Annotated in this window: 51 protein-coding genes and 1 pseudogene (1 of these 52 cut by a window edge); 23 read left to right on the forward strand and 29 right to left on the reverse strand. The window is 73.1% G+C overall.

The window, feature by feature from the left end:
* A partial coding sequence (locus tag AB0K28_RS25685) for an ABC transporter permease (protein WP_364374653.1) occupies positions 1-809 on the forward strand: 809 nt, incomplete at its 5' end.
* Positions 810-830: 21 nt separating this feature from the next.
* Here AB0K28_RS25685 and AB0K28_RS25690 read toward each other — a convergent pair.
* Both AB0K28_RS25690 and AB0K28_RS25695 read right to left on the reverse strand, forming a co-directional pair.
* The gene (locus AB0K28_RS25690; RefSeq protein ID WP_364374656.1) at positions 831-1,493 is read right to left on the reverse strand and encodes a glycosyltransferase family 2 protein; all 663 of its coding nucleotides are present in this window, start codon (positions 1,491-1,493) and stop codon (positions 831-833) included.
* Positions 1,490-2,470: an NAD-dependent epimerase/dehydratase family protein gene (locus AB0K28_RS25695; protein WP_364374659.1), complete on the reverse strand. Its 981-nt coding sequence runs from the start codon at positions 2,468-2,470 to the stop codon at positions 1,490-1,492. The genes AB0K28_RS25690 and AB0K28_RS25695 overlap by 4 nt, the downstream gene beginning before the upstream one ends.
* 129 nt (positions 2,471-2,599) lie before the next feature.
* On the opposite strand from AB0K28_RS25695, the gene AB0K28_RS25700 reads away from it, so the two are divergent.
* Genes AB0K28_RS25700 through AB0K28_RS25710 form a run of 3 tightly spaced genes read left to right on the forward strand, consistent with a single transcriptional unit; the run spans position 2,600 to position 5,156 of the window.
* Positions 2,600-3,895, forward strand: a complete 1,296-nt coding sequence (locus AB0K28_RS25700) for a hypothetical protein (protein WP_364374662.1) — start codon at positions 2,600-2,602, stop codon at positions 3,893-3,895.
* A complete protein-coding gene (locus tag AB0K28_RS25705; protein ID WP_364374665.1) occupies positions 3,892-4,548 on the forward strand; it encodes a TIGR04282 family arsenosugar biosynthesis glycosyltransferase in 657 nt (218 codons plus the stop codon). The genes AB0K28_RS25700 and AB0K28_RS25705 overlap by 4 nt, the downstream gene beginning before the upstream one ends.
* Entirely contained in the window at positions 4,545-5,156 is a 612-nt protein-coding gene (locus tag AB0K28_RS25710) for a methyltransferase domain-containing protein (protein ID WP_345405910.1), read from the forward strand. The genes AB0K28_RS25705 and AB0K28_RS25710 overlap by 4 nt, the downstream gene beginning before the upstream one ends.
* Here the strand turns inward: AB0K28_RS25710 and AB0K28_RS25715 are convergent.
* From AB0K28_RS25715 to AB0K28_RS25725, 3 genes are all read right to left on the reverse strand, one after another.
* Positions 5,153-6,046: a sulfotransferase gene (locus tag AB0K28_RS25715; RefSeq protein WP_364374669.1), complete on the reverse strand. Its 894-nt coding sequence runs from the start codon at positions 6,044-6,046 to the stop codon at positions 5,153-5,155. The two genes, AB0K28_RS25710 and AB0K28_RS25715, sit on opposite strands and share 4 nt — an antisense overlap.
* Before the next feature lie 348 nt (positions 6,047-6,394).
* Entirely contained in the window at positions 6,395-8,752 is a 2,358-nt protein-coding gene (locus AB0K28_RS25720; protein ID WP_364374672.1) for an FHA domain-containing protein, read from the reverse strand.
* Between the two features lie 290 nt (positions 8,753-9,042).
* On the reverse strand, positions 9,043-9,513 hold the full coding sequence (locus AB0K28_RS25725; protein WP_364374675.1) for a MarR family transcriptional regulator: 471 nt from the start codon (positions 9,511-9,513) through the stop codon (positions 9,043-9,045).
* Between the two features lie 158 nt (positions 9,514-9,671).
* On the opposite strand from AB0K28_RS25725, the gene AB0K28_RS25730 reads away from it, so the two are divergent.
* Positions 9,672-10,889: a cytochrome P450 gene (locus tag AB0K28_RS25730; RefSeq protein WP_364374678.1), complete on the forward strand. Its 1,218-nt coding sequence runs from the start codon at positions 9,672-9,674 to the stop codon at positions 10,887-10,889.
* Positions 10,890-10,947: 58 nt separating this feature from the next.
* On the opposite strand, the gene AB0K28_RS25735 is transcribed toward AB0K28_RS25730, so the two are convergent.
* From AB0K28_RS25735 to AB0K28_RS25745, 3 genes are all read right to left on the reverse strand, one after another.
* Complete coding sequence (locus tag AB0K28_RS25735; RefSeq protein WP_364374681.1) at positions 10,948-12,210, reverse strand: MFS transporter; 1,263 nt, start codon at positions 12,208-12,210, stop codon at positions 10,948-10,950.
* Positions 12,207-12,659, reverse strand: coding sequence for a MarR family transcriptional regulator (locus AB0K28_RS25740; protein ID WP_364374684.1), 453 nt, complete (start codon positions 12,657-12,659; stop codon positions 12,207-12,209). The genes AB0K28_RS25735 and AB0K28_RS25740 overlap by 4 nt, the downstream gene beginning before the upstream one ends.
* Positions 12,660-12,724: 65 nt before the next feature.
* On the reverse strand, positions 12,725-14,677 hold the full coding sequence (locus AB0K28_RS25745; RefSeq protein WP_364374687.1) for a WD40 repeat domain-containing serine/threonine protein kinase: 1,953 nt from the start codon (positions 14,675-14,677) through the stop codon (positions 12,725-12,727).
* A gap of 115 nt (positions 14,678-14,792) precedes the next feature.
* Between AB0K28_RS25745 and AB0K28_RS25750 the strand changes: the two genes are divergently transcribed.
* Complete coding sequence (locus tag AB0K28_RS25750) at positions 14,793-15,698, forward strand: aminoglycoside phosphotransferase family protein (RefSeq protein ID WP_364374690.1); 906 nt, start codon at positions 14,793-14,795, stop codon at positions 15,696-15,698.
* Here AB0K28_RS25750 and AB0K28_RS25755 read toward each other — a convergent pair.
* The 8 genes from AB0K28_RS25755 to AB0K28_RS25790 all read right to left on the reverse strand — a co-directional run bounded on the left by AB0K28_RS25755 (position 15,693) and on the right by AB0K28_RS25790 (position 23,612).
* Positions 15,693-17,141 carry an RICIN domain-containing protein gene (locus tag AB0K28_RS25755; RefSeq protein ID WP_364374693.1) on the reverse strand — a complete coding sequence of 483 codons (1,449 nt, stop codon included), beginning with the start codon at positions 17,139-17,141 and terminating at the stop codon, positions 15,693-15,695. The two genes, AB0K28_RS25750 and AB0K28_RS25755, sit on opposite strands and share 6 nt — an antisense overlap.
* Positions 17,142-17,241: 100 nt before the next feature.
* Entirely contained in the window at positions 17,242-18,846 is a 1,605-nt protein-coding gene (locus AB0K28_RS25760) for a fused response regulator/phosphatase (RefSeq protein ID WP_364374696.1), read from the reverse strand.
* Entirely contained in the window at positions 18,839-20,518 is a 1,680-nt protein-coding gene (locus AB0K28_RS25765; RefSeq protein WP_364374699.1) for an ATP-binding protein, read from the reverse strand. Before AB0K28_RS25765 ends, AB0K28_RS25760 begins: the two co-directional genes overlap by 8 nt.
* A complete protein-coding gene (locus AB0K28_RS25770; RefSeq protein WP_364374702.1) occupies positions 20,515-21,516 on the reverse strand; it encodes a SpoIIE family protein phosphatase in 1,002 nt (333 codons plus the stop codon). The genes AB0K28_RS25765 and AB0K28_RS25770 overlap by 4 nt, the downstream gene beginning before the upstream one ends.
* Positions 21,513-21,914 (reverse strand): anti-sigma regulatory factor, encoded by a 402-nt coding sequence (locus AB0K28_RS25775; RefSeq protein ID WP_345405946.1) that lies wholly within the window; start codon positions 21,912-21,914, stop codon positions 21,513-21,515. The genes AB0K28_RS25770 and AB0K28_RS25775 overlap by 4 nt, the downstream gene beginning before the upstream one ends.
* Entirely contained in the window at positions 21,911-22,291 is a 381-nt protein-coding gene (locus AB0K28_RS25780) for an STAS domain-containing protein (protein WP_345405949.1), read from the reverse strand. The genes AB0K28_RS25775 and AB0K28_RS25780 overlap by 4 nt, the downstream gene beginning before the upstream one ends.
* Entirely contained in the window at positions 22,291-23,154 is an 864-nt protein-coding gene (locus AB0K28_RS25785; protein ID WP_364374705.1) for an STAS domain-containing protein, read from the reverse strand. The genes AB0K28_RS25780 and AB0K28_RS25785 overlap by 1 nt, the downstream gene beginning before the upstream one ends.
* Before the next feature lie 101 nt (positions 23,155-23,255).
* Positions 23,256-23,612: an STAS domain-containing protein gene (locus AB0K28_RS25790; RefSeq protein WP_345405955.1), complete on the reverse strand. Its 357-nt coding sequence runs from the start codon at positions 23,610-23,612 to the stop codon at positions 23,256-23,258.
* A gap of 159 nt (positions 23,613-23,771) precedes the next feature.
* Between AB0K28_RS25790 and AB0K28_RS25795 the strand changes: the two genes are divergently transcribed.
* Complete coding sequence (locus AB0K28_RS25795) at positions 23,772-28,067, forward strand: SpoIIE family protein phosphatase (RefSeq protein WP_364374708.1); 4,296 nt, start codon at positions 23,772-23,774, stop codon at positions 28,065-28,067.
* Positions 28,064-28,366, forward strand: coding sequence for an STAS domain-containing protein (locus AB0K28_RS25800; protein ID WP_364374711.1), 303 nt, complete (start codon positions 28,064-28,066; stop codon positions 28,364-28,366). Before AB0K28_RS25795 ends, AB0K28_RS25800 begins: the two co-directional genes overlap by 4 nt.
* 74 nt (positions 28,367-28,440) lie before the next feature.
* Here AB0K28_RS25800 and AB0K28_RS25805 read toward each other — a convergent pair whose 3' ends face one another.
* Positions 28,441-29,370 (reverse strand): neutral zinc metallopeptidase, encoded by a 930-nt coding sequence (locus tag AB0K28_RS25805; protein WP_364374714.1) that lies wholly within the window; start codon positions 29,368-29,370, stop codon positions 28,441-28,443.
* Positions 29,371-29,479: 109 nt separating this feature from the next.
* Between AB0K28_RS25805 and AB0K28_RS25810 the strand changes: the two genes are divergently transcribed.
* The 3 genes from AB0K28_RS25810 to AB0K28_RS25820 all read left to right on the forward strand — a co-directional run bounded on the left by AB0K28_RS25810 (position 29,480) and on the right by AB0K28_RS25820 (position 30,997).
* Positions 29,480-30,124 carry a class I SAM-dependent methyltransferase gene (locus AB0K28_RS25810; RefSeq protein WP_364374717.1) on the forward strand — a complete coding sequence of 215 codons (645 nt, stop codon included), beginning with the start codon at positions 29,480-29,482 and terminating at the stop codon, positions 30,122-30,124.
* A 121-nt stretch (positions 30,125-30,245) separates the two neighbouring features.
* Complete coding sequence (locus AB0K28_RS25815) at positions 30,246-30,434, forward strand: DUF4236 domain-containing protein (protein ID WP_345405966.1); 189 nt, start codon at positions 30,246-30,248, stop codon at positions 30,432-30,434.
* A gap of 185 nt (positions 30,435-30,619) precedes the next feature.
* Positions 30,620-30,997: a hypothetical protein gene (locus tag AB0K28_RS25820; protein WP_345405969.1), complete on the forward strand. Its 378-nt coding sequence runs from the start codon at positions 30,620-30,622 to the stop codon at positions 30,995-30,997.
* Positions 30,998-31,000: 3 nt separating this feature from the next.
* Here the strand turns inward: AB0K28_RS25820 and AB0K28_RS25825 are convergent, their stop codons facing one another.
* The 4 genes from AB0K28_RS25825 to AB0K28_RS25840 form a co-directional block, all read right to left on the reverse strand.
* Positions 31,001-31,213 carry a hypothetical protein gene (locus AB0K28_RS25825; RefSeq protein WP_364374721.1) on the reverse strand — a complete coding sequence of 71 codons (213 nt, stop codon included), beginning with the start codon at positions 31,211-31,213 and terminating at the stop codon, positions 31,001-31,003.
* Positions 31,214-31,322: 109 nt separating this feature from the next.
* Entirely contained in the window at positions 31,323-31,922 is a 600-nt protein-coding gene (locus AB0K28_RS25830; RefSeq protein WP_364374724.1) for a hypothetical protein, read from the reverse strand.
* Between the two features lie 131 nt (positions 31,923-32,053).
* Positions 32,054-33,559: a PQQ-dependent sugar dehydrogenase gene (locus AB0K28_RS25835; protein ID WP_364374727.1), complete on the reverse strand. Its 1,506-nt coding sequence runs from the start codon at positions 33,557-33,559 to the stop codon at positions 32,054-32,056.
* A 123-nt stretch (positions 33,560-33,682) separates the two neighbouring features.
* The gene (locus AB0K28_RS25840) at positions 33,683-34,945 is read right to left on the reverse strand and encodes an NAD(P)/FAD-dependent oxidoreductase (protein WP_364374730.1); all 1,263 of its coding nucleotides are present in this window, start codon (positions 34,943-34,945) and stop codon (positions 33,683-33,685) included.
* Between the two features lie 129 nt (positions 34,946-35,074).
* Here AB0K28_RS25840 and AB0K28_RS25845 point away from each other — a divergent pair, with 129 nt between their 5' ends.
* Entirely contained in the window at positions 35,075-35,872 is a 798-nt protein-coding gene (locus tag AB0K28_RS25845; protein WP_364374733.1) for an MBL fold metallo-hydrolase, read from the forward strand.
* Between the two features lie 3 nt (positions 35,873-35,875).
* Here the strand turns inward: AB0K28_RS25845 and AB0K28_RS25850 are convergent, their stop codons facing one another.
* Positions 35,876-36,307 carry a MerR family transcriptional regulator gene (locus tag AB0K28_RS25850; protein ID WP_364374736.1) on the reverse strand — a complete coding sequence of 144 codons (432 nt, stop codon included), beginning with the start codon at positions 36,305-36,307 and terminating at the stop codon, positions 35,876-35,878.
* 37 nt (positions 36,308-36,344) lie between these two features.
* On the opposite strand from AB0K28_RS25850, the pseudogene AB0K28_RS25855 reads away from it, so the two are divergent.
* A pseudogene (locus AB0K28_RS25855) lies at positions 36,345-36,812 on the forward strand (methyltransferase domain-containing protein); the annotation flags it as partial.
* Positions 36,813-36,866: 54 nt separating this feature from the next.
* Here the strand turns inward: AB0K28_RS25855 and AB0K28_RS25860 are convergent.
* A complete protein-coding gene (locus tag AB0K28_RS25860) occupies positions 36,867-37,988 on the reverse strand; it encodes a helix-turn-helix domain-containing protein (protein WP_364374739.1) in 1,122 nt (373 codons plus the stop codon).
* Between the two features lie 96 nt (positions 37,989-38,084).
* Here AB0K28_RS25860 and AB0K28_RS25865 point away from each other — a divergent pair, with 96 nt between their 5' ends.
* Positions 38,085-38,981, forward strand: a complete 897-nt coding sequence (locus AB0K28_RS25865; protein ID WP_364374742.1) for an alpha/beta hydrolase — start codon at positions 38,085-38,087, stop codon at positions 38,979-38,981.
* 159 nt (positions 38,982-39,140) lie between these two features.
* Here the strand turns inward: AB0K28_RS25865 and AB0K28_RS25870 are convergent, their stop codons facing one another.
* The gene (locus tag AB0K28_RS25870; protein WP_364374745.1) at positions 39,141-40,124 is read right to left on the reverse strand and encodes a helix-turn-helix domain-containing protein; all 984 of its coding nucleotides are present in this window, start codon (positions 40,122-40,124) and stop codon (positions 39,141-39,143) included.
* Between the two features lie 72 nt (positions 40,125-40,196).
* Here AB0K28_RS25870 and AB0K28_RS25875 point away from each other — a divergent pair, with 72 nt between their 5' ends.
* Positions 40,197-40,529, forward strand: coding sequence for a cupin domain-containing protein (locus AB0K28_RS25875; protein WP_364374748.1), 333 nt, complete (start codon positions 40,197-40,199; stop codon positions 40,527-40,529).
* Here the strand turns inward: AB0K28_RS25875 and AB0K28_RS25880 are convergent.
* Positions 40,514-40,900, reverse strand: a complete 387-nt coding sequence (locus AB0K28_RS25880) for a nitroreductase family deazaflavin-dependent oxidoreductase (protein WP_364374751.1) — start codon at positions 40,898-40,900, stop codon at positions 40,514-40,516. The genes AB0K28_RS25875 and AB0K28_RS25880 overlap by 16 nt on opposite strands.
* 96 nt (positions 40,901-40,996) lie before the next feature.
* Here AB0K28_RS25880 and AB0K28_RS25885 point away from each other — a divergent pair, with 96 nt between their 5' ends.
* The 6 genes from AB0K28_RS25885 to AB0K28_RS25910 all read left to right on the forward strand — a co-directional run bounded on the left by AB0K28_RS25885 (position 40,997) and on the right by AB0K28_RS25910 (position 48,230).
* Complete coding sequence (locus AB0K28_RS25885) at positions 40,997-41,644, forward strand: TetR/AcrR family transcriptional regulator (RefSeq protein WP_364374754.1); 648 nt, start codon at positions 40,997-40,999, stop codon at positions 41,642-41,644.
* 36 nt (positions 41,645-41,680) lie between these two features.
* Positions 41,681-42,985, forward strand: a complete 1,305-nt coding sequence (locus tag AB0K28_RS25890) for an aspartate aminotransferase family protein (RefSeq protein WP_364374757.1) — start codon at positions 41,681-41,683, stop codon at positions 42,983-42,985.
* 139 nt (positions 42,986-43,124) lie between these two features.
* The gene (locus tag AB0K28_RS25895; protein WP_364374760.1) at positions 43,125-44,453 is read left to right on the forward strand and encodes a cytosine permease; all 1,329 of its coding nucleotides are present in this window, start codon (positions 43,125-43,127) and stop codon (positions 44,451-44,453) included.
* Positions 44,454-44,488: 35 nt separating this feature from the next.
* Positions 44,489-46,048, forward strand: a complete 1,560-nt coding sequence (locus AB0K28_RS25900; protein WP_364374763.1) for a hydantoinase/oxoprolinase family protein — start codon at positions 44,489-44,491, stop codon at positions 46,046-46,048.
* Between the two features lie 5 nt (positions 46,049-46,053).
* Entirely contained in the window at positions 46,054-47,118 is a 1,065-nt protein-coding gene (locus tag AB0K28_RS25905; protein WP_364374766.1) for a DUF917 domain-containing protein, read from the forward strand.
* A complete protein-coding gene (locus tag AB0K28_RS25910; protein WP_364374769.1) occupies positions 47,115-48,230 on the forward strand; it encodes a DUF917 domain-containing protein in 1,116 nt (371 codons plus the stop codon). The genes AB0K28_RS25905 and AB0K28_RS25910 overlap by 4 nt, the downstream gene beginning before the upstream one ends.
* On the opposite strand, the gene AB0K28_RS25915 is transcribed toward AB0K28_RS25910, so the two are convergent.
* Positions 48,211-49,470 carry an MFS transporter gene (locus tag AB0K28_RS25915; RefSeq protein ID WP_364374772.1) on the reverse strand — a complete coding sequence of 420 codons (1,260 nt, stop codon included), beginning with the start codon at positions 49,468-49,470 and terminating at the stop codon, positions 48,211-48,213. The two genes, AB0K28_RS25910 and AB0K28_RS25915, sit on opposite strands and share 20 nt — an antisense overlap.
* On the reverse strand, positions 49,467-50,069 hold the full coding sequence (locus AB0K28_RS25920) for a helix-turn-helix domain-containing protein (RefSeq protein ID WP_364374775.1): 603 nt from the start codon (positions 50,067-50,069) through the stop codon (positions 49,467-49,469). Before AB0K28_RS25920 ends, AB0K28_RS25915 begins: the two co-directional genes overlap by 4 nt.
* Positions 50,070-50,236: 167 nt before the next feature.
* On the opposite strand from AB0K28_RS25920, the gene AB0K28_RS25925 reads away from it, so the two are divergent.
* Positions 50,237-51,307, forward strand: a complete 1,071-nt coding sequence (locus AB0K28_RS25925; protein ID WP_364374778.1) for a DUF917 domain-containing protein — start codon at positions 50,237-50,239, stop codon at positions 51,305-51,307.
* Positions 51,304-52,932, forward strand: a complete 1,629-nt coding sequence (locus AB0K28_RS25930; protein WP_364374781.1) for a helix-turn-helix domain-containing protein — start codon at positions 51,304-51,306, stop codon at positions 52,930-52,932. The genes AB0K28_RS25925 and AB0K28_RS25930 overlap by 4 nt, the downstream gene beginning before the upstream one ends.
* Here AB0K28_RS25930 and AB0K28_RS25935 read toward each other — a convergent pair.
* Together AB0K28_RS25935 and AB0K28_RS25940 are read right to left on the reverse strand one after the other, a co-directional pair.
* Entirely contained in the window at positions 52,913-53,740 is an 828-nt protein-coding gene (locus tag AB0K28_RS25935) for an alpha/beta hydrolase (protein ID WP_364374784.1), read from the reverse strand. The two genes, AB0K28_RS25930 and AB0K28_RS25935, sit on opposite strands and share 20 nt — an antisense overlap.
* Positions 53,741-53,873: 133 nt before the next feature.
* On the reverse strand, positions 53,874-55,774 hold the 3' portion of the coding sequence (locus AB0K28_RS25940; RefSeq protein ID WP_364374787.1) for a M20/M25/M40 family metallo-hydrolase. It continues 418 nt past the right edge of the window; only the last 1,901 of its 2,319 coding nucleotides appear in the window; the start codon falls outside the window, past its right edge; it ends in the stop codon at positions 53,874-53,876.

Consider the following 55,774-nt stretch of genomic DNA (forward strand, 5'->3'; position numbering starts at 1 on the left):
AGGACGCGCGCCTGGTTGCGGCCGTCGTCCGCGACGCGCCGCCGCCGGGCGCCGGGGCCGGGCCCGTCGCGGCCACGCTGACCTTCACCTGGCGGGCCCTGCTGAAGATCAGGCACGTGCCCGAGCAGCTGCTGGACGCGACTCTCTTCCCGATCCTGTTCACGCTCATGTTCACGTACGTCTTCGGCGGCGCCATGGTCGGCTCGCCCGAGGCGTACCTGGCGTACGCGCTGCCCGGGATTCTCGCGCAGACGGTCGTGTTCATGACCATGTACACCGCGGTCACGGTGAACACCGACATCGGGCGGGGCGTCTTCGACCGGTTCCGCGCGCAGCCCATCTGGCGGCCCGCCCCGCTGGTCGGCGCGCTGCTCGGCGACACCCTGCGCTACGGGCTGGCCGCCGCGCTGGTGCTGGGCATGGCGGCGGCCATCGGCTACCGGCCGCCGGGCGGGCTCGCGGGCGTCGCGGGAGCCGTCGCGCTGCTGCTGGCGTTCTGCTTCGCGCTGAGCTGGCTGTGGCTGATCGCCGGCCTCACGGTACGCACGCCTGCCGCCGTCATGGGGGCCTCCACGCTGATCCTGTTCCCGCTGACGTTCGTCAGCTCGGCGTTCGCGCCACCGGACACGATGCCCGGCTGGCTGCGGGGCTTCGTGGCGGTCAACCCGGTGACGCGGCTCGTGGAAGCGGCCCGCGGCCTCCTGGACGGCGCCCCCGACCTCGGGCGGATCGCCTTCGTGCTGGCCGTGTCCGGCGTGCTGACGCTCGCGCTCGCCCCGGTCGCGCTCGCCCTCTACCGAAGAGCGTGACCGGCCGGCGTACGGCCCGGGTCAGCCGGCGCGGACCTCGGCCATCACGCGGCGCATGTCGGAGATGGCGGTCAGCGTGCCGCGCAGCGTGCCGGTCACCTTGGAGCGGCCCTTGCGCGGCAGGTAGTCCACCTCCACCTCGCCGATCCGCCACCCGGCCGCCGCCGCGCGCAGCACCATCTCCAGCGGATAGCCGAACCGGCGGTCGGCCAGGCCGAGCGCGAGCAGCGCTTCGCGCCTGGCCGCCCGCATCGGGCCGAGGTCGTGCAGCGGCGCGCCGGTGTGCCGGCGCAGGCTGCCCGCCAGGACCGCGTTGCCCAGCCGGGCGTGCGCGGGCCAGGCTCCGGCCTCGCTGGGCACCCGCCGCCCGAGCACGAGATCGGACGAGCCGTCCACGACCGGCGCGGTGACGCGGGACAGCTGGCCCGGGTCGAGCGAGGCGTCGGCGTCCATGAAGCACACCACCTCGGCGGACGCGGCCAGCAGCCCGGCGTGACAGGCCGAGCCGAAGCCGCGTACGGGCTCGCGCACCACCTCGGCCCCCAGCTCGGCGGCGATCTGCGGCGAACGGTCGGTCGAGCCGTTGTCGACGACGATCGGACGGAAGCCGCCCGGCATGCGTTCGAGCACCCAGGCGAGCGCGGCCTCCTCGTTGAGGCAGGGCAGGATCACATCGACGGTCATGACCGCGCGAACTCCTTCATCCCGGCGTCGAATCCGATCTCGGCGCGGAACCCCAGCTCGGCGGCGGCCCGCGCGGGCGAGGCGACGATGTGGCGCACGTCGCCCAGCCGGTAGCGGCCGTTGACCTGCGGGTCGGGCCCGCCCCGCTCGGCGGCGAGCGCGGCGGCCATCTCGCCCACGGTGTGCGGGCTGCCGGAGGCGATGTTCCAGGCGCGCAGCGTGCCCTCGGGGACGGGCGCGGTGACGGCGGCCAGGTTCGCCCTGGCCACGTCGCGTACGTGCACGAAGTCGCGCTGCTGCCGCCCGTCCTCGAACACCTGTGGCGCCCGCCCCGCCCGCAGCTCGGAGCGGAAGATCGCGGCCACCCCCGCGTAAGGGGTGTCGAGCGGCATGTGCGGCCCGTAGACGTTGTGGTACCTGAGCGCCGCCGCGCTGCCGCCGGTCTCCCTGGCCCAGTTGGCGGCCAGGTGCTCCTGGGCGAGCTTGCTGGTGGCGTAGGCGTTGCGCGGGTCGGCCGGGGTGTCCTCGCCGACCTCCGCCCAGGTCAGCGGCTCGCCGCAGTGCGGGCACGGCGGGTCGAAGCGGCCCCGCTCCAGGTCCTCGACCGTGCGCGGGCCCGGCCTGACGACACCGTGCGCGGCGCAGGCGTAGCGGCCCTCGCCGTAGATCACCATCGAGGACGCCAGCACCAGCCGCCTGATGTCGTGCCTGGCCATGGCCGCGAGCAGCACCGCCGTGCCGTACACGTTGATGGAGGCGTAGTCGGGCAGGTCGGAGACGTCCACGCCGAGCCCCACCTTGGCCGCCTGGTGCACCACGACCTCGACGCCCGGCAGCAGCTCGTCGAGTGCGCGCGGGTCGCGTACGTCCGTGCCGTCGCTGATGTCCAGGCGGGCGACGTCGTGCCCGGCGTCCTCCAGGGCGCCGGCGACGTGCCGCCCGATGAAACCGGCCGAGCCGGTGACCATGACTCTCACGCCGCCGACGCTAGCCGTCAGCCACTGCGGCGCGACGGCGCGTAAGGGGTTCGTAAGGGTTCTTACGGACCCGGAACAGCAGCCGCGGACGCGTTCCGGCCGCCGCCGCGAGGTGCCAGGCTGCGGCGCGTGAGTCGAAGCACGCTCGCCGCCGGCGCGGCGCTCGCCGCCCTGGCGGCCGTCCTGGTCGTGACGGTCTCGGGGCCGCCCCGCCTGGGCTGGTACCTGGCCGCGTGGGCGCTGTTCGCAGCCGCGCTGTGGGCGGCGCGGCGCCTGCCGGAGCGGCGGCTCGGCCCGCTGGTCCTGGCCGGCGGGATCGTGCTGGCCGCGACCGGGCTCACCGCTCCGCCGAGCAGCAGCACCGACTCCTTCCGTTACGTCTGGGACGGCCAGGTGCAGGCCGCGGGCATCTCCCCGTACGCCCATCCGCCGTCCGACCCGGCGCTGGCGGGGCTGCGCGACCCCTGGTTGTTCCCGAAGGACTGCGAAGGGCTTTATCCGCTGCCCGACGGGGGCTGCACGCGGATCAACCGGCCGACGGTGCCGACCATCTACCCGCCGCTCGCGCAGGGCTACTTCCTGCTCGTCCACTGGCTGTCGCCGGAGGGCTCGGGGCAGCAGCCGCTGCAGGTGGCGGGGTTCCTGCTGGCCGTGGGGGCGCTGGTCGCGCTGCACCGGGTGGCGGGGCCGCGCCGGGCCGCGGCGTGGGCGTGGTGCCCGGCCGTGCCGGTGGAGGCGGTCAACAACGCGCACGTCGACATGCTGGGCGTGCTGCTAGTGGTGCTCGCCTTCAGCGTCGTACGCGGGCGCGGCGCGCTGCTCGGGGCCGCCGTCGCGGCCAAGCTGCTACCCGTCACCGCACTGCCGGGTGCCCTGGCCGGATCCCTGAACTGGCGGCGCGCCCTCACCACGCTCGGGCCCGCCGGGCTGGTGGTGGCGCTGTCGTACGTGCCGTACGTGCTGGCCTCCGGCCCCTCGGTGATCGGCTACCTGCCCGGCTACCTCAAGGAGGAGCGCTACGACGCGGCCGGCGACGGCAACCGCTACGCCGTCCTGCGCCTGCTCCTGCCGGACTCGTGGGCGCCGTACGCGGCGATCGTGCTGCTCGCCGTCGTCGCCCTGCTCGTCCTGCGCCACGGGGACGCCGAGCGGCCGTGGGACGGGGCGCTGCTGGTCAGCGGCGCGTTCCTGCTGCTGCTCACCCCCGGCTACTCCTGGTACGCGCTGCTCGTCGTCGCGCTGGCCGCGATGGCGGGCCGCCCGGAGTGGCTGGGGACGGCCCTGGCCGGCGCCATCGCCTACGCCGACGGCCCCGCCGGGTCCGGCGTCCTCGCCACCGCCTTCTACACCGCGTCCGCCCTGGCCGTCATGGTCGCCCTGCTCGCCAGGCGGCCCGTCCCAGCCGGGCTCTCAGCGAAGGAATGAGTACCCTGAACCACTCCGACACCCCCCGCGAGCCGCACATCGTGATCATCGCCAAGGAGCCGCAGCCGGGGAAGGTCAAGACCCGGCTGACGCCGCCGTACAGCCAGGAGGAGGCGGCGGCGCTGGCCGAGGCCGCGCTGCGCGACAGCCTGCGCGCCGCGTCGGCGGTGGCCGCCCGGCCGGTCCTGGCGCTCGACGGGCTGCCGGGCCGCTGGCTGCCGCCGGACGTCGTGGTGATCCCGCAGCGCGGCGCCGGGCTCGACGAGCGGCTCGCGGCGGCCTTCACCGACGCCCACCGGCTGCGGCCGGGCCCCGTCGTGCTGATCGGCATGGACACCCCGCAGGTCACGCCGGAGCTGCTGCGCGAGGCGGCGTACGCGCTGGAGGAGCACGACGCGGTGTACGGGCCGGCGGCCGACGGCGGCTTCTGGCTGCTCGGCCTGCGCGAGCCCGACCCGTCGCTGCTGCTGGGCGTGCCCATGTCGCACCCGGAGACCGGCAAGCACCAGCTCGACCGGCTCGACCGCGCCGAGCTGAGCGTGCATCACCTGCCCGAGCTGATCGACGTGGACACCGCGGCCGACGCCGCCGCCGTGGCCGCCGCCGCGCCGGGCTCCGGCTTCGCCGCCACCGTCAAGGAGCTGGGCCGATGATCGGGGACCTGTACGCCGACGCGCTCGCGGGCGAGACGGCCGAGATCGAGTACGTGGACGGCACGCTCGTCCCGCTGGAGGCGGCCCGCTGGTTCCGGCTCATCGACGGCGACGAGGAACTGCTGGGCCGCTGCGACAGCCCCACCCTCGACGTGGGGTCCGGGCCGGGGCGGCTGACGGCCGAGCTGACCAGGCGCGGGATCCGTACGCTCGGCATCGACATCACGCCGCGCGCGGTCGCGCTGACCCGGCGGGCGGGCGGGTTCGCGCTGCTGCGCGACGTCTTCGACGAGGTGCCCGGCAGCGGGCGGTGGGCGACGGCGCTGCTGGCCGACGGCAACATCGGCATCGGCGGCAACCCCGAGGCGCTGCTGCACCGGCTCAGGCAGCTGCTGCGTCCTGGTGGCACGATCCTGGCCGAGGTCGCGCCGCCCGGCACCCGCAGCAGGGTGGACCGGCTGCGGGTGCGGCGGGGTGCGCTGGCGGGGGAGTGGTTCGGCTGGGCCACGGTGTCGGCCAACGACGTGCGCCGCATCGCGCTGGCGGCCGGCTTCTCCGGCGCCGAGTGCTGGACGGCCCACGGCCGCTGGCTGGCCCGCGTCTCCTAGCGGTAGCCCCAGGCGGCGGCGTACCTTTCGAGCTTGGGCGGCAGCGTGACGTCGCCGAAGGTGCGGGCGGCCTGGATGCGGCCCGACTTGATGGTGTCGCTGCGGTCGCCCAGGTTCGGCGCGAACTGCCCCTGGTAGTGGCGGCCGTAGTCCAGCATGCCGGGCTCCCACTCCACGTCCAGGTACGCGCAGATCTCCTTGGTCACCTGCTCCGGCTGCGCGGTGAGCTCCTCGTAGCGCACGCTCAGTCCGCCGGCCGTGCTGCGCGCCTTCTCCAGGGGCTTGAAGTACTTGAGCGCGGTGGCCTCCAGCGACTCCCTGGTGGCGGTGTTGTCCTTGCGCTTCTGCAGCGAGGAGATCACGCCCTCCGGGTGGCGCAGCATGAACAGGAACTTCGCCTCAGGCCAGACGTAGCGCAGCCGCTCCCAGATGAAGACGTTGCCCGGCGTCTTGTCGACCATGATGTCCTTGCCGCTGCGCAGCAGCTCCAGGTGCAGGACGCGGTCCCACAGGACGTGCTCCAGCTCCACCCGGTCCAGCTCCAGCTCCTCCATCGACGCCTCGGAGAAGCCGGGCGTCAGCTCCACGCCGATGGTGCGCAGGTGCAGCTCGTGCGGGGCGCGGATGCGGGAGTGGCTGTTCAGCAGCATGCGCAGCAGGGTCGAGCCGGAGCGTACGGGGGCGATGACGAAGACGGGGGAGCGGACCAGCCGCGGCACGGCCGGGACGTTGTAGTCGACGACCTGCGTGCGCTTCGGGGGGCGGCGTGCCTTGAGCCCTTCGGCGAGCCCGGAGTTGGCCGGCTCCGAGCTCGGAAGCTGCCGCGGTGGGCGCAGCGCCTCGCGGAGAAGTCGTGCTCGCCGTTTGAACCCTTTGTGTACGACTCCCATTGCGCGATTTCCTGATCCTTTCACCCCGTGCCCCTGGGCCCGCGCAGGCGTCTGACAGGGGTCACGGCGGCATGGTGACTCCTCGGGGGCTTGTCACCATATAAGGCAAAACTGAGGATTTCCTGCGAAGAAAACCCCGGTAGAAGCCCTGATGCCCGCCGGCGCGCGGCCCTCGCGAGCCGGGAGAGCCGCGCGCGCCGGACGAGTCGCGGCCGGACGAGTCGCGAGGGCCGGACGAGCGCGCGGCCGGACGAGCGCGGGGGTCGGACGAGCGCGTGGGCCGCGCGGGCGCGGCCGGAGAGGCGCGCGGTGCTCAGCGCGTGCGGCTCGAGAAGGCCCGTGCGGTGCTCAGCGGGCGCGCATCACGGCCGGTTCGTGGCGGCGCAGGAGCCGGGCCACCGCGAACGAGCACACCACCGCGAGCCCCGCCAGCACCCCCATGTCGAGCAGCCACGTGCCCGCGTCCTGGCTCCACAGCGGGTCGGGCGCGTCGTCGCCGGGCGGCATGAGCCGGCCGACGTCGAGCGTGGCCGCCAGCGCCGCCAGCGCCCACCGGGCCGGGACGAGCCAGGCGACCTGCTCCATGACCGCCTTGCCGTCCAGGTGCACCAGCGCCCCGCAGAAAACCAGCTGCACCAGCGTGACCAGCACGAGCAGCGGCATCGTGGTCTCGCTGGTCCGCGCCAGCGCGGAGATGAGCAGCCCCACGACCATCGCGGTGAACGACAGCAGCGCGACGGCCGCCGCCAGCTCCGCCATCGGCGCGGTGAACACGCCCTCGTCGCGCGTCCCGACGTTCACCATCGCCACCAGCGTCAGCACGACGCCCTGCACGACGGTGATCAGGCCGAGCACGAGTAACTTCGAGCACAGGTAGGCCGACCTGGACAGCCCGACCGCGCGTTCGCGCTGGTAGATGGGGCGTTCCTTGACCAGCTCGCGCACCGCGTTGGCGGCCCCGGTCAGGCAGCCGCCGACGCACAGGATCAGCAGCAGGTTGGCGGCGCTCGCGTTGGTGCCGGGCGGCCCGGTCAGGTCGCCGGTCGGCACGACCCTGGCCAGCAGTCCCATCAGGACCGGCAGGACGAGCGTGATGCCGAGGAACAGCCGGTCGGCGACGATGCCCCGGCAGTAGCGGCGGACGAGCGTGCCGAGCTGCTCGGACCAGCTCTGCTGCTTCGGCGGCGCGGCCCGCCGCACGGGGGAGGGCGCGGAGGCCGGCACGATGAGGTCGGCGGTGATGTACTCGCGGTGCAGCGGCGAGCGCGCGTACTCGCCGGCCCAGTCGCGGCTCGGGTCGTCGAAGGCGAGGAAGACGTCCGCCCAGTCGTCGAAGCCGAGGAACGGCAGCGCCTGCCCGGGCGGGCCGAAGTAGGCGATCCTCCCGCCGGGCGCCATCACGAGCAGCCGGTCGCAGACGTCGAGGTTGGCGACGCTGTGCGTGACCACCGCGACCGTACGCCCGTCGTCGGCCAGCTCCCGCAGCAGGTGCATGACCGACTTGTCCAGCCCGGGATCAAGCCCCGACGTCGGCTCGTCGAGGAACAGCAGCGACGGCTTGGTCAGCAGCTCCAGGGCGACGCTGACCCGCTTGCGCTGGCCGCCCGACAGCGCCGAGATGCGGGTCTCCGCGCGGTGGTCGAGCCCGAGCTGCGCCAGCACCTCATCCACCCGCCGCTCCCGCTCAGGCGCGCTGGTGTCGTCGGGGAAGCGCAGCTCGGCGGCGTAGAGCAGGGCGCGGCGCACGGTCAGCACGCTGTGCAGGATGTCGTCCTGCGGCACCAGCCCGATGCGGGAGCGCAGCTCGGCGTAGTCGCGGTAGAGGTCGCGCCCGTCGTAGGTGACCACGCCCTCATCGGCCGGGCGCAGGCCGGTGAGCGCGCGCAGCAGCGTGGACTTGCCCGACCCGCTCGGGCCGACGATCGCCAGCAGGCACTTCTCGCCCACCGGGAACGTCACGTGGTCGAGCAGCACCTTGCCGCCGTCCACGGTGACGGTCAGGCCGTGGGCCTGCAGGCACACCTCGCCGGTGTCGGCGTACTCGGTGAGCGTGTCGCCCGCCAGCCGGAACGTCGAGGGCCCGATGCCGACGAAGTCGTCGGGCGAGATGCGGGCCCGGTGCACCGGGCGGCCGTTGACGTACGTGCCGCCGCGGCTGCCCAGGTCCACGATCTCGTGCACACCGCCGGTGACCCGCAGCTCGGCGTGCCGCCTGGACACCCGCAGGTCGGAGACCACGATGTCGTTGTCGGGCGCCCGTCCGATGCGGACGATCTGCGCGCCGGCGAGGTCGGTGACGGAGACCGGCTCACGCCACTGACCGGCGCGCGGGAACGGCACCGTCCCCGCCCCTTCCGAGGGGACCGTCCCCGCGGCTTGCGAGAGGACCGGCGTACGCGGGGAGGGAACGAGGGCGGCGGCGCGGAAGCGGACGATCCCGGCGCCGGTGGCCTGGCCGAGCCCGACACTGGTGCCCGCGTGCACGACGACCCGCTGGACGCGGCGGCCGCTCGCGTACGTGCCGTTGCGGCTGCCCGCATCCTGCAGCAGCCACTGACCGGCCTCGAACCAGAGCACGGCGTGGTGACGCGAGACCCGGTCGGCGTCGACCACGATGTCCGATCCCGGGTCGCGGCCCAACCGGTAAGACCGCCCCGGGTCAAGGATCATCGACCCGGCAGGGCCATCGATGACGAGCTGCGTCACGAAACCGCCTTCCCTTCACTCGGGACGCGCGGAGACGGGTGAGGGCCCCGCCGCGGCACCCCGGAAACCCATGATCGTAGGCCACCGTCCCGGGAAAGAGGGCGTCGGAGTGGACGTTTCAAAAATGCTCGTACTGTGCCTGCCTGGCGGAAACCGCCCAGCCGGGATGCTCCTATGGATGTCACACACCGCTGCAGGACCGTGCTGCCGCCCGCGTTGTCGCCGTCGCGGTGGTGAGAGCGGGACGCGCCGCCGCGCGACGGCCGTGCTGCGGGCCGATCAGGTGGCGGCTATTCCGCGCCGGCGCGGGGCCAGGGGCGGCCGATGAGGCGCTCGATGTCCTCGTTGAACTGCTGGAAGTCGGCGACGAAGCGCTCGAGCCGCTCGGGCGGCCAGCCGGCCAGCACCTTGGTCAGCCCTTCGACGATCCTGGCGCGGTCGGCGGCCAGCCTGCGTCGGCCCTCGCGGGTGATGCGGAACTTGCGGGCGAGGCTGCCGCGGGGGTCGAGGGTGCGCTCGACCAGGCCCTCCTTGAGCAGGGCCGTGGTCTGCCTGTTGAAGGTGGACGCGGCCAGCCCGAACGCCTCGACGAAGTCCGCGATCGACATCGGGCCCTGCACGTCGAGCCTGCTGAGCAGCACGTACGCGCTGCGCTCCAGACGTTCGCCGGCCGGCCCGCCCTGCGGCGTGGTGAGCTCGCGCTGCCGCGTGAGGATCATCAGCTCCCGCTCAAGCCGGGCGCTTGCCTGCTCGGCGTCCATGGGCGAACCTCCGCTCGTGCCTTCGCTCACCTGAACCCTACGGCAATGTGCATGATGCTCATCAAAAGCATCATGCAACTCGTGTGCATGATGCTTTCGATGTGTATGGTGCACACAGGAGACGTCCGCCGCGCCAACGGTTCGACCGAGGAGGCTCTATGACGAGCGACGAGCAGGTCCTGTCCTACCCCCTGCACTACGACACGGCACTGGATCCGCCCAAGGAGTGGGAGGACCTGCGCGGCCGGTGCCCGGTGGCCACCATCGAGCTGCCCAGCGGCGACCGCGCCAAGATGATCACCCGCCACGAGGACATCAAGGCCCTGCTGGCCGACCCCCGCTTCGCCCGCCCCACCGCCGCCGACAACGCGGCCAGGGTGGCCCCCGAGGGCTCGGGCGGCGCGGCGGCCACCGGCGACTCCGCCATGGTCGTCCCCATGAAGGGCGAGGGGCACCTGCGCTGGCGGCGGCTGGTCGGCAAATACTTCACCGCCAGGCGCATGGCCGCGCTGCGCCCCTCGATGACCGCGACGGCCGAGCACCTCATCGACGAGATGGTGGCCGAGGGCGCGCCCGCCGACCTCAAGGCCGCGCTGAGCTTCCCGCTCCCGGTGTACGTCATCTGCGACATGCTCGGCGTGCCCGCCGACGACCGCCACCGCTTCTCCCGCTGGTCCGACATGATGCTCAGCGTCACCCGCTACTCCCAGGAGGAGGCGCGGGCGGGGATGGCCGAGTTCAGCGCGTACATGTCCGGGCACATCGCCGACAAGCGGGCCGGCGACACCGACGACCTCATCGGCATGCTCATCAGGGAGAGCGCCGGCGAGGGGCAGGGCATGTCCGACGCCGAGCTGCTCAGCACCGCGATGGGGCTGCTGGTCGCCGGGCACGAGACGACCGCCAACGCCATCGGCAAGATGGTCGCCATGCTGCTGGCCGACCGCGGCCGGTGGGAGCGGCTGGTGGCCGACCCGTCCCTGGTGCGCACGGCGGTGGAGGAGTCGCTGCGCTACGACGTCAACCTCGGCTTCGGGCTGCGCCGCTACCTGTCGGAGGAGGCCGAGCTGGGCGGGGAGGTGCTGCCCGCCGGGACGACCGTGCTCTGCGCGATGGGCTCCGGCAACCGGGACGAGTCCGTCTTCGAGCACGCCGGCGAGATGGACCTCGGCCGCAGCCCCAACCCGCACCTGACCTTCGGCGCAGGCCCGCACTCCTGCCTCGGCCAGGCGCTGGCCCGCACCGAGCTGCAGGTCGCGCTGGAGACCCTGCTGCGCAAGCTGCCCACGCTGGAGCTGGCCGTGCCGCCTGCGGACCTCAAGCGCATGGAGGGCCTGCTCGTCGGCGGCCTCCAGGAGGTCCCGGTCCGCTGGTGAGCGCATGAACGACCCGCCGGGATCCGCTCCCGGCGGGTCGTTCGCGCAGGTGAAGGGGTCAGCTGGGCGTGCCGGTGCCGGCCTCGGCGGCCTCGGTCAGCTCCGCGCCGCGCTCGCCCTGCCCGGCGTGCGCGTCCACCTCGTTCTGGTTGCGCTCGGCGCGGACCAGGTCGCGGTGGCCGGTCGTGAGGATCGCGATGCCGACGAGGATCGCGCAGGCGCCGACCACGAACGGCACGTGCACGTTGTAGTGCTCGGCGAGCTTGCCGGCCGCGAACGGGGCCAGGCCGCCGCCGATGAACCGGACGAACCCGTACGCCGCCGAGGCCACCGGCCGCTCCACGGGCGCCACCATCATCACGGCCTGCGTGGTGAGCGTGTTGTTGACGCCGATGAAGACGCCCGCCACGATCACCGCCGCGATCAGCACCGGCCGGTTCTCCACGAAGGCCGCGATGACGAAGATGACGACCGCGAACAACGCCAGGTTGCCGTAGAGCGTGCGGGCCAGGCCGAGCCTGCGCTGCAGCCAGGGCGCGCCGGCCACCGAGAAGATCGCCACCATCAGGCCCCAGCCGGTGAAGACCAGGCCGAGCTGGATGGCGTCCAGCTCCATGGGGAAGGGGGCGTAGCCGAGCACGGTGAAGAAGCCCCAGTTGTAGCAGAGCGCGGTCAGGCTCATGGCGAGCAGGCCGCGGTGCCGCAGCGCCTTGATCGGGTCGAGCAGGCCCGTCTTGCGCGCCGGATTGGGTTGCGGGCGTACCAGCAGGATCGTCGCCAGCAGCGCGAGGGCCATGAGCACGGCGACGCCGTAGAAGGGGCCGCGCCAGCTGATGTGCCCGAGTGCGCCGCCGAGCAGCGGGCCGATGGCGATGCCGACACCGAGCGCGGCCTCGTACAGGATGATCGCGCCGGTGAAGCCGCCGCTGGCGGCGGCCACGATGACGGCCAGCGAGGTCGCCACGAACAGCGCGTTGCCGAGGCCCCAGCCCGCGCGGAAGCCGATGATGCCGCCGATGCTGCCCGAGGAGCCGGCCAGCGCGCTGAACACCACGATCAGCACGAGACCGGCGATGAGCGTCCACTTGGCGCCGATGCGGCTGGAGACCCAGCCGGTGACGAGCATGGCGACGGCCATGACGACCAGGTAGCTCGTGAACAGCAGCGTCACCTGGCTCGGTGAGGCGTTCAGGTCGGAGGAGATGGCGGGCAGGATCGGGTCGACCAGCCCGATCCCCATGAACGAGATCACGCAGGCGAAGGCCACCGCCCACACGGCCTTCGGCTGCTTGAAGGGACTGCCGGTGGCGCCGCCGCTCATGCGCCGCCTCCGAGCGCCCTGGAGGTCAGCCGGTCGAGCGCGGGCAGCGCGGCGGCGATGGCGGCCCTGTCGGCCTCGGGCAGCTCGGCGACCAGCTCGGCCAGCCGCTTGGCCTGGGCGGCGCGCCGCCTGGCCAGCTCGTCGCGGCCGTGCTGCGTGATGGAGACCAGCACGACGCGGCCGTCCTCGGGGTCGGGGCGGCGCTCGGCCAGAGCCTGGTGTTCGAGCTTCGAGACGAGCTGGGTCATCGCGGGCTGCGTGACGCCCTCGATCACGGCCAGCTCGGTGAGGCGGCGCGGGCCGAGGCGTTCGAGGTTCGCCAGCGTGGACAGCGCGGTGATGGACAGGTCGCGGGGGACGTCGAACATCCGCATCATCGTCCTGATCCTGGCCAGACCGGCCGCGAGCTCCAGCTCGTCCACCTGATGAGAAGGGGGATCAGCTTGCATAAGACATTTATATCACCTGCTTATGTATTCCCCCGCGGGGTGGGGTGGCCCAGTGTCCGGAAATGTCAGGAGGTGGGTGGGTCGATGGTGAAGTACGGCTCCACGTCGGACTTGGCCGGCGAGTCCAGCAGCCGCCCGACCAGCCTGCCGTCGAAGGCCACCACGCGGACCTCGTCCCTGCTGGTGTTGTCGTGCTCCCAGCAGTACAGGTGCGACTCGTCGTACCAGCCGAGGATCTTGTCGCAGTCGGAGGAGAAGCGGCGCACCTGCTTGCCGGTGGCGGAGTCCCACAGGCAGGTCTCGCCGTCGGCGCCCTTGGGGCACTCGGTGGTGAACATGCGGCCCGACGGCGAGAAGACGTCCATCGTGCCGGACGCCAGCGGCCCGACGCCCGGCAGTTGGCGGGTGCGCTTGCCCGAGGGGTCGAAGAAGCGCAGCCCCTCGTCGTCGCCGTAGACGATGACCACGCCCCGCTCGTCGGCGTCCCAGCCGAAGTCGCTGTCGCGGATGTCCTTGTCGGGCACCCGCACCACGTCGGCCTTGGCGCCGGCCACGTCGATGATGGCGAAGCCCGTGGTGAGCCAGGTCTTGTCGCCGTCGCTGTTCTCGACCGGCTCGTTGACGTTGAGCAGGATCTTCGAGCCGTCCTTCGACCAGGTGCGGATGCCGGCGTCCAGCGGCTTGCGCACGGTCTTCACCCGGAAGCTGGAGCCGTCGCGCCGGTCGGTGATGAGGATCGAGTCGTAGCCGTCGGAGGTGTAGTCCTCGGGCCTGCCCGCCAGGTAGCGGCCGTCGGGGGAGACCTTCGAGTCGACGTTGCCGGGGAACTTCTCGAACTCGCCGTCCAGCGACCTTCGGGCGTAGTCGTCGTCGTCCACCTCGTACGCGGTGAGCGTGATCGGGTCGGACGGGCTCTCGTACAGGGTGATGTCGTCGCCGGGCAGCTTGGAAGTGGTCGGGGTGGCGGCGGCAGAGGCGGGCGTGGTCGTGGCCGGTGCGGCGGAGGCGCGCGGGGCGGCGTCCTCGCCGAGCATGCCGGGCAGCGTGAGCGCGGCGGTCACGGCGGCCGCCGCCACCACCGCGCCCGCGGCGAGCAGCAGCCCGCGCCGCCCGCGCCCGGACGGGCCGGTGGGCGGCGTGACGGGCGGCCCGGCGGGAGGGGCGGGCACCGGCTCGGCCTGCCTGGTGCCCTCGGCGAGCGGGTTCGCGCCCGGCTGCGGGGCGCGCAGCAGGTGGGTGATCACCTCCATCGCGGCGGGCCGCTGCGCCGGGTCCTTGCTCAGGCAGCGGCGTACGAGGTCGGCCAGCTGCCCGTCGAGCGACCCCAGCTCGGGCTCCTCGTTCAGCACCCGGCTCATCACCGCGTGCGTGCCGTCGCTGCCGAACGGCGCCCGCCCGCAGGAGGCGAACACCATCGTCCCGGCCCAGGAGAACAGGTCGGCCGCCGGGCCCACCGCGTGACCCATGATCTGCTCGGGAGCCATGTACGCGGGCGTCCCGATCTGCGTGCTGCTCGTCATCGTGGCCGGGCCGAGCGTGCGGGCGATGCCGAAGTCGATCACCCGCGGCCCGCTGGCGCCCATGATGACGTTGCCCGGCTTGAAGTCGCGGTGCACCACCCCGGCCTCGTGGATCGCGGCCAGCGCGGTGGCGGTGCCGATGGCCAGCCGTTCGAGGTCGCCGCCCGGCAGCGGGCCGTCCTCGCGTACCCGCCGGTCGAGCGAGCGGCCCTCGACGTATTCGCTGACGATGTAGGGGCGGCCGTGTTCGGTGCCCGTGCTGAGCACCGCCGCCGTGCAGAACGCCGCCACCCGCCGGGCGACCTCCGCCTCCCGCAGGAACCGCTCGACGGTGTCGCCGTCGTCGGAGGGGCGCAGCCACTTGACCGCCACCCGCACGTCCATGGGGGTTTTGGCGAGGAAGACGACGCCCTGCCCGCCCTCGCCCAGCCTGCCGAGCAGCTCGAAACCGCCCAGCTGCTGAGGGTCACCGGGCAGGAGCGGCGTGAAGTCAGCCATGCGTCATTGTGATACCACGTTCCGGATCTCCTGGAACCTTACTATTCGATAACCGGCCGGTGGCGGAGGGTGTCAGGCGTCCGCGCCCGGTCGCCCGGCGTGAAACGATCAGGTCATGACCGACCTCGCCAGCCGCACCGCCGCCGCCCTCGACGCCGCCGTGGGGGCGGGTCGCGACCTCGGGCTCACCGTGACCGACGCGCGGGTGCTGCACGACCTGTTCTCCGTGGTCGTGCACCTCGCGCCGGCGCCGGTCGTGGCCAGGGTGCCGGTGGTGCTGCCGGCGTACGTCGATCTCGACCTGCTCGCCCGGCGTCAGCGGACGGAGCTGGACGTGACGCGCTGGCTCGCCGGCCAGGGCACGCCGGTGATCCCGCCCAGCCCGCTCGTGCCCCAAGCGCCCGTGCGGCGCGACGGCTTCTCGCTGACCCTCTGGCAGTACGTCGAGGAGGACCGCGGCAAGGAGATCGACTACGCGGCCAACGCCGAGAGCGTCGCCGGCCTGCACGCCGCGCTGCGCGACTGCCCGGTGCCGCTGGAGTTCCTGTCCGCCGCCGAGCCCGAGTTCATCGCGGGCGCCCTCGACCGGCTCGCCGAGAGGCCCGACCTCATCAGCACCACCGACCTCGGCAGGGCCCGCCGCGAGTGGCAGGAGCTCGAACCCCTCGTACGCTCCCGCGCCGCCTTCGAGCAGCGCTTCCCCGGCGTCGAGCTGCGGCCCGTGCACGGCGACGCGCCGGCCGCCAACATCTTCCCCGGTGCCGAGGGCGACCTTTACGCCGACTTCGAGCTGGTCACCCTCGGCCCCGTCGAGTGGGACATGGCGGGCCTCGGCCCCGACCTCGCCGCCGCCTACGACCGCGGGGCGAAGGACCGCGGCCTGCGGCCCCTCGACCCCGATGTGCTGCGCTTCACCGACGCCATCGGCATGCTGCGCGTCATCGCCTGCCTCGACCTCCTCCCGCAGCTGCCCGTGCTGCACGACTACCTCAAGCCCGCACTCGACCAGTGGCGGTCATGACGGGGTGCGGGTCCACTGCTGGTTGGCGCCGCTGCCGCAGGCGTACTGCTGGATGTCGGCGCCGTCGGCGGTGGACACGTTCGCCACGTCGAGGCACTTGCCGCTGTGGCGGGCTCTGAGCTGGTGGTAGCTTCCGGTCTGGACCCACTGCCACTGCTGGTTGGCGCCGCCGCCGCAGGTGTACTGGATCACGTTGGCCCCGTCGGCGGTGGAGTTGCTCGCGACGTCCAGGCACTTGCCGCTGTTGACGCTGACCAGGCGGAAGTAGCCGCCGCCGAGGTCTTGAAACTGCCACCGCTGGTTGTCGCCGCCGTTCCACGGATACTGCTTGACCTCGGCGTTGTCGGCGGTGGAGGCGCTGACGACGTCCATCACCTTGCCGCTGTGCCGGGCGGTGATCCGGTACGACGGACCCGCGCCCGAGCCGGTGACCTCGCCGGTCGCGGCGTCGATCGTCACCTGCGCGTGCCAGCTCAGGCTCATGCTCGTCGCCGAGGGGAACGTGATCGGCAGCCACACGTACTGCGAGTCGTTCACCGGCCCGCCCCACGCGCCCGCCCACCGGTCGCCCATGTAGAGGTAGCTCGTCGTCGAGGTGCCCTGCACCGGCAGCACGTACGCCGGCTGCGAGCCGAACGTCGTGCCGTCGCCCGCGTTCGTCCAGCCCGTCCACGGGCCCGAGACGCTGGACGCGGTGGCGTACTTGGCCTGGTTCGGGTTCCAGCCGGTGGCGCCTGAGGTCAGCAGGAAGTACGTCGAGCCGCGCCTGAACATCGCCGGGGCCTCCCGGTGCGCGTCGTTCCAGAAGTTGCCCACCAGGGCGGCGACGTTCAGGTAGTCGGAGGTCAGGCGGTAGATGTGCAGGTCGTAGTTCTCGTCCGCGGCCGAGATCATGTACGCGGTGCCGCCGTCGTCGTAGAGCGTGATGTCGCGCGACATGTGCTGTCCCAGCGGCCGGAAGCTGCCGTGGTAGGTGTAGTCGCCGTCCACCGTGGCCGACGAGGCGACGGCGGCCCGCGCCTCGCCGTAGTCGCGGCCGTTCTCCTTGTGCATCCACATCACGTAGCGGCCGGTCGCGGCGTTGTAGATGACCTTCGGCCGCTCGATGTTGGCCACGTTCAGCTCGGAGTGCGACGACCTGGTCAGCACGTCGCGCCGGAACTCCCAGGTGACCAGGTCGGTCGAGCGGTAGACGGACACGGCGCGGAAGGTGTTGTCGGCGTTGCGGTTCTCGCCGAACCAGTAGTAGTAGCCGCCCGACTTGAGCACCCCGCCGCCGTGGGCGTGCAGCACGTTGCCGGCGGTGTCGCGGAACTGGGTGCCGTTCGTGATCGTCAGCGGCGCGGCCTGCGCCGGCGCCGAAGGAGCCACCAGCGCGGCGGCGGTCAGCAGGGCGGCGGTCAGCAGGGCGGCGGTCAGCGCCCGCCGCAGGGATCTCAGCATGCCCGAGTGTTGACCTGGCGATCAACGCTGTCAACGAACGGCTGCAACTTTTCAGCAACCGGAGGACGCCCGCGGATCGCTCGGGCAGGCGGCCGGCGTCCTAACGGTGGCGGCGGACGATGACCAGCGCCACGTCGTCCTCGCGGGCCCCGAAGGCCGCGATCAGCCGGTCGGCGGCCTCGTTCACGTCGCCGCTGATCGCCGAGGCGGCCTGGCGGGCGATCTCCAGGCTGTCGTCGAGGTATTTGTCGCGGTCCTCCACCAGCCCGTCGGTGAACATCAGCACCGCCCCGCCCGGCGGCACCCTCACCCGGTCGATCCTGTAGACCTCCTCGGCCACGCCGAGCAGCAGGTTGCCGAACTTCTCGTGGTAGCGGGCCGCGCCGTCGTCCTCGCCCTCGCCGTCCAGCAGCAGCGGCGGGATGTGGCCCGCGTTGGCGATCTGCGCCTCCCCGGTGGCCGGGTCGAGCAGCATCAGGCACACGGTCGCGGTCATCCGCCGGTGGTAGCGGCGCAGCACGTCGTTGAGCAGCGCCAGCGACTGGTCCAGCTCGATCTTGCCGATGAGCGAGGCGCGCAGCGCGTGCCGCAGCTCCGCCATCACGGTGGCGGCCAGCAGCGAGTGCCCCTGCACGTCGCCCACCGCGAACAGCACCTTGCCGTCCAGCTCCAGCACCTCGTAGAAGTCGCCGCCCACCTCGACGTTGTCCACCGCCGGCTGGTAGCGCCAGGCGATGTCCAGCCCCGCCACCTGCGGCACGCGCGACGGCAGCAGGCTGCGCTGCAACGTCAGGGCGATGGCGTGCTCCTCGGCGTAGGCGCGCAGCGCCTCCACCGCCAGCGCGACCGCCTGGCCGAGCTGGCGCAGCATGCTCGCCTCGTCCTCGTCCAGCGGCGGGTGGGGCTCCAGGCCGAGCAGGACGGGCGGCCGGTCGCGCTTGGTGCGCGACATGACGGCCACGATGTCGCGCCGCGCCGGGGTGTCGGGCGCGACCTCCGACCAGTAGGCGTACGGGATGGTCAGCAGCTCCGTGCCGAGCTGCTGGCCGAGCGCCTGCTCGCCCAGCGTCTCCAGGGCGGCGGGCGGCGCGGTCCTGGTGACGGCGGCGGCGTCCGGCGGCCCGGCGGTCAGCCTGCGCGTACGCCCGTCCGGCGCGAGCGCCACCACCCCGGCGTGCCGGTCGAGGATGCGGCAGGTGCCCGAGGCGGCGATGGACAGCAGCTCGTCGAACGTCTGGGCGGCGTTCATCTCCAGCGTGAGATCGGTGAGCGCGCGCAGCCGCCCGGCCAGCCGCTCGGCCCGCTGCCGGGCGCGGTGGTAGCGCAGCGCCGCCTTCACGGTGGCGACGAACTCGTCCGGCTCGATCGGCTCGGCGAGATAGCCGTCGGCGCCCCGGTGCAGGCCGAGCGCCCGGTCGGCGGCGGTGATGGCGGCGCCGGAGATCTGGATGACGGGGATGGACGCGGTCGCCGGGTCGCTCTTGATGCGCTCGCACACCTCGTACCCGGACAGGTCGGGCAGGCGGACGTCCAGGACGACCAGGTCGGGCGACACCTCGCCGATGCGCTGCAACGCCTCCAGGCCGCCGGAGGCCTCCACCACCGCGTACCCGGCCCTGCGCAGCCAGCTCGACAGGATGTACAGCTTGGCGGGGGTGTCGTCGACGACGAGGATCGTCGCCGTGAAGGGTGCCAGGTCAGGCATGGCCGCCTCCAATCACCTGTCGGACCGCGCCGAGCAGCATGTCCCTGCGCAGCCCCTGCTTGCCGAGCACCGCGGCGGCCCCCTCGGGGTGGCGGTTCGCGACGGCCAGCGTGATCACGATCACCGGGACGTCGCGGAGCCGCTCGTCGTCGGCCATGCGCTGCAGCACGGCGGCGCCGTCCAGTTCCGGCATCAGCAGGTCGAGCAGCGCCAGGTCGGGCGTGGCCGCCGTCATCGCGGCGAGCGCCGCGGCGCCGTCGGGGGCCTCGTCGATGTGCTCGGCGAACCCGGTCAGCATGCGCCGCACCCCCGCACGGAAGTTCTCGTCGTCGTCGGCGATCAGCACGCGCCCCACCACGGGCACGTCGTCCGGCTCGTACGGCAGCCGCAGCACCGCCGTGGTGCCCGCGCCGGGCTCGCTGGTGAGGGTGAGCGTGCCGCCCATCGCCTCGGCCAGGCGCCGCGCGTACGGCAGGCCCAGCCCGGTGCCCTTGACCCGCGTCTGCTCGGGCCCCGGCACCTGGTAGAACTCCTCGAAGACGCGCTCCAGGTGCTCGGCAGGGATGCCGATGCCGGTGTCGGTCACGGTGAAGACCGCCTCGCTGGCCGCCACGTCGTGCGAGACCTCCAGCAGCACCTCGCCCTCCTGGGTGAACTTCAGGCTGTTGGCCATCAGGTTGCGCAGGATCTTGGTCAGCATCGCCTCGTCGGCCACCATGGTGAACGGCGGCGGCGGGATGCGCACGCTCAGCGTCACCCGCTCGCTGCCCTTCGCCGGCCACATCGTCATGCGCAGCCGCTCGGCCAGCGCGACCAGATCGACCGTGGTGTCCTGCGGATCGAGGCGGCCCGACTCGGCCTTGCCGATGTCGAGCAGCTCGCTGACCAGCGTCAGCAGCGTCTCGGCCGAGGAGCCGATCAGCTCGACCTGACGGGCCTGCTCGGCGCCCAGCGGCTCACCGCCCGGGCCGGTGAGCAGCCGCACCAGGCCGATGATCGAGTTGAGCGGGGTGCGCAGCTCGTGGCTGACCGTCGCCCAGAAGCGGTTCTTGGCGTCGCTGGCCTGCCGCAGCTGCGTCGACTTCTCGTCCAGCTCGGCGTAGAGGGCGACGACGCCGCGGTTGGTCTCCTCCAGCTCGGCCGACAGCTGGTTGTACAGCGCCATGACGCCCTGGTTGGTCTCCTCCAGCTCGGCGTTGAGCCGGCGGACCTCCTCCAGGGTGGCGGCCAGCACGTGGTTCTGCTGGCGCAGCTCGTCCATGGCGCTGACCGGCGCGAGGGCCTCGACCTTGGCCCGCAGCCGCGCGATCGACAGCGTGCCCTGGCCGCGCGGCAGCCGCTTGCGCAGCACCAGCCGGCCGGGACGGGCGCGATCGACGACGTCCATGAGCCGGGCGGCCAGCGTGACGCCCTCGGTGTCCTGCGCGCCGGTCGCCTCGGAGAAGCTCAGCTCGACCACCAGCTCGCCGGGATCGAGGGAGAACGTGACGAGCATGCCGGCGCCGCGCTCCATCGCGATCTCCCTGCCCAGCTCGCTGAGCGCGGTCGCCACCCTGATCTGGTCCTGCTCCGACATCTCCAGCGCGGCGGCGACCTCGCGGCCCAGCCGGCGCATGGCGTAGACGTCCTGGTCGTCGTCGACCCGGATGGTGGTCAGCCGTTCGCCGCTCACGGCGCGGCTCGTACGGCCAGCACGGTCGCGTCGTCCCTGCGGGTGCCGGCGTCCCTGAGCAGGGTGGCGGCCACGACCGCCGGGGTGTGCGCGGACAGGCCGGGGAAAGCGGTGACGTCCCAGCGCTCGGTCAGCCCGTCGGTGTGCAGGACGAGCAGGCTGTGCGGGGGGACGGCGTAGTCGTACTCGCGCAGTTTGTCGCGCTGGTGGCCGGCGATGCCCGGCAGGGAGATCATGCCCTGGCGGCCTTCGGCGTGCACGATCCAGCCCGAGACGTTGCCGAGCCCGGCATAACGGATCACGCCGGCCGCCCGGTCGAGCCGGGCGACGGACACCGCGCCGCCCCTGGTGCCGCGCAGCGCGTGATGGATGCGCTCGAGCAGCAGGACCGCGGGCAGGTCGTAATGGTCCTGAAAGACCCGCACCGCCTCGCGGGAGGCGACGGCCGCGGGCTCGCCGTGGCCGAGGCCGTCGCACAGCATGGCGATCACCGTGCTCCCGGACTCGACGTAGGCGAAGGCGTCGCCGCAGACGGCCTCCTCGCCGATCGGCCGGGCCAGCCCGCTCGCGAGCGGGACGGGGGGCGTGGTGCCCGTGGCGGTGAAGCACATGCCGACCACGGTGCCGCGCCCCAGCACGGTGTAGACGTCGTGGGCCGAGGCCATCCGTGCGATGCCGCCGAGGCCGAGGCCGAGCGTGCCCGTGGTGGAGTAGCCGTCGCGCGCCGCGCGGGACAGGTCGTGGATGCCGGGACCCTTGTCGATGGCGATCACCTCGACGGCGGCGTCCGTCTCCGGATGCGACCGGATCAGCATCACGCCTTCCGCGGCGTGCTTGACCAGGTTGGAGGCCGCCTCGCTGACGGCGACGGCGACCCTGCCGCGGTCGTGCTCGTCGAAACCGCACGACTCGGCCAGCGTCATCGCGGCCCTGCGGGCCGCCCCGATGGCGCTGGCGTCCTCCACGCGGACCCAGGACTCGTCCCGGGAGCGGATCATCTGGCCCACTTGACCACCGTCACCCGTGTGCCCTCGCCCACCTTGGAGTGCAGGTCGAAGTCGTCGACCAGCCGCCGCGAGCCGCTCAGGCCCAGGCCGAGCCCGCCGCCGGTGCTCCACCCGTCGGTGAGCGCCTGGTTCAGGTCGGAGATGCCAGGGCCCTCGTCGGTGAAGGTCAGGCGCAGGCCGTCACGCAGGCCGTTGCTGACCACCTCGATGAGCACGCGCCCGCCGCCGGCGTACGTGAGAGCGTTGCGGGCCAGCTCACTGGCCGCGGTCACCAGCTTGGTCTGGTCCACCAGCGACAGCCCCACCTGCTGCGCGCTGGTGCGGACCTGCTGGCGCACGATGACCACGTCGCTGTTGCCCGCGATGGCGAGCTCGATGGGTGAGGTCACTCCTGCACCGCGGCAGCGCCGGTCTCGTCGCGTTCCTTGAGCATGGCCACGCCCTTCTCGAGGTTGAGAGCGGTACGCACGCCGCCGAGCGAGAGCCCCAGCTCGACGAGCGTGATGGCGACCGCGGGGCGCATCCCCACGACGACGGTCTCGGCGTCGAGCATCCGGGAGATGGAGGCGATGGTCGCGAGCATGCGGCCGATGAAGGAGTCGACGATCTCCACGGCGGTGATGTCGATGATCACGCCGCGGGCCCGGTTGTTCACGATCGCGTCCGCCAGGTCCTCCTGCAGCATGAGGACGCTCTGGTCCTGCAGGTCGATCTGGATGGAGACGATCAGCAGGTCGCCGAGCTTGAGAACGGGGACACGTTCCATCAGGCCTGCTCCAGCCCCACGACGACCTGCTTGTCGGCCGACCGCGTGAACCGCACGCCGCTGCGCCGCAGCGTGTACGCCAGCGCGTCGGCCAGCGTCGCCTTGGTGACGATGTCGCCGAACTCGATGCCGAGCGTGACGATCGTGTGGGCGATCTGCGGGCGGATGCCGGAGATGACGCACTCGGCGCCCATCAGGCGCGCGGCGACGACGGTCTTGAGCAGGTGCTGGGCGACCTGGGTGTCGACCGCGGGCACGCCGGTGATGTCGATGACGGCGTGCTCGGAGCCGGTGTCGACCAGGCCCTGCAGCAGCTTCTCCATGACGACCTGCGTACGGGCGGAGTCGAGCGTGCCGACCAGCGGCACCGCGAGGATGCCGTCCCAGAGCTTGACCACCGGCGTGGACAGCTCCAGCAGCTGCTCGGCCTGGTCGGAGATGATCCGCTCACGGGCGGTGACGAACGTCTCGAACGTGAACAGCCCGAGGTCGTCGATGAGGCGCGACAGCCAGATGTAGCCGCGCAGCGCCGCGGCGTCCTCCTGGGTCTCCAGCAGCGCGTAGACAGCCTCCTTGAGGCTGAAGACGATGGTGGCCGTCTCCGACGGGGTGAAGCCCTCCCTGGCCTGCGCCCTGGACAGGTCGGCGAGCAGGCCGCGCAGGTCGCTGGTGTCGGCGCCCTCGCCGAGCGAGTGCTGCAGGGCCTGGTAGACGTCGCGCAGGCGGCCGGCCAGCACACCCCGGTCGGCGCGGCCCCCGACGGTGGCGAGCGCGAGGTCGGTCCAGCGTTTGAGGATCGTCTCGTCCTGCTCGCGCAGGAGCTGTTCCATCCGGAGCCGGCCGGCGTCGGCGTGTGCGGTCAAAGTGCGCTCCCCATAGTGGGTGATTTGCGGTGGAATGGAACGAAGGGTATCGGGCTTTCCACGGTGGAACTATCGCTTCCGCTCCCCACGCGAGGAGGGCGTCACCCCAGGGCCGCGATGGCGTCCGCGGTGGTGTCGTGGAAGGAGAGCAGCCGGTCGAGACCCATGATCTTGAAGACGTGGGCGATGTCGGGGGCCAGCCCGGCCAGCGCCGCCCGCGCGCCCGCCTCCCGCGCCCGCTGATGCGCGGTGACCAGGATCGAGACGCCGGTGGAGTCGCAGAACGTCAGCGCCGACAGATCGACCACCAGCGCGTCACCTGGCGCGAACGTCACGTCGTCGAGCGCCGCCAGCAGGCGCGAAGAAGTGTGGTGGTCCAGGTCTCCTGACACGACCAGGACATGGATGCGAGCAGAATGCGGCTGGTAGGTGACGGTCAGACCGTGGTCGTGCTGCACCAAGGCTCCTGAGGGGAGGGCGGGACGGACGAGGCGGACGCCGTGGCGAACCGTGCGGGCGCCTTGGCCGAGGGGTGCGCTCAGTTTACGCACCGTGGCGTATCGATCGCCGATGGCTTGAGGTGCCGGGCCGGCAAGCGCCGCCCTGCATGGAGGGAATTGCCCTATTCTACGTACGGCCGTAGCACCGAGGCCGCACACCGGAAGTGCCAGGCCGCGGTCGGCGACCCCACGATCACCCAGCTGGCGGTGAGCCCCACGCTCGCCGCAGAGGAAAGGGTCCGCATGGCACCCGAGGACGACGGCGCGCCCGCGCCCGCGGCCGGCACGGCGATCTTCTCCGCTTTCTCCGCCGACGACGAGGTCGGCCGCGACCTGGCCGCCGTCGACTGGGCCGCGACCCCGCTCGGCCCGCCGCGGGACTGGCCGCAGAGCCTGCGCACGGCGGTCAGCATCCTGCTGTCGTCCCGCTTCTCCATGTGGATGGCGTGGGGGCCGGAGCTGACGTTCTTCTGCAACGCCGCCTACCGCCGCGACACGCTGGGCCACAAGTATCCGTGGGCGCTCGGCCGGCCCGCCACCGAGGTGTGGGCGGAGATCTGGGGCGACATCGGCCCCCGCATCGACGCCGTGCTGCGCACCGGGCAGGCGACCTGGGACGAGGCGCTGCTGCTCTTCCTGGAGCGGGCCGGCTACCCCGAGGAGACGTACCACACGTTCTCCTACAGCCCGCTGCGCGACGACGGCGGCGCGGTCGTCGGCATGCTCTGCGTGGTCAGCGAGGACACCGAGCGGGTCACCGGCGAGCGGCGCATGGCGACCCTGCGCGACCTCGGCTCCGACCCCAGCGTCGTGCGCACCGAGCAGGAGATGCTGGCCTTCGCGGGGCGGCAGTTCGGCCACAACCTGCGCGACCTGCCGTTCACGCTGACGTACCTGTTCGACGAGGACGGCCGCGCGCGGCTGGCCGCGTCGACCGGCATCGCGGCAGGCCACCCCGCGGCCCCCGCCGACGCGGCAGGAGTGTGGCCGGCCGAGGAGCTGGCGGCGGGCGAGGCCACGCTGGTCGAGCTGGACGGCGACCCGTTCCGCGACCTGCCCTGCGGCGCCTGGACGGAGCCGCCCACGCGGGCGCTGGCCGTGCCGCTGCGGCAGCAGGGCAACGCGCCGTACGGGTTCCTGGTGGTCGCGCTCAACCGCTACCGGCCGCTGAACGAGCGCTACCGCGGCTTCATCGAGCTGGCCGCCGGCCACGTCGCGGCCGGCATCGCCTCGGCCCGCAGCTACGAGGCCCAGCAGCGGCGGGCCGAGGAGCTGGCCGAGCTCGACCGCGCCAAGACCGTCTTCTTCTCCAACATCAGCCACGAGTTCCGCACCCCGCTCACCCTGATCATGGGTCCGGTGAACGAGCTGCGCGCCGCGCTCGCCGACGCCGAGCCCCAGGTGCTGCAGGACCTCGAGGTCATCCACCGCAACGGGCTGCGCCTCGGCAAGCTCGTCAACACGTTGCTCGACTTCTCCCGCATCGAGGCGGGCCGCATGCAGGCCCGCTACGAGCCGGTCGACCTCGCGGCCGTCACCGCCGAGCTGGCCAGCGTCTTCCGCTCCGCCGTCGACAAGGCCGGCCTGGTCTTCCGCGTGGACTGCCCGCCGCTGCCCGAGCCGGTCTGCGTCGATCGCGAGATATGGGAGAAGGTCGTCTTCAACCTGCTCAGCAACGCGCTGAAGTTCACCTTCGACGGCTCCATCACCGTCGCCGTCACCGCGCGTGACGGGCAGGCCGAGGTGACGATCTCCGACACCGGCATCGGCATCGCCGCCGACGAGCTGCCCCGCCTGTTCGAGCGCTTCCACCGCATCGAGAGCGCCCGTTCACGCTCCAACGAGGGCAGCGGCATCGGTCTCGCGCTCGTCCAGGAGCTGGTGGGGCTGCACGGCGGCACCATCACCGCCGCCAGCGCCGAGGGGGCGGGCACCACCTTCACGATCCGGCTGCCGTTCGGCTCCGCGCACCTGCCCGCCGGCAGCGCCGTGCCCGCCCGCGCGGGCGAGCCGGTCCCCGCACTCGGCAACGCGTACGTGCAGGAGGTCATGCGCTGGCTGCCCGAGGACGACCCAGCCGGTGAGCTGCCCGCCGACGCCCGCTCCGCGGCGCCCGGCGACGGCGCGCCGCCCCGGGTGCTGGTCGCCGACGACAACGGCGACATGCGCGAATACCTCGTCAGGCTGCTCAGGGGCGCCGGTTACCAGGTCAGCGCCGTCGGTGACGGCCTGCGCGCCCTGGACGCCGTCCGCGCCGACGCGCCCGACCTCGTGGTCAGCGACGTCATGATGCCGCACCTCGACGGGCTCGCCCTGGTCGCGGCGCTGCGCTCCGACCCTCGTACGGCCGGGGTGCCGGTGCTGCTGCTGTCGGCCCGCGCCGGGCAGGAGGCCGCCATCGAGGGGCTGTCGGCGGGCGCCGACGACTACCTCGTCAAGCCGTTCTCCGCGGCCGAGCTGCTGGCGCGGGCCAGGGCCAACGTGGAGCTGGCGCGGATGCGCAACCACCACGCCCGCTGGCGCAACGCCATGATCGACTCGTTGCAGGAGGCGTTCTTCGTCACCGACGAGGACGGCGCGGTCATCGAGATCAACGCGGCGTTCACCGACATCCTCGGCTACGGGCCCGACGGCCTGCCGTACGCCCCGCTGCACCCGTGGTGGCCGGACCAGGACGCCGACCCGCAGGGCCACGCGCTGGTCGCCGAGCTGTTCGGCCGGCTCGTCGGGGAGGGCAGGGGGAGCGGCGTCATCCCGGCCGTCCACCGCGACGGCCACCAGGTCTGGATCGCGGTCACCTTCAACGAGGTCACCGACCCCGACACCCGCCGCCGCCGGGTCGTCGGCACGCTCCGCGACGTCACCGCCGAGCACTACCTGGTGCAGCGCGAAAGCGCGCTGGCCGCGCTCAGCATGCGCGCCTCCCAGGCCGACAACCTGGCCGGGGCCCTCTCCGGCGGCCTCGCCGCCCTCCAGGAGGTCTGGCGCGCCCGCCAGGTCCTCGCCGCCCTCTGGGCCGGCGCGGAGGCACCACTTGCTCCCGTCGAGGGGCCGCCCGTTGTCGTAGGTGTTCCGGACGGCGAAGGCTGGGACGAGCTGCCCGAGCAGCTTCAGGGGGCGCTGAGCGGGCTGCGTGAGCAGCCGCCGCTGCGGCCGGTCGCCACCGAGACCGATGGTGCCGGCATCACCCTCGAACATCCCGAGGGGCTGCTGGCCGTGTGGGTGGATCTGGGACAGAACCGGCCCTTCTCCGCCGAGGACCAGACGATGCTCGCGCTGCTGGCCGGGCACCTCGGGCAGTTGCTGCACCGCGTGCACCAGCTCGACCAGCAACGCGAGGCCGCCGTGGCGTTGCAGCGGGCCATTCTCGGCCCGTCCACGCTGCCCGACGGTTTCGCCGTCCGGTACGAGCCGGCCGGCCGTCCCCTTGAGGTCGGCGGCGACTGGTACGACATCGTGCCGCTGGCCGGCGCTCGCATCGGCATCGTCGTCGGCGACTGCGTCGGCCGCGGGCTCGGCGCCGCCGCCGTCATGGGCCAGCTGCGCAGCGCCTGCCGCGCCCTGCTGCTGCAGAACTCCAGCCCCGCCCAGGTGTTCACCACCCTCGACAGGTTCGCCGCCCTCATCCCCGGCGCCAAGTGCACCACCGTCTTCTGCGGCGTGCTCGACACCGCCACCGGCGACCTCGTCTACGCCAGCGCCGGCCATCCTCCCGGCATCCTGGCCCGCGCCGACGGCGGCACCACGCTGCTGGAGGGCGGCCGCTCCACGCCGCTCGCCGTCCGGCCGGCCCGGCCCCGCTCCGAGGCGACGTGCACGATGCCGCCCCGCTCGACCCTGCTGCTCTACACCGACGGCCTGGTCGAGCGGCGCCGCCGGCCGCTGACGGCGGGCATCGACCAGGCCAGCGCCGCCGTCCAGGACGGACGGTCCACCCCGATCGAGGACCTCGCCACCGACGTCATGGCCAGGCTCGCCCCCGACGGCGGCTACAGCGACGACGTCGCCCTGCTCCTCTACCGGCAGCCCGCGCCGCTGGACGTCGCCTTCCCCGCCGAGTCCAGCCAGCTCGCCCCCGTACGCTCGGCGCTGCGCACCTGGCTGAGCCGCTGCCAGGTCACCTCGGCGCAGGCGCAGAGCATCCTGGTCGCGGCCGGCGAGGCGTGCGCCAACGCGATCGAGCACGGCCACCGCGACAGCCCGGGGGAGACGATCCGGCTGCGGGCGGTGGCGACCGGCGACGACGTCCGCCTCACCGTCGCCGACACCGGCCGGTGGAAGGCGCCGCAGCCGGAGGCCAACTCCCACCGCGGCCGTGGCGTCGCCCTCATGCGCGCCCTCATGCAGGAGGTCACCATCCAGCCCGGCGCCGCCGGCACCATCGTCGACATGCATGCGAGGATCGCCCGATGACCGCACCCCTGAGCCTGGTCACTTCAGAGCTGCCCGACGGCACCCCCGTGCTCGCCGTCACCGGCGAGGTGGACATGAGCAACGCCGCCACCCTGGACGACGCGCTCACCAGGACGTCGGGCCTCACCGTGCTGGTGGACCTGAGCGCGGTCGAGTACCTCGACAGCGCGGGACTGACCGTGCTGTTCTCCCATGCCGGGCGGATCAGGGTGGTCGCCAACCCGCTGCTGGAGCCCGTCCTGGAGATCTCGGGCCTCGTGGACGTCACCACCGTCACCAGGAGCGAGGACGACGGCTGACCGCGGCACGGAGAAGGGCCGGACCCGAGCGGGGTCCGGCCCTTGTTCAGCTCATGTGAGCTGCGGCTGCACGCTTAGAGGGTGGCCCTGGCGGAGGCCTTCCACGTGTTGCAGGCGGCGGGGGAGCCGCTGTTGAAGCCGCGCGTCATCCAGTTCGCCTGGGTGGGGCCCCTGCCGTGGTCGTTCTGCGGCCAGCCCTTGGCGCCGTTCTTCCTGAACCAGTCCACGGTGTAGTCCCACTCGCGGTCGGTGAAGTCCGGCTGGCCCTGCAGGGTGGACATGAACACCGCGGAGAAGCACTCGGCCTGCAGCTCGGAGCGGCGCGAGAGCGCCAGCTGCTGCGACTTGCTCGCCCTGGCGCGGGCCGTCCAGTAGTAGCTCCAGATCTTGGAGATCTGCTGCACGTGGTGGCCGTACTCGTGGGCGACGAGCCGCGTGATGCCCAGCGGGAACGGCTGGCGCAGCTGCGTCTTGCTGATCCACATGTACATCGTGCGGTCGGCGGAGCAGTAGACCGCCTCGGCGCCGGCGTTCCACTTGCCGCAGGGCGTGTTCACCTTACGGGTGACGATGCGCAGCCGCGGCTTGGAGAAGGGCAGCCTCGCCTTGCGGAACTGGCGGGACCACGCGTTGTTCAGGCAGGTGGTCACGCGCGTCAGGAACCGCTTGTACGCGGCCGTGCTGCCACGGGGCAGCGAGCCCGGCCGGCAGTTCACATCGGCGAAGCGCCCGGACCGGTAGATCCGGTTGGCGGTCGCCAGCGACTTGTTGGCGAGCGCGGCGCTGCTCTGCGCGGCGCTGTTCACGGCCGCCGGGGCCGGGACCGCCTGCGCAGGAGCCGGCAGTGCCTGCCGGCTCACCGCGGCGGTGGAGGCCGAGGTGGAGGCCGAGGTGGAGGCCGAGGCGGAGCCGGCCATGACGAACACTTGCGAGGACGCGGCCACGGTGAGGGCCACGCCCGCGGCCGCGATGGCCGCGAGTCTGGAATGAGGAAGGTTGTTCATATGTGCCCAAACAGTAGGTCAAGTTATGGCAGGTTGGGGCGAGATTGACAAAATACGTACAAAGAGGCTCACGATGCGTAGGGGGCGGAGGGGTTTAGGGTGCTGCGCCATGGGCACAGATGACTGGCTGACCGACACCCGCGACTCCTACGACACCGTCGCCGAGAGCTACGCCGCGTACGTGCGTGACGCCATCCCCGAACGTCCGTATCTGCGCCTCCCGCTGGAGCTCTTCGCCGAAAGCGTGCGCGCGGTCGGTGGCGGCCCGGTGGCGGACGTCGGCTGCGGCTCCGGCCACGTCACCGCCCACCTCGACCGCCTCGGCGTCGCCGCGTACGGCCTCGACCTGTCGCCCGCCATGATCGACCTGGCCCGCCGCGAGCACCCTGGGCTGCGCTTCGAGACCGGCTCGATGACCGAGTTCGACGCCGAGCCCGGCTCCCTGGGCGGCGTCATCGCCTGGCAGTCCCTGATCCACCTGCCCGACGACGAGGTCCCGGGCGTGCTCGCCCGCTTCCACCGCGCGCTGCGGCCGGGCGCGCCGCTGCACCTGCTGTTCCACATGGGCGGCGACGTACGGCTCAAGACGCGGGGCTACGGCGGGCACCCGATGAAGGTCCGCGTCCACCGCCGCGACCCCGGGCAGGTGACCGGCTGGCTGCGTGCGGCCGGGTTCGAGATCGAGGCCCAGCTGCTGCTGGAGCCGGACGGCGAGCAGCCGCAGGCGTTCGTCTTCGCTCGCAGGCCGGCCTGACGCGCGCGTCGGGCAAGCCGTCCTCACCTCCCTTCGGCGCCGGCGATTTTTACTCAAGGCGATATATCGCGCGTTCTGTGGGTAGCGGAGGCTTCTCGCACACTCATGGAGGAAAAGCGATATGGGTTGGAGCTACCGGAAGTCCAAGAAGTTCGGCCCGTTCCGGCTGAACCTGTCCCGCCGCGGTGTGGGGCACAGCTGGGGCAACCGGCTGTTCCGCGTCACCCGTTCGGCGGACGGACGCCGTACGTTGTCGATCAACCTGCCCGGCGGCCTGCACTGGCGCAAGACCATCGGCAGCAGCCGCTGACACGTCGTGAGGGGGCGGGCTCCGGCCCGCCCCTTTACCGTGTCCGCCTTTACCGTGTCCGCCTTTACCGTGTCCGCCTTTACCGTGTCCGCCTTTACCGTGTCCGCCTTTACCGTGTCCGCCTTTACCGGGCCCGCCGTTTCACCGCCTCCGCTCGGGGAAGTCGGCGGCGGGAGGTGACCGCCATGCGGAAGCACGGATACGAGGGCGACGACGACGGGCGCGTCCGCGGAGGCGCGCCGCACCTGACCGGCGGCGGGCACCCCGGGACGCCCATGCAGGACGACGGGCCGACCTACGGGGTGGGCGCCGGCGGGCGGCCGCTGTGGAGCGAGCGTGACCGCGACAGCGAGCGCATCCACGCGCTGCTGCGCCGGGCGGGCTGCGCCGGTTTCATCGTCTCGGCCGGGGACGCCGGGTTGTTCCTGGTGACGTGTACGGACCCCTACCCGGCGGCGACCGGCCGCATCACGACCTGCGTGCAGGCGCTGACCAGGGCCGGGATGGCGGTGGCGCCGCTCGTGGGCGACTCGCGCACCTTGCAGGTCAGGGTGACGACCTGAGCGTCAGGCGTCGGATGAGCGCCAGCGGCGCAGGATGGCCTCGTCGTCGCGGTCGCCGTGCCAGGACGCCTTCTCGTCGATCGCGTGCGGCAGCCACTCCTGATAGTCGGGCGCCTCGGGGGTGATGTCACGGGTGCCGTCGACGTGGGTGCCGTCGGGCAGCACGGTGGCGGCGGGGACGCGGAGGACGCCGCCGGCCAGCAGAATCGCGGTCATGTGCTTCATCCCCTCCGTGTGATGCCGCGTGTGATGGCGGGCACTTCGATCACCACAGTCTCGTACCCCAGCATAGCGGCCGGATGCGCCGCCGCCGGGAGCCGTTCGTTCAGCCGATGCCGTACCGCCTGGCGAACCAGGTGTAGACCTGCTGAGCGGTGTGCTCGTCGTCGAAGAGCTGGATCAGCCGCCGCGCCCGCCGCACCAGCACGCACGCGAACGCCTCGGCGTACAGCTCGGTGACCGTCTCCCGGTACGGCGGCGCCAGGTAACGGGCGCTCCTGGCATGCAGGTGCAGCCAGAACGGGCTCTGCGACGGCATGCCGTCCATGTCGTCGGTGGCATGGCCCAGCTCGTGCGCCGCCACGCTCGCCGACGGCGACGGCACGCTGCCGACCCCGATGACGCGCCGCGCCGGGTCGTAGACGCCGGCGCTGCGGTCCCACCAGCCCTGCTGGACGGGCAGCGAGGTGCCACGCAGGTGCTCGAACCCCGGTAAGTCCGGCACCGAGCCCGGCCCCACGATGATGCCGCCGTGGAGATGGCCGGCCAGCCGGGTGCCGAGGACGCGCGGCACCGCCGAGAACGTCATGATCGCGAGCAGGGTCTCGGCCGGCGGGAACGCGCCAGGGTCCCACGCCCTGCGCACCCGGTCCTCGAGCGCGCCGACATGGAGCCAACCCGGCCGTCCCCTGCTCTGGCTGGCCACTCACGTTCCCTGATCATCGCTCTTGCACCGGCGCAGGGCGGGCCGGCGGGGGAGCGCCCCGCCGGCACACCCGGCATTTGATCAAGAACCTTATCCATACGCGAGCCGCGCCGCATCTCGGCCCCTCCGGCTCAGCGGGTGACGCTGCAGGCGTCCCTGTTGAGCGAGATCCGGCTGGGCAGCGAGCTGTCACCCGTGTGACTCACGAGGTAGCCCATCGTGACGCTGGCGCCCGGCGCGATCGCGGCGTTGTGGGCCGCGGACGCGGCGGTGACCATGTCACCTGACTGGGTGAGGTCGGTGTTCCAGTCGGAGACGACCTGCTGGCCGCGCGGCAGCGGGAAGCGCAGCGTCCAGCCGTTGATCGGGGCGGCGCCGGTGTTGGTGATCGTGAGGTCCACGGTCATGCCGGTGCCCCACGCCTGCTTGACGTACCGGACGTGGCACGTCGGCGTCGCCCGCTCGAACGTGACGCGGTGCAGGCCGCCGGGCAGGTCGTTGACGACGTACAGCTCGCCCTCGGGCGTCGCGCCGAACGCGGTGACCTGCGTCGGCGTCTGGCCGAGCTCGGCCTGCTGGTAGCCGCCCTCGCCGTCCTCGCGCAGCGCCCACACCGTGGAGGAGCAGTAGTCGGTGGCGAGGTAGGTGCCGCCGACCAGGTCGGCGAACTGCTCGCCCCGATACACCTCGCCGCCGATCACCGCGCAGCCGCCGGTGTGCGGCGAGTAGGTGAAGACGGGCTTGGTGTACGTCTCGTCCGGGCGGCACTGCGCCTCGTCGAACACCTCGAAGCCCTCGAAGCAGGACCAGCCCAGGTTCGCGCCCGCCTGGTCGCCCGGCTTGACGTGGTTGATCTCCTCCCAGCGGCCCTGGCCGACGTCGGCGATCCACATCGAGCCGTCGGCGTGGTCCACGGAGAAGCGCCAGGGGTTGCGGCCGCCGTACATCCAGATCTCGCCCCGCGCGCCCGCGACGCCCGCGAAGGGGTTGTCGCCGGGCACGCAGTACGCCAGGTCGCCGCAGGTCCTGCTGACGTCGATGCGCAGGATCTTGCCGAGCAGGGTGTCCAGGCGCTGGCCGCTGTCGAACGGGTCGCCCGAGCCGCCGCCGTCGCCGATGCTCATGTAGAGCATGCCGTCGGTGCCGAAGGCGAGGTCGCCGCCGTTGTGGTTGGTGTTCTCGCCGTGCTCCTGGGCGAGCAGCGGGTCGAGGCTCTCGTCGTCCATGTCGTACCTGGCGAGGGTGACCGCGCCGTCCGGCAGCGCCGTGTAGGCGAGGTGCAGCTCGTGGTCGTCGGCGAAGCCGGGGGAGAGCGCGATGCCGAGCAGGCCGCGCTCGTTGCCCGACTCGTCCACTGATGAGGTGATGTCGATGATCGGGTCGGGGGCGAGGCCGGTGTCGGGGTGGTAGACGCGTACGGTGCCGCGCTTCTCCACGATGAACAGCCGGTCCGTGCCGTCGTCCGGGGCGGCGATGGCGACGGGGCGGCGTAGGCCGAAGGCGACCTGGGTGGTGACCGCGTTGATCTCCTCCAGCGGCACCTCCGGCGCCGCGCTCGCGGCGGCCTGCGGCGGGGTGCCGACAGCGAGGAGGGACAGGGCGAGCAGCGTGGACGCGGCCCAGCGTTTTCCTGGCATGCCGGGACGGTATAAGATCATCCGCCGCCGTTACCAGGGTCGCGATCAAGACGCGCGGTGCCTTGCCGGACCCCTTCGCTGACCTGCGGCGATACGGCTGCTCCTGCCGCGGGCCGATGAAACTTACATCGCGGGGGAGCGGGGCCTCACGCGCGACGGCAGGTCGGCCAGCACGGCGTCCGCGGCGCGCCGGCCCGACACCAGGGCGCCCTGCAGCGAGCCGGTGTCGCGGTGGTCGCCGCACACGTACCGTCCGGAGCGCAGGCGTACCGGCTTGCGCAGCGGGTGCGGCGGCGGCATCGCGGGCAGCGCGGCCGGGATCGGGTAGGTGGCGACGTGCTCCCAGCCGGACGTGTCGCCGTAGATCTCGCCCAGCCGCCGCAGGACCGTACGCTCGTCGACGTCCAGGCCGAGCACCGAGGTGGACACCAGCGCCCGCCCGTCCAGCGAGTACTCCGGCGCGGCGTCGGTGACGACCAGGGTGTCGGTGATGACGCCGGTGGCGTCCACGATCTGGGTCGGCTCGCCCATCGGCGAGCGGGGAGCGGCGTGGTAGAAGGTGGTCACCGCGCGCATCGGCGGCGCCTTGATCTCCTCCAGCAGCTGTGCGGCCGTGTGCGGGTCGGCGGCCACGACGACGGCCGGGCCGCTGATCGTGGTGCCGTCCGCGAGCCGCACCCCGCCGTCCGTCACCTCCTCCACCCGCGCGCCGAGCGTGACGGTGCCGGGCGGCAGCCGGTCGGCGAGCTGGCGGGGGATCTCGCCCATGCCGTGCGCGGGCAGGCCGATGGTGCCGCGCGCGAACGACCGCCACAGCAGGTGGAAGACCCGGCTGGACGTCTCCAGCTCGCGTTCGAGCAGCACGCCGGCCAGGAAGGGACGCATCAGGCAGTCGATCATCTTGGGGGACATGCCCCAGGCGCGCAGCTCCTCATCGGTACGCCGCTCGGCCCCTTCGCGCAGCACCGAGGCAGGCAGGGCGAGGTCGCGGCCGGTGACGGCGGACAGCACGGCCTTGTCCTTGAGCGTCCCGACCCCGGCCATCAGCGCGCTGAACGCGTGCCCCGGGTGCCGCCACGGCAGCATCACCCTGGCCTCGGCGGTCCTGCCCCGCACGATCACCCCGGAGGAGAACGGGCGCAGGTCGAGCGCGCCGATGTCGAGGACGCGGCGGGCCTCGGGGTAGGAGCTGATGAACACCTGGTAGCCGCGGTCCAGCCGGAACCCGGCCACGAGGTCCGTACGCACCCGGCCGCCGACCCCGTCGGACGCCTCCAGCACCCGCACCGGCACCCCGGCCTCGTGGAGGCGGAGGGCGCAGGCGAGTCCTGCCATTCCGGCGCCGACGACGATGACGGGCTCTCGCGTTCCCCGGTCGCTGTCCATGCGGGGCCTCTGCCCGCGCGTGCCGCCGTCCAACATTCCTTACGAATCTACAATGTAAAGGCCCCGGGCTGGTGACGCGTCTCATCCTCTCCACCGTTCAGAAGCCCGCACCTGGGAAGACCTCCCTTCATGGGGGAGATTCCGCGTCAGGAGAGCGCCGTCATGGTGGTGGGCGGGCCGACCGTCGTCCTGGATCTGGGCGGGCTGCGGATCGTGAGCGATCCGACGTTCGACGACCCTGGTCCGCACGGCTACCTCACCAAGGTCGAGGGGCCCGCGGTCGGCGAGGACCGCCTGGGGCCGGTGGACCTGGTGCTGGTCAGCCATGACGTCCATCCCGACAACCTCGACGACCGGGGACGCGCGTTCGCGCAGGCGGCCCCGCTGGTGCTGACCACGCGCGGAGCGAGCGAGCGGCTGGGCGGTGGTGCCGTGGGGCTGGCGGCGTGGGAGAGCCGGTCGGTGCCGCGTCCGGGCGGTGGTGAGCTGGTGGTGACGGCGGTGCCCGCGGTGCACGGGCCTGAGGACGGGGAGCGGGACGCCGACGGGTTCGTGAACTGCGAGGTGATCGGGTTCGTGCTGGAGGGCGCGGGGTTGCCGACGGTGCATGTCAGCGGGGACAACGCGTCGATCCGGGTCGTGGTGCAGGTGGCGCGGCGGTTTCCGGCGGTGGACGTGGCGGTGTTGCATGCGGGGGCGGCGCGGGTGCCGGGGAAGTTCCGTGACCGGCCGTTGAGTCTGGACGGCGTGCGTACGGCGGCGGCCGCCGCGATCCTGGGCGCGCCGCGGGTCGTTCCCGCGCACTACGACGGGTGGGCGCACTTCAGCGAGGGGGCGGATGATCTGGTGAGGGCGTTCGACGAGGCCGGCTTGTCGTCGCGTCTTCACCTGGCCGCGCACGGCGCCTGGGTCCCGCTGGCTGACTGAGGGTCAGGTCGTGTGGGCGCGTTCGTGGGCCTCTCCGAGGGTGGCGCCTTCGAGGAGGGCGGTGATGCCGCCGGCGAAGCGGGGGCAGTCGGTGATGCGCTCGTGGGAGCAGGCCAGGCCGTGCTCGATGGCGGTGCGGGCCGCCTGGGCCTGGGCGATGCGGCGGTCGAGCTCGGTGAGTTTGCGTTGGTAGAGCTCGCGCCAGCCGTCGGAGGTGCGGGCGGAGGTGAAGGCGGCGATCTCCTGGAGGGTGCAGCCGACGCCGCGGAGCAGGAGCACGAGGCCGACCTGTTCGACGGCTGACGGTGGGTAGCGGCGGCGGCCTGAGACGCGGGTTGGGGCGGGGAGCACGCCGAGTTCTTCCCAGTAGCGCAGGGCGGAGGTGGCGACGCCGGTGCGGGCCGCCAGTTCGCCGATGGTCAGGTGCTGAGGCATTTGACTTCAAGCGTACTTGAAGTTGTTGACTTCGTTCATGGCGACTTTCAGGGATCGGGTGATCGCGGCGCTGGTGAGTCAGGCGCATCGCCCTCGGGGTGTGGTCGGGTGGTTGGAGGGGGCGCTGTTCGCGTACCGGCCTTCCAACAGGCGGCGGAATCGGTGGGCGGTGTCGTTGCTGGACGTGCGGCCTGCCGATCGGGTGCTGGAGATCGGGTTCGGGCCTGGGGTGGCGATCGCGGAGTTCGCGCGTCGTGCCGGCCGGGTGTTCGGGGTCGATCATTCGGCGACGATGGTGCGGCAGGCGGCGCGGCGTAATGCCGCGGCCGTGCGTGCCGGCCGGGTGCGGCTCGTGGTGGCTTCGGTGGAGCGGCTGCCGGATTTCGGCGGGCCGCTCGATGTGGTCCTCGCTGTGAACAGCGTGGGGTTCTGGCCCGATCCGGTGGATCGGCTGCGGGAGCTGCGGGGGCTGCTGCGGCCGGGTGGGCGGATCGCGCTGGTCAGCCAGCCCCGGTGCCCGGGCGCGACTCGGGAGACGACGGCACGGGTGGCGCAGGAGCTACAGGGCTTGCTGGCTGAGGCCGGTTTCGTGCGGTTCCGGGTGGAGACCCTGGAGCTGCGTCCGCCGGTGGCCTGCGTCCTCGCCGCTGCCCCGGGTGGTGAGGAGGCGCCAGGTGGTGAGGGCCAGGTGGGCGCGCATCAGGCCGGTCGGGGTGGTGAGGTCGAGGCCGAGCGTCCGGCCGAGGTGGTCGAGGCGGCGGGCGACGCTGCTGTGGTGAAGGTGGAGGAGGTCGGCGGCGCGGCGGAGTGAGCCGGTGGCGCAGTAGGCGTCGAGGGTTTCGAGATCTTCTGGGGCGAGGGCGGAGACGGCGGCGACGTCGGGGTTGTCGCGGGCGGCGGCTTCCGGGATGTGGGCGAGCAGGGCCACGGCGCCGAGGTCGTCGTGGTGGGTGATGGGCCGGCGGTGGGTGGTGAAGCGGAGGGCGGTGCGGGCTTCGTGCCAGGCGCGGGCGGGGTCGGGGGCGGTGCCGATGCCGGCGCGTACGCCTGTGGGGAAGCGGGTGGGGTCGAGGGTGGTGGCGAGGATGGCGCCGACGCCGGCGAGGGGTGCGGCTTTGACCGGGCGGGTGGGGCAGATGGCGGTGCCGACCTGGTCGAGGGGGAGTGCGGTGTGGACGGCGGCGACGTGGAGGCGCAGGCCGGGGGCGAAGCCGAGCAGGCGCAGGGCGCGGGCTCTGGCGGCTTCGTCGGTGTCGGCGCTGATGGCGAGTTCGACGAGGGCGGGGTCGGCCATGGTGGTGCGGGCGGGGCCGTAGCGTTCGACGACGGCGGCCGCGGCGATGGCGAGGCGGTCGAGGAGGAGGTCGTCGAGGGTGCGGGGGGTGTCGTGGCGTTCGAGCCAGCAGGTGCCGATCTCTTCGTCGTCGAGGAGGATGGGGGTGCTGGTGGACGGGGGCTGCGGCGGGCCGGTGACCTGCTTGCCGTCGGGGCCGAAGCGGATGGCCTGGCCGGTGCCGTGCAGGCGGAGGCCGGTGACGCATTCGGCGAGGCCGGCTGAGGCGCGGGTGAGTGCGGGCAGGTCGACGCGGCGGCGCATGAGGGTGTCGTAGAACATGACGACCCTGATGGCGCCTCCGGCTTGGGAGTCGAGCTGGGACAGCCGTACGGCGAGAGCCTCCACGTCTGCCAGGGTATGCGCCGTTCGGTGCGTGGGGCGGGGGTGATGTGCGACGGATGGCGGATGATGCGAAGGGGCGGGATCGCGAGGATGGCTGGCATGGATCCCGAACTCGAACCATTCATCCCGTTGTTTCCGCGGGCCGACCTGTCGGACCCGGTGGCTGAGCGGAAGAACTTCACGGCGCTGGCCACGTCGCTGCCCGCGCCCGATCTCAAGGACACGGAGGTGGTGGACCATACGGTGCCGGCCGATCCGGACGTTCCCGTGCGGGTCTATCGCCCGCGTGACGCGCAGGGCGGGATCGTGTGGCTGCACGGCGGCGGGTTCGTCATGGGCGACCTGGACACCGAGCATCCGTGGGCCGGGCGGGTGGCGGAGGGGTCGGGCGCGGTGGTGATCTCGGTGGGGTACCGGCTGGCGCCGGAGCATCCGTACCCGGCGGCGCTGGACGATGTGTGGGCGGTGCTGCGGTGGGCCGCGGAGCACGCGGGCGAGCTGGGGTTCGACCCTGAGCGGCTGGCGGTGGGCGGTCACAGCGCGGGGGCGTGCCTGGCGGCGGCGGTGTCGTTGCGGGCGCGGGACGAGCAGGGGCCGCCGATCCGGTTCCAGCTGCTGAACCAGCCGGGGCTGGATGATCGGCAGGAGACCTGGTCGGGGCGGACGTTCACCGAGACGCCCTGGATGAACCGGGACAAGGTTTCTGCGATCTGGCGGCACTATCTGGGTGGGGCGCCGGCCACGCCGTACGCGGCTCCGAGCCGGGCCGAGGATCTGGCGGGATTGCCGGCGGCGTACATCGCGACGGCGGAGTTCGACCCGAACAGGGACGAGGCCATCGAGTACGGGCTGCGGCTGCTGCGGGCGGGGGTGCCGGTGGAGTTGCACCAGTGGGCGGGCACCTTCCACGGTTCGCAGGCGTTGCTGTCGGCCGAGGTGTCCCAGCGGCAGCTCGGCGAGGCGGCGGCGGTGCTGCGCCGGGCGCTGGCTCGCTGACGGTGGCTCGCTGACGCTGGCCGGCTGACGGTGCCGGCTGACTGTGACGGCTGACGGTGGCCGGCCGACGGTGGTGCTGCGCCGCGCTTCGGCTCGCTTGACGGTCGTGCCGGGCCGGCCGGAGGGCGTCTCAAGGGGCCGGCTCTTCGGCAGGGCCGGTCAAGGGGCCGGCTCTTCGGCAGGGGCCGGTCCCTTCGCGGTGCGGCCGCGGAAGGCGCGGCGGTAGGCGCCCGGGGTGGTGCCGAGTGCGGTGTGGAAGCGGCGGCGCAGGTTGGTGGCCGAGGAGAGCCCTGAGCGGCGGGCGACCGCGTCGAGCGGCAGGTCGCTGGTTTCGAGCAGGTCCTGGGCGGCGGCGATGCGCTGCGCGAGCAGCCACTGGCCTGGGCTGATGCCGAGCTGGTCGATGAAGCGACGGGTGAGCGTGCGGGCGGACTGGCCGGCGCGGGCGGCCATGGTCTCGACGGTGAGGGGTTCGGCGAGACGGGCGGTGGCCCAGTCGAGGAGGGGGGCGAGGGTGCCGTCGATCTGGGCGGGGCGGGGTGGGGCGGTGTATTGGAGCTGGCCGCCTTCGCGGTGGGGCGGCATGACCATGGCGCGGGCGATGTGGGCGGCGTGGCGGGCGCCTTGGTCGCGGCGTACGAGGTGGATGCACAGGTCGATGCCGGCTCCCGCGCCGGCGCTGGTGGCGAGGTCGCCGTGGTCGACGTACAGGACGTCGGGGTCGACGTGGACGTGCGGGAAGCGGGCGGCGAGTTCGGCGGTCAGGCCCCAGTGGGTGGTGGCGGTGCGTCCGTCGAGGAGACCGGCGTGGGCGAGGGCGAAGGCGCCGGAGCAGATGCTGACGAGGCGGGCGCCGCGCGCGTGGGCGCGGCGCAGCGCGTCGGTGACGGCGGGGGAGGGTGGGTCGGCGGGTGGCAGCCAGCCGGGGATGATCACGGTGTCGGTGTGGGTGAGGGCGTCGAGGCCGTCGGTGACGAGCATGTCGTAGCCGGCGCGGGTGGGGACGGGGCCGGGGTGTTCTGCGCAGACGCCGAAGGTGTACGCGGCGGGCAGCTCGGGCCGCTGGATGCCGAAGACCTGGGCGGCGCAGGCGAGCTCGAAGGTGGACTGTCCTGGGCGGACGAAGGCGGTGACGCGGTGCATGTCTGAAAAGTAGCGCGGGATGTCTTTTCTGACACTCGGCGGGGGCGGTGGGCGGCTGTCAGGGTGGTGGGCATGACGACACAGAAGGACATGCCGGGCTACGTGTGGTCCTCCGTGGAGGACGCCCCGGTGCGCGAGGTGTTCCCCGGCATCCGGTTGCGCCCGCTGTGGCGCGGTGCGGGCGGGGCGGGGGCGTACGTGCTGGAGATGGACGCCGGGTCCTGCTGGGAGGGCGTGGACGTGCACGATCCTGGGCCGGAGGAGGTGTTCGTGGTCTCCGGGGTGTTCAACGACGGTGAGCGGGACTATCCGGCGGGGACGTTCATCCATGCTCCGGCGGGTTCGTCGCACGTGCCGCAGTCGGCGCAGGGGTGCACGTTGTTCCTGTTCTATCCGGAGGGCTGAGTGTCGGCGGTGTCCATGCGGAGGAACTCGGTGATGCGCAGCAGCCGGGGTGCGCGTTGGGCGTTGTCGGGCAGGTCGGGGAACGCCTCGTCGCGGCCGACGATGCGCGGGGCGGTCAGGTCGAGGTCCTTGCCGTCGGCGTGTAAGCGGGCGTGGCCGGTGGCGAGGATGTTGCGCACCCAGTCCGAGCGTGAGCCGTAGACGAGGATGAACAGGTAGCCGCCGGGGACGGGGAAGGCGTCGAGCGGGGTGCGGTAGGCGCGGCCGGAGGTGCGTCCGACGTGGGTGAGCACCGGGTAGCTGCCGCGGCGGATGGACATGGGGTTGAAGATGCGCTTGTTGACGTGTCCCCACCAGAGCGGCATGGGCATGGAGGCCTCCTCAGACTTACGAGCGTAAGGCTACTTACAGGTGTAAGGTTGGCTTACGCTCGTAAGGCTGTCAATCCCCCCGTACCGGAGCCGCCCGTGTCACCACCGCTGAGCCGCGACCGCGTGCTGGAGGCCGCGATCAGGGTCGCCGATCGCGGTGGCGAGGCCGCCATCACGATGCGGCGGGTGGCGCAGGAGCTGGGGGTGGAGGCGATGTCGCTCTACCACCACGTGCCGAACAAGGAGGCCATGCTCGACGGCGTGGTGGACAAGGTGTTCGCCATGATCGAGCTGCCCTCCGGCGGCGGCGACTGGCGGGCGGCCATCCGGGCGCGGGCCGTGTCCGCGCGGGCGGTGCTGGGCCGGCACAGCTGGGCGCTGAGCCTGCTCGACTCCCGCCGCGACCCGGGCCCTGCGACGCTGAGTCACCACGACGCGGTGCTCGGGGTGCTGCGGGGGGCGGGCTTCTCGGTGGCGATGGCCGCGCATGCGGTCTCGGCGATCGACGCCTACGTCTACGGATTCGTGCTGCAGGAGTCGGTCCTGCCGGTCACGACCCCCGACGACAGGGAGGAGGTCGCCGGCAACATCCTGCAGGGTGAGGCCGCGGCGCAGTGGCCGCATCTCGCCGAGCTGATCGTGGAGCACGCGCTGCGGCCCGGCTACGACTACGCCGAGGAGTTCGGTTACGGCCTCGACCTCATCCTCGACGGCCTCGAAGAGCGGCGGCGCGCCGGCGGGTGATGGACGGGCCAGGTCCGCGTCCCTACCGTCGATCACATGGCACACCAGACGCCCCCCGACCGCCACCTCATCCGCTACAGCGGCCACGCCGCGTTCTCCCCCGACGTCATCGCCCGCGCGTCGGGCACCTCGGTGTTCACCGAGAGCGGCCGGGAGCTGCTCGACTTCACCTCAGGCCAGATGAGCGCCATCCTCGGCCACTCCCATCCCGAGATCGTCGCCACCGTACGCGAGCAGATCGCCCGCCTCGACCACCTGCACAGCGCCATGCTCAGCCGCCCGGTCGTGGACCTGGCGGCGCGGCTGGCCGCGAGCGTGCCCGACCCGCTGGACAAGGCGCTGCTGCTGACCACCGGCGCCGAGTCGAACGAGGCCGCCGTCCGGCTGGCCAAGCTGGTGACCGGCCGGCACGAGATCGTGTCGTTCGCCCGGTCGTGGCACGGCATGACGCAGGCCGCCGCGAACGCCACCTACAGCGCCGGCCGCAAGGGGTACGGCCCTGCCGCGCCGGGCAACTTCGCGCTGCCCGTGCCCGACCGGTTCCGTCCCGCCATCGTGGACGCCTCGGGCGAGCTGGACTGGCGCCGCCAGCTCGACCTCGGCTTCGACCTCATCGACGCCCAGTCGGTCGGCAGCCTGGCGGCCTGCCTGGTGGAGCCGATCCTCAGCTCGGGCGGCGTGGTCGAGCCGCCACCCGGCTATCTGCCGGCGCTGGCGGACAAGTGCAGGGAGCGGGGAATGCTGCTGATCCTGGACGAGGCGCAGACGGGGCTGTGCCGTACCGGCGACTGGTACGCCTTCCAGCACGAGGACGTCGTGCCCGACATCCTCACGCTGTCCAAGACGCTCGGCGCGGGGCTGCCGCTGGCGGCTGTGCTGACCAGCGCGGAGATCGAGCGGCGCGCCCACGAGCGGGGCTTTTTGTTCTTCACCACGCACGTCAGCGACCCGCTGCCGGCCGCCGTCGGCAACACCGTGCTGGACGTGCTGGAGCGCGACCGGCTGGACGAGCGCGCCCGCCGGCTGGGCAAGCTGCTGCGCGGCCACCTGGAGGAGCTGGCCACGCGGCACGAGGTGGTGGGCGACGTGCGCGGGCGCGGGCTGCTGCTCGGCATGGAGCTGGTGGGCGACGACCTGCTGGGGCCGGGTGGCGCGGACCGGCTCGGCGCTGAGGTGACCCGCCGCTGCTACGAGCTGGGCCTGCACATGAACATCGTGCAGCTGCCCGGCATGGGCGGCACGTTCCGCATCGCGCCGCCGCTGACCGCGAGCGAGGACGAGCTGAGCCGCGGCGCCGCCATCCTGGACGAGGCGCTCACCGGAGCCGCGCGTACGCTGTGAAGGAGCCCCGACGGCCGCGACCGTGCACTATGCACAGTCGCGGCCCGCCGGCTGTGGAATGTCCACACTGACAGCCCGGCTGCCGCTTCCTACCGTTGGCGTCCAACCACAGGTCTCGCTTGAGGTAAGGGAGGTCGGCATGGCCTCGGCCGTCGGTGTCGACGATTACGCGCTGTCCAGGGTGCCCAGCGGCGCCCGCTACTCCTGGTGGTCGGTGGCCGTGCAGCGGTTCGGCCAGATCTCGGCGCTCAGCCAGTTCCTGCTGGGCGCCACGCTCGGGTTCGGGATGGGGTTCTGGCAGGCGTTCCTGGCGCTGACGCTGGGCGCGGTCATCCTCGAGGTGGTGGCGGTGTTCGTCGGCGTGATCGGCGTGCGCGAGGGGCTGTCGACCTCCATGCTGGCCCGCTGGACCGGGTTCGGCAGGGCCGGGTCGGCGGTGATCGGGCTGGCGATCGGGATCAGCCTCATCGGCTGGTTCGGCATCCAGTCGGCGGTCTCGGCGCAGGGCCTGGCGAGCCTGGTGGGCGTGCTGCCCGAGTGGGGATGGTCGCTGGTGTTCGGGCTGCTGGTGACCGCGATCGTGCTGTGGGGGTTCGGGTCGATGGCCTGGACCGCGTACGTCACGGTGCCGGCGTTCCTCATCCTGGTCGGCTGGTCGATCATCAGTGAGCTGTCGCGGCACGACGTGGGCGCGCTGGTCGCCTCGGCGCCGCCGGGGCCGCAGCTGACCCTGTTGCAGGGGACGACGCTGGTGGCGGGCGGGTTCATCGTGGGGGCGATCGTCACCCCCGACATGACCCGCTTCAACAGGAGCGTGGCCGACGTGGTCAAGCAGACGCTGGTGGGCGTCACGCTCGGCGAGTACGTCATCGGCATGGCCGGTGTGCTGCTGGCGCACGCGGTCGGCACCAGCGAGATCACCACGATCGTGACCTCGTCGGTCGGCTGGGTCGGCATCCTCGTCATCGTCGCCGGCACCATCAAGATCAACGACTGGAACCTGTACTCCTCCGGCCTCGGCCTGGTGAACTTCGTCGGCACCGTCCTGGGCAGGAAGGTGCACCGCGGCGCCGCGACCGCCGTCATCGGCCTGCTGGGCAGCGTGCTGGCCGCGGCCGGCATCCTCGACGCGTTCGTGGACTTCCTGACGGTGCTCGGCGTCGTCTTCCCGCCGATCGCCGGGATCATGGTGGCCGAGTACTTCGTGGTGCGGCGCTGGCGCGGCGAGCTGGAGCAGGCCAGGCGGCGCGGCGCGGTGCCGGAGTCGGCGCCCGACTGGGTGCCTGCGACGCTGCTGATCTGGCTGGCCGCGGCGCTGCTGGGCCGCTTCGTGGAGGTGGGGCTCGGCAGCATCAACTCGCTGGTGCTGGCCTTCGTGCTCTACGTGGTGGCCGGGAAGCTGGGCTGGGTGCGCGGCGTGGGCTCGCACCGCACGGCCGAGGCCGTACCCGCCGGTTCGGCCGTCTGACGATCACCAAGCAACGACACACAGGGGAGTTCTTCGTGCGCATCGGCATCGACGTGGGCGGCACCAACACCGACGCCGTCCTGCTGGACGGGCGGCAGGTGCTGGCCGCCGTCAAGACCGGCACCACCGCCGACGTCACCTCCGGCATCGTCAGCGCCCTGCGGGGGCTGCAGGAGCAGCGGGCGTTCAACCTGGCGGACGTGCGCGCGGTGATGATCGGCACCACGCACTTCATCAACGCGCTCGTCGAGGCCCGCCGCCTGGCGCCCACCGCGGCGCTGCGGCTCAGCCTGCCCGCCGGGGCGTCGCTGCCGCCGATGGTGGACTGGCCGCAGCGGCTCGTCGACGCGGTGTCGGGGCGCGCCTACCTGGTGCACGGCGGGCACGAGTTCGACGGCCGGCACATTGCCGAGCTGGACGAGGCCGAGGTGCGCAAGGCCGCCGACGACATGGGACAGGCCGGGGTGCGCAGCGTCGCGATCACGTCGGTGTTCTCGCCGGTCAACGCCGAGTTCGAGGAGCGCGCCGCCGAGATCATCGCCGAGCGGCTGCCGGAGGCGGCGGTCTCGCTGTCGCACGAGATCGGCCGGGTGGGGCTGCTGGAGCGGGAGAACGCCACCATCGTCAACGCCGCCCTGCGCGAGCTGGCCGCGCACATCGTGGACGGGCTGTCCGCCTCGGTCACCGGCGCCGGCATCACCGCGCCCCTCTACCTCAGCCAGAACGACGGCACGCTCATGGACGTCGACTTCGCCCGGCGCTACCCGGTGGCCACGTTCGCCTCAGGGCCGACGAACTCGATGCGCGGCGCGGCCGTGCTGTCCGGCCTCGACACCTGCGCGGTGGTCGACGTGGGCGGCACGACCAGCGACGTCGGGGTGCTGCGGCACGGCTTCCCCCGCGAGGCCACCACCGACGTCACCGTGGCCGGCATCAGGACGAACTTCCGCATGCCGGACGTGCTGTCGATCGGCATCGGCGGCGGCAGCCGGGTCCGCCACGACGGCGCGGTGAGCGTCGGCCCGGACAGCGTCGGCTACGAGCTGACCTCCAAGGCGCTGGTGTTCGGCGGCGACACCCTGACCGCCACCGACATCGCCGTGGCCGCCGGCCGCGCCGAGATCGGCGACCCCGCCCTGGTCGCCCACATCGGCAAGGAGCTGGCCGAGGCCGCGCTGCGGCGCATCGCCTCCGACGTGGCCGACGCGGTCGAGCGCATGCGCACCTCCGCCGAGCCGCTGCCCGTCGTCGCGGTCGGCGGCGGCTCGATGCTGCTGCCCGACGAGCTGGCCGGCTCCGGCACCGTGCACCGGCCGGGACACTACGCCGTCGCCAACGCCATCGGCGCCGCCATCGCGCAGATCGGCGGCGAGGTCGACCGCGTCTACGCCGTGGAGCCGGGCCGCCGCGACGCCGTCGTGGACGCCGCCAAGCAGGAGGCCGTGGACCGCGCGGTCGCGGCCGGCGCCTCGCCCTCCAGCGTGCAGATCGTGGACTTCGACGAGGTGCCGATCCCGTACCTGCCGGGCAACGCCACCCGCATCAGAGCCAAGGCCGTCGGCGAGCTCCAGCTCACCGACGCGAAGGGACGGTGACCCAGGTGACCACGATCACCGCGGCCGATCTGGGCGACCTCGCCGCCGGCGCCGCCATCCTCGGCACCGGAGGCGGCGGCGACCCGCACATCGGCCGGCTGCTGGCCGCCTCCGCCGTCGCCGCGCACGGCCCCGTCGAGCTGTGCCCGCTGCAGGAGCTGCCGCCGGACGCGTCCGTGCTGCCCGTCGCGATGATGGGCGCGCCGACCGTGATGGTGGAGAAGCTGCCCTCGACCGAGCAGGTGGCCAAGGCCACCGAGGCGCTGTCGGGCTACCTCGGGCGCGGCGTCACCCACATCGCCTGCATCGAGGCCGGCGGCGTCAACTCGCTCATCCCCGTCGTCGCCGCCGCCCAGCTCGGGCTGCCGCTGGTGGACGGCGACGGCATGGGACGCGCCTTCCCCGAGCTGCAGATGGTGCTGCCCACCCTGTACGGCGTCTCCACCACCCCCATGTCGGTCGCCGACGAGAAGGGCAACAAGGTCGTCCTGGACACCGCCGACAACCACTGGGCCGAGCGCCTGGCCCGCTCGGCCACCATCGACATGGGCTGCTCGACGATGATCGCCCTGTACGGCATGACCGGCGCGCAGGCCCGCGACTCGCTCGTGCCGGGCACGCTGAGCCTGTGCGCCGAGCTGGGCGCGCTGGTGCGCCGCTCCCGCCACGGCGACCCGGTGGGGGCGGTGGCGGCGCGGCTGGGCGGGCGGCGGCTGTTCACCGGCAAGGTGATCGACGTCGAACGCCGCACCACGACCGGCTTCGCCCGCGGCACTGCCACCCTGTCGGGCATGGACGGCGACGCAGGGCGCGAGCTGGTGCTGCGTTTCCAGAACGAGTACCTGGTCGCCGAGCTGGACGGCGAGGTGCGCGGCACCGTACCGGACCTGATCTGCACCCTCGACCGCGACAGCGGCGAGGCCGTCACCACGGAGGCGCTGCGCTTCGGGCAGCGCGTCAGCGTCATCATCGCCCCGTGCGATCCGCGCTGGCACAGCGAGGCGGGGCTGGCGCTGGCCGGGCCGCGTTACTTCGGCTACGACCTCGACCCGGTGGGGGTGGGGCGGTGAGCTGGCTGCTGACCGAGGACGACCTGCCCGACCTGGCCCGCGGCGCGGCCCTGCTGGGCACGGGCGGCGGCGGCGACCCGTACGTGGGGCGGCTGCTGGTGCGGCAGGCGATCCGCGAGCACGGCCCGATCACCGTGCTCGACCCCGGCGACCTCGCCGACGACACCCTCGTCATCCCCACCGCGCAGATGGGCGCGCCGACCGTCGTGCACGAGAAGCTGCCGCGCGGCACCGAGCCGGTCGCCGCGCTGCGCGCCCTCGAACGCCACCTCGGCCGCCCGGCCGGGGCGACCATGCCGATCGAGTGCGGCGGCATCAACTCGATGATCCCGCTGGTGGTGGCCGCCGTCACGGGGCTGCCCGTCGTGGACGCCGACGGCATGGGACGCGCCTTCCCCGAGCTGCAGATGGAGACCTTCGGCGTGTACGGGGTGCCGGGCTCGCCCATGGCGGTGGCGGGGGAGCGGGGCGAGAGCACGATCATCGACACCGGCGCCGACAACCGGCGCATGGAGTGGCTGGCCAGAGGCGTGACCGTGCGGCTGGGCGGGGTGGCGCACATCGCCGAGTACGCCATGACCGGAGCGGAGGTCAAGCGGACGGCCGTGCCGCGCACGCTGTCGCTGGCCTTGGCCATCGGCCGGGCGATCCGGCAGGCCAGGCAGGCCGGCGCCGACCCCGTCGCCGCGCTCGCCGGCGCCCTGTCGGGCACCCTGTACGCGCACCTGCGGGTGCTGTTCCGCGGCAAGGTGTCGGACGTGGAGCGGCGCACGGAGGCGGGCTTCGCGCGCGGGCGGGCGACGGCGGTGTCGTTCGACGGGCGGCACGAGCTGGAGCTGGCTTTCCAGAACGAGCACCTGGTGGCGCTGGTGGACGGCGAGGTGCGGTGCGTGGTGCCCGACCTGGTGTGCGTGCTGGAGTCGGAGCTGGCCGAGCCGATCACCACCGAGAACCTGCGCTACGGGCAGCGGGTGACCGTCGTCGGCATCTCCACGCCCGCTCTCATGCGCACGCCTGAGGCGCTGGAGGTGTTCGGGCCGGCCGCGTTCGGGCTGCCGCACCCGTTCACCCCTGTCGAGGAGTGCAACCCGGTCACCGCCAGCCGACCGTGACCGGCACGGCTTCAGGACGGGCGTCGGCGAGGGCCGCTTCGACGCGGCGGTTGCTGGTCATGGTCGCGGTGACGGCGGTCATGGTGAGCAGCAGGCCGGCGGCGGCGTACAGCGGGGTGCGCAGGTCGTAGGCGGTGGCCAGCCAGCCGCCGAGCACGGCGCCGAGCGGGGCGGCGCACATGGCGAGCATGCGGGAGGTGGAGGCGACGCGGCCCATCAGGTGGGCCGGGACGATGGCCTGCCGCAGCGAGGGCGCGAGCACCATGGTGGCGCCCATGCCCGCCCCGCAGACGGCGAGCGCCAGCCCGGCCACGTACGCGTTCGGCGCCGCGGCGAGACCGAGGATGGCCAGCCCTTCGATGGCGGCGGTGCAGGTCAGCGCGGTCCCGGTGCCCAGGAGCCGGCCGAGGAACGTGGCGATGCCGGCCCCGAGCAGGCCGCCGGCCGCTTCGGCGGTCAGCAGCAGGCCGAACCCGAACGTACCGATGCCGAGACGCTCGTGGGCGAACAGGGCCAGCACGGTCTCCACGGCGAGGAAGGCGACGTTCCCGACGGCGGGCCGCAGCGCGAGCCCGAGCAGCAGCCGATCCTTGAACACGTAGGACGCGCCCGCCCGCGCCTGGCGCAGCAGCGATTCACGGGCGCCGGCGACCGGCCGCGGCACCGCGGGCAGCGACCGCACCAGCACCGCCGACACCGCGAACGACACCGCGTCGGCGACCAGCGGCACCGACCGTCCGAGCGCCAGCAGGGCACTGCCCGCCGGCGGCCCGGCGAACCCGGACGCCGCGGTCTGGGCGCCGCGCAGGCGCGCGTTGGCCCGCTCCAGCCGGGCCGGGTCGCGGCCGAGCAGATCCGGCAGGTACGCCGTGGCGGCCGTGTCGAAGAACAACCCGCCCAGCGCCAGCAGGAACGCCACCACCGCCAGCAGCGGAACGGTCAGCACGTCGAACGCCGCGGCGACGGCCGGGACGGCCAGCAGCGCGGCACGCCCGGCATCCGTGATCCACATCGTGCGCCGGCGATCCCACCGGTCCACCAGCGCCCCGCCGAGCACCCCGAACAGGACCCACGGCAGCGTCCCCGCGGCCGTGACGACGGCCAGCGCCATCGGATCCCGGGTCAGCGTCAACGCCAGCAGTGGCAGCGCGGCATGCGTCACACCGTCGCCCAGCGACGACACCGTCTGCGCCGTCCACAACCGCCCGAACCCGGCCGGCAAGCTCACCTTCGCCGTCATTCCGCACTCTCCTCAGCCCGCTCAACCTGTTCGTCCTCTTCGGCCCGCTCAGGCCGGTCGCCCTCCTCATCCAGCCCGGCCCGCTCTGGCTGGGCCGGGTGGAACAGCGCGAAGACGAGCGACGTGTCGGGACGGGACGGGTCCGACAGCGCCCGGTACTCGTCCGCCAGCGCCTCGAGGCGGGCACCCAGCTCCGCGAACTGCTCGTCGGTGAGCCGCAGGTGCGCCATCCGCACGTGCCGCTCGCCGTCGGCGGGGGACGCCTCCAGGTCGGCCACCGCGTTGCGCAGCAGCACGTCCGGCTGTCCCTGTCCCGGGTCCGGCAGCCGGATCGAGCGGGCGGCCATCGCGTAGTAGCGCTCGGTGACCCCGCGCACCTTCCGCGTCCGCACCACCTTCACCAGGCCGGCCCGCTCCAGGAGCCGTACGTGGTAGCTGGAACTGCCCTTGGCCAGGCCCACCCGCTGGGCGATCTGGGTGATCGTGGCCGGCTCGAAGCGGAGCACGGCCATGATCCGGTGACGCGTGAGGTTGGAGACGGCGCGGAGCTGCTCGTCGGTGGTGACGTGAAAGGTCTCAGGAAGATCGTCGGTGGACACGAGTCAATGGTCAACGACTCTTGACCATTGCGCAAGTCGTTCAGCGCGGTGATTTCGGCGCCACCCCGACGGAGTTACGGTCATTCCCGCTTCGACCTGCGTCTTCCGCCGCCCCGGCCGGCCGGCGAATGGCACGGCGGGCCGGTCCGGTGCGGCAAGCTGGACAGATGCGAATCGAGCCGCCGGACGTGCCGGCGCTGGAGCGGGGCGTGGCGGTGCTGGGCTCCGGTGGTGGCGGGGACACCCGTACCGCCGCGCTGCTGCTGCGCCGCCGCCTGGCCGCGGGCGCGGAGGTCGTCGTGCACGCCCTGGACGCGCTGCCGCCGCAGGCGTACGTCGTGCCGGTGGGGGTCGTCGGGGCGACGCCGGTGTTCAACGAGAAGCTGCCGGGCGGGCAGGAGTTCGCCGCCGCCGTGGCCGCGGTCGAGCGGTGGGCCGGCGTGCGGGCGGGCGCCGTCGCCTCCCTGGAGATCGGCGGGCTGAACGGCATGCTGCCGCTGGCCTGGGACCTGGGCCTGCCGGTCGTGGACGCCGACCTGACCGGGCGCGGCGTGCCCCGGCTCGACCAGCTCTCGCTCAACGCCTGCGGCCGCCCGGTCACCCCCGTCGCGCTGGCCGAGCCGGGCGGGCAGGTGCTCGTGCAGGCCACCGGCACGGCGGCCGACCTGGAGCGTACGGTGCGGGCGTTCCTGCCGAGCGCGGGCGGCTGGGCGGCGCTGGCGCTGGCCCCGGTCCCGGCGTACGAGCTGGCCTGCTGCAGCGTCGTCGGGTCGGTGTCGGCGGCGCTGGAGCTGGGACGGCGGCTGCTCGCGCTCGGCGAGTCGCCCGCCCCCGACCGGCTGGGCCAGGCGGGCGGGCGGGTGCTGGCGCTGGGCCGGGTGATCGAGGTGGTCCGCAGGCCGGGGCCGCGCCTGCACGGCCGCGCCGGGTTCTCGCGCGGTGGTGTCACGGTGGCCGATCACGCCACGGGGGCGCTGCTGCGGCTGGAGATGGAGAACGAATACCTGCTCGCTTTGCGCGACGGCCGGGTCGTCGCCTCGACGCCCGACGTGCTGGCGGTGCTCGACCGGCGCACCGTGACGCCGATCTCCGGCGACGCCGTGCGGGCGGGGATGGAGGTCATGGTGCTGCAGGTGCCGATCGCGCCGTTCTGGACGGATCCGGGGCGGATCGCCTTGGTCGCGCCTCGCGCGTACGGGATCGACTGCGAGCCCGTCCTGCTGGGAGGCCGGCGATGACCACCGTACGCAGGCTGCTGGCCCTGCCCGAGTGGACCGGCGCGGTACAGGTGCTGGCCGGCGAGGCGGGACTGGACGCCACGGCACGGACCGTCCGCCCCCTCGCCGACCCCGGCGCCTACACCCCCGCCGGTCCTGGCGAGGTGGTGATGGTGAGCACACCGGTCGATCCGGGCGACTGGCGCCTGGACGCCCTGCTCCGCCGCGTGGTGGACGCGGAGGGGGCGGCGGTCCTGGTGACCGCGGCCACCCCGCCCGCGGATCGGCCGGCCGACGCAACTCCCGGCGAGACACCCGGCGAGACACCCGGCGGGATGGCCGGCGGGATGGCCGGCGGGATGGCCGGCGGGATGGCCGGCGGGGTGGCGTATGGGACCCTGCGGTTGGCTGATCGGCTGGGGGTGCCCTTGCTCGGTGCCGCGGCCGACCCGCTCGACCTGCTGGTGGCGGCGCGGATGATGCTGGCGGAGCCGGAGATCGACCGGGCGCGGCTGGTGCTGTCGGCGCATCGCGCCTTCGACGAGCGGACGCTCGCGCCCGAGGGCGTCGTGGCCCGGCTGGGCGAGCTGCTGAACGCGCCCGCCGCGCTGCTGGACGAGCGGGGCCAGCCGCTGGCCGGGCAGGTGCGTGAGCCGGAGGCGGTGCGGGCGCAGGAGGTGGTGCCGCAGCGGGTCAGGCTCGGCGACGGGGTGCTGCTGGCGCATCCGGCGGCGCTGCCGGGAGCGCCGCGGCCGGCGTTCTGGCTGGTGGTGGAGTTGCGGGGGACGGCGGCGGCGCGGGCGGACGTGGTGCCGGCGGCGCTGTCGGTGGCGGCCTCGGCGGTGCAGCGCTGGCTGCTCAGCCACCGGCTGGAGCTGGAACGGGACGCGCGCTCACGTTCGGCGCTGCTGGGCGACCTGCTCCGGCTGGACGGCGAGCCGTCGGCGCAGCTGCGCAGGCGGGCGGCCGACGCGGGCTGGCAGCTCGGCGGCTGGCACGTCGGCCTGCGCATCGGGGCGCCGCCGGGGCTGGACACGGTGGCGTCCACGGCGCAGGTCACCCGCGTGCTGCGCGGCGAGGGTGTGCACGCGGTGGTCGTCGAGCACGGCGACGGCTGGACGGGGTGGACCACGTTCGCGCAGGAGCCCACCGCCGCCCGCGTGCACGCCCTCGCCGACACCCTGCGCGCCGCGAACCGGGCCTTGCGCCGCTCGGCCGGCGCCCACATGGGGGTGGGCCGCCCGCACCCCGGCACGAGCGGCCTGATCAGCACGGTCGCGGAGGCCGCCGACGCCGCCCGGCTGGCCGCCACCCGTCCTGAGGCGGGCTTCTTCCTGCAGGTGGACCAGCTCGGGATGGCGCAGCTGCTGCTGGAGTGGGCGCGTACCGACACCTTCGAACCGGCCGCCCGCGCGCTGCTCGCGCCCCTGCACGACCAGCCGGGCGACCTCATCCGCACGCTGTCGGCCTATCTGGACGCCGAGTCCTCGATCGCGGAGACGGCGGCGGTGCTGGGGGTGCACCGCAACACGGTGGCCGCCCGCATCCAGCGGGTGGAGCGGCTGCTGGGCATCGACCTGCGCCACCGCGACGAACGCCTCGCCCTGCACCTGGCCTGCCGCACGGTCAGCCGGCCCGCCGGCTGAGCACCTCCTTCAGGCGGGCGGCGAAGGCGCGCGGATGTGTGAGGTTGCCGTTGTGGCCGCCGGGGAACTCGGCCGGCTCGGTGCCGAGCAGGGCGGCCAGCTCCTGGGCGCAGCGGCGGTCGAAGGCGGCGGGCGGGGTGGTGCGGCCGACGGCGGGCACGATGCGGGCGCCGGTGGAGGCCAGGTCGCCGGTCGGGAGGGTGTCGCCGATGACGGCGGTGACGTCGTGTTCGAGGAAGAAGCCGAAGTCGGCGACCCTCTGGGGGGTCATGGGGTGCGGGGTGCGGCCGGGTTCGGCGTCGGGGGCGGCGGGGTCGATGCCCAGGGCCTCGGTGATGGCCTTGAGCGCGGGGGTGAGTCCTTCGCGGCGGTAGAGCCGCTGGATGCCGGCGAGCTCGGCGAGGTGGCGGGTGCGCTCGGCCGGTGGGAGGAGGCCGGGGGACACCGGTTCGTGGGCGATGAGGGTGGCGATCTGGCCGGGGTGGTCGAGGGCCAGGTGGAGGCCGATGGCGGCGCCCATGCTGCAGCCGAGGATCGCCGCCGGCCGGTCGGTGAGCGCGGCCAGCAGGTGGTGGACGTCGTCGGCGTGCTGCCTCAAGGGGACGGGGCGGGGGCGGTCGAGGGCGCTGCGGGACAGGCCGCGCCGGTCGTAGGTGATGACGGTGTAGCTGTCGACGAGGTGATCGGCCAGGTCGGTGCTGCGACGGGCGTCGCCCTCGCCGCTTTGGGAGATGAGCAGGGCGGGCCCGGCGCCGCGCACCTCGTAGTGCAGCGTGGCGCCGGGGACGGGCAGGTGGCCGGTGGTCATGGTGGTCCTCTTCGTCGGAATTGCGAAGACCGACCATAATCCATCAAACTTGATATATCAAAAATGATCGATTCTTAGGGGCGGCCGGGCGGCTCCGGCTCCGCCTGACGTCACCTGGACGGCTGAGCGGGTGCTAAGCGTTTCTGGACAGCGTGTAGGTGCGGGTGACGGCGGTGAGGTCGCCGTCCTCTCTCGTGGCGGCTACCAGATCCGCGGGCCGGGGGACGAAGCCGGGCACGGCGGGCAGGCCGTCGGTTTCCGAGATGACGGTGAGGCGGATCCGGTCCTGGCCCTGCGTCCGTACGGTGAACGTGGCGCCGCGGGCGGGGATGCCGCGCAAGCGGATCTCCGAGGGCCAGGTGCCGGTGCGCGTGCCGGTCACGGCCGCGGTGGCCGAGCCGAAGGCGCCGGCGGTGGCGGTGACGTGGGTGATCGGCTGGTCGAGGCGCAGGGTGACGGAGCGGGCGCCTTTGGCGGGGGTGACGTGCAGCTTGAGCGTGGTGCCGCGGTGCGCCAGGACGTCGGCTCGCGGGGCGCCGGTGGTGATGGCGGGTGCGGGGCCGGTGCGCAGGGCGCCGCGCGCGTAGCCGGGCGGGAGCGCCGAGGTGTCGCGGCCGGTCACGTAGCGGCTGGTCCAGGGGGCGGGGTCGGTGTCGGCGCTGACCCAGTGAGCGGTGCGGGTGTCGGCGTCCATGACGTACGCGAGGTGGGTGCGCCCGGGGTGCTCGGCGTCGAAGCCGTCCGTGGCGAGCCCGGTGGCGGCCAGGGCGGCGGCGAGGACGACGGCGGTGAGGGGCACGGCCAGGACGGTGGCGCGCTTGGAGCGGGTGAGGAACAGGTCGGCGATCGGTACGGCGGTCAGCAGGAACAGGGCGAGCACGAGGGCGGGGACGCCCGCGAGAGCGAGTCCCATGCCGTCGAAGACGTCGCCGGCCAGCGCGGGCAGGAGCATGGCGGCGGTGGCGGGGCCGGCCAGGGCCAGGAGCATGCGTGACCAGCCGGGGGCGCGGCGCAGCAGCAGGGCGGCGAGCCAGCCGAGTGCGCCGAGCAGGGCCGGGAGGGTGAACAGGAATGCCGCTCCTGGGGCGAGCCAGGCGCAGAGCAGGCCGAGCGCGGCGAGCCAGAGGAGCCCGGCGATGGCGGTCGCGGCGCTGCCGAGGGCGCGGCGCAGGGCGAGGTGCCAGCCGAGGACGGCCGCTGCGGACAGCGCGGCGACGGCCGCCTGGTAGGGGCGTGGATGGTGGAGGAGCCCGCCCATGAGGTCGTAGGCGGGCCGCCAGGTGGCGAGGAGCGCCCAGAGCCCTTGGGCGAGGGCGGCGGAGAGGATGAGCGGAAGGAGCGCCGAGACGGCGGCCACGAGGAGGCGGGGCAGGGTCAGCAGCCGCCGGGTGCGGGCCGGCAGGGCCAGGGCGGCGACCGCGAGGAGGGCGAGCACGGCCAGCGGCCAGGTGAGCTGCCCCGGGTAGGTGATCATGACGCCGAGGGCGCGGAAGTAGGTGGCGTCGTGGCCGGAGTCGAGGGCGCGCAGGTCGGTGCCGCCCAGGGCGCGGGTGAGGGCGAGCATGGTGGAGCCGTGGTGCTGGAGGCTGCCGGGGTTGAGGTTCGCGATGGTGTCGGTGGCGGTGTGGTAGTGCGAGGAGTTCTGGATGTAGGCGAAGTTCATGCCGGTGTAGCCGGCCCGGGTGAGCGGGGTGAAGTCGGTGTTGTTGGGCAGCAGCCGGTAGACCTGCACCATGGCGGAGCTGCCGCGCGGCGCGGGGGCGGCGCCGGCGAAGGTGTCGACGAGGCGGGCGTTGCCGGGCGTGGTCTCGAACATCAGGGACGGGCCGCCGGTGCCGCGGGCCTCCCAGTTGAGCAGGACGCCGCCCGCCTTGCCGAGCGGGTGTTCGCGGACGAAGGCCTCGGCGCCGAGCACGCCGTCCTCCTCGCCGTCGGTGATGAGCAGGACGACGTCGTTGCGTGGCCGAGGGCCGGTGCGCAGCGCGCGGACGGTCTCCAGCATGGCGGCCACGGCGGCGGCGTCGTCGGAGGCGC

The organism is Nonomuraea sp. NPDC049504 (assembly GCF_040676845.1).
In the GTDB taxonomy this organism is placed as follows: Bacteria; Actinomycetota; Actinomycetes; order Streptosporangiales; family Streptosporangiaceae; genus Nonomuraea; species Nonomuraea salmonea.

Coding starts and splice junctions, on each gene's coding strand:
- AB0K28_RS25755 (WP_364374693.1), bottom strand. CDS start 17,141: ATGCTGAGATCCCTGCGGCGGGCGCTGACCGCCGCCCTGCTGACCGCC.
- AB0K28_RS25935 (WP_364374784.1), bottom strand. CDS start 53,740: ATGACCACCGGCCACCTGCCCGTCCCCGGCGCCACGCTGCACTACGAG.
- AB0K28_RS25770 (WP_364374702.1), bottom strand. CDS start 21,516: ATGATCCGCTCCCGGGACGAGTCCTGGGTCCGCGTGGAGGACGCCAGC.
- AB0K28_RS25835 (WP_364374727.1), bottom strand. CDS start 33,559: ATGCCAGGAAAACGCTGGGCCGCGTCCACGCTGCTCGCCCTGTCCCTC.
- AB0K28_RS25705 (WP_364374665.1), top strand. CDS start 3,892: ATGAGTACCCTGAACCACTCCGACACCCCCCGCGAGCCGCACATCGTG.
- AB0K28_RS25740 (WP_364374684.1), bottom strand. CDS start 12,659: ATGCAAGCTGATCCCCCTTCTCATCAGGTGGACGAGCTGGAGCTCGCG.
- AB0K28_RS25915 (WP_364374772.1), bottom strand. CDS start 49,470: ATGACGGCGAAGGTGAGCTTGCCGGCCGGGTTCGGGCGGTTGTGGACG.
- AB0K28_RS25760 (WP_364374696.1), bottom strand. CDS start 18,846: ATGCCTGACCTGGCACCCTTCACGGCGACGATCCTCGTCGTCGACGAC.
- AB0K28_RS25715 (WP_364374669.1), bottom strand. CDS start 6,046: ATGGGAGTCGTACACAAAGGGTTCAAACGGCGAGCACGACTTCTCCGC.
- AB0K28_RS25710 (WP_345405910.1), top strand. CDS start 4,545: ATGATCGGGGACCTGTACGCCGACGCGCTCGCGGGCGAGACGGCCGAG.
- AB0K28_RS25865 (WP_364374742.1), top strand. CDS start 38,085: ATGGATCCCGAACTCGAACCATTCATCCCGTTGTTTCCGCGGGCCGAC.
- AB0K28_RS25930 (WP_364374781.1), top strand. CDS start 51,304: ATGACCACCGTACGCAGGCTGCTGGCCCTGCCCGAGTGGACCGGCGCG.
- AB0K28_RS25805 (WP_364374714.1), bottom strand. CDS start 29,370: ATGAACAACCTTCCTCATTCCAGACTCGCGGCCATCGCGGCCGCGGGC.
- AB0K28_RS25870 (WP_364374745.1), bottom strand. CDS start 40,124: ATGCACCGCGTCACCGCCTTCGTCCGCCCAGGACAGTCCACCTTCGAG.
- AB0K28_RS25730 (WP_364374678.1), top strand. CDS start 9,672: ATGACGAGCGACGAGCAGGTCCTGTCCTACCCCCTGCACTACGACACG.
- AB0K28_RS25895 (WP_364374760.1), top strand. CDS start 43,125: ATGGCCTCGGCCGTCGGTGTCGACGATTACGCGCTGTCCAGGGTGCCC.
- AB0K28_RS25750 (WP_364374690.1), top strand. CDS start 14,793: ATGACCGACCTCGCCAGCCGCACCGCCGCCGCCCTCGACGCCGCCGTG.
- AB0K28_RS25890 (WP_364374757.1), top strand. CDS start 41,681: ATGGCACACCAGACGCCCCCCGACCGCCACCTCATCCGCTACAGCGGC.
- AB0K28_RS25745 (WP_364374687.1), bottom strand. CDS start 14,677: ATGGCTGACTTCACGCCGCTCCTGCCCGGTGACCCTCAGCAGCTGGGC.
- AB0K28_RS25875 (WP_364374748.1), top strand. CDS start 40,197: ATGACGACACAGAAGGACATGCCGGGCTACGTGTGGTCCTCCGTGGAG.
- AB0K28_RS25815 (WP_345405966.1), top strand. CDS start 30,246: ATGGGTTGGAGCTACCGGAAGTCCAAGAAGTTCGGCCCGTTCCGGCTG.
- AB0K28_RS25880 (WP_364374751.1), bottom strand. CDS start 40,900: ATGCCCATGCCGCTCTGGTGGGGACACGTCAACAAGCGCATCTTCAAC.
- AB0K28_RS25690 (WP_364374656.1), bottom strand. CDS start 1,493: ATGACCGTCGATGTGATCCTGCCCTGCCTCAACGAGGAGGCCGCGCTC.
- AB0K28_RS25725 (WP_364374675.1), bottom strand. CDS start 9,513: ATGGACGCCGAGCAGGCAAGCGCCCGGCTTGAGCGGGAGCTGATGATC.
- AB0K28_RS25850 (WP_364374736.1), bottom strand. CDS start 36,307: ATGCCTCAGCACCTGACCATCGGCGAACTGGCGGCCCGCACCGGCGTC.
- AB0K28_RS25925 (WP_364374778.1), top strand. CDS start 50,237: ATGCGAATCGAGCCGCCGGACGTGCCGGCGCTGGAGCGGGGCGTGGCG.
- AB0K28_RS25840 (WP_364374730.1), bottom strand. CDS start 34,945: ATGGACAGCGACCGGGGAACGCGAGAGCCCGTCATCGTCGTCGGCGCC.
- AB0K28_RS25845 (WP_364374733.1), top strand. CDS start 35,075: ATGGGGGAGATTCCGCGTCAGGAGAGCGCCGTCATGGTGGTGGGCGGG.
- AB0K28_RS25735 (WP_364374681.1), bottom strand. CDS start 12,210: ATGAGCGGCGGCGCCACCGGCAGTCCCTTCAAGCAGCCGAAGGCCGTG.
- AB0K28_RS25825 (WP_364374721.1), bottom strand. CDS start 31,213: ATGACCGCGATTCTGCTGGCCGGCGGCGTCCTCCGCGTCCCCGCCGCC.
- AB0K28_RS25800 (WP_364374711.1), top strand. CDS start 28,064: ATGACCGCACCCCTGAGCCTGGTCACTTCAGAGCTGCCCGACGGCACC.
- AB0K28_RS25820 (WP_345405969.1), top strand. CDS start 30,620: ATGCGGAAGCACGGATACGAGGGCGACGACGACGGGCGCGTCCGCGGA.
- AB0K28_RS25810 (WP_364374717.1), top strand. CDS start 29,480: ATGGGCACAGATGACTGGCTGACCGACACCCGCGACTCCTACGACACC.
- AB0K28_RS25780 (WP_345405949.1), bottom strand. CDS start 22,291: ATGGAACGTGTCCCCGTTCTCAAGCTCGGCGACCTGCTGATCGTCTCC.